General features: G+C 48.9%; 55 protein-coding genes, 1 pseudogene and 1 other annotated feature (2 of these 57 cut by a window edge). Of the genes and pseudogenes, 40 read left to right on the top strand and 16 right to left on the bottom strand.

Annotated features, from left to right (window positions below; all coding sequences use genetic code 11):
• A protein-coding gene (locus KB186_RS08550; protein WP_173608755.1) for a YheC/YheD family protein crosses the window boundary here: on the bottom strand, positions 1 to 738 show its 5' portion. The gene continues 36 nt to the left of window position 1, outside the view; only the first 738 of its 774 coding nucleotides appear in the window; its start codon is at positions 736 to 738; its stop codon lies beyond the left edge, outside the window.
• Between the two features lie 179 nt (positions 739 to 917).
• On the opposite strand from KB186_RS08550, the gene KB186_RS08545 reads away from it, so the two are divergent.
• The 13 genes from KB186_RS08545 to KB186_RS08485 all read left to right on the top strand — a co-directional run bounded on the left by KB186_RS08545 (position 918) and on the right by KB186_RS08485 (position 14,444).
• The gene (locus KB186_RS08545; protein ID WP_229087983.1) at positions 918 to 1,742 is read left to right on the top strand and encodes an AraC family transcriptional regulator; all 825 of its coding nucleotides are present in this window, start codon (positions 918 to 920) and stop codon (positions 1,740 to 1,742) included.
• Between the two features lie 76 nt (positions 1,743 to 1,818).
• A complete protein-coding gene (locus KB186_RS08540; RefSeq protein WP_173608753.1) occupies positions 1,819 to 2,184 on the top strand; it encodes an MmcQ/YjbR family DNA-binding protein in 366 nt (121 codons plus the stop codon).
• Between the two features lie 5 nt (positions 2,185 to 2,189).
• Positions 2,190 to 2,567 (top strand): VOC family protein, encoded by a 378-nt coding sequence (locus tag KB186_RS08535; protein ID WP_173608752.1) that lies wholly within the window; start codon positions 2,190 to 2,192, stop codon positions 2,565 to 2,567.
• A gap of 318 nt (positions 2,568 to 2,885) precedes the next feature.
• The gene (locus KB186_RS08530; protein WP_173608751.1) at positions 2,886 to 4,106 is read left to right on the top strand and encodes an anhydro-N-acetylmuramic acid kinase; all 1,221 of its coding nucleotides are present in this window, start codon (positions 2,886 to 2,888) and stop codon (positions 4,104 to 4,106) included.
• A 27-nt stretch (positions 4,107 to 4,133) separates the two neighbouring features.
• Positions 4,134 to 5,669, top strand: a complete 1,536-nt coding sequence (locus KB186_RS08525) for an ABC transporter substrate-binding protein (protein ID WP_173608750.1) — start codon at positions 4,134 to 4,136, stop codon at positions 5,667 to 5,669.
• 72 nt (positions 5,670 to 5,741) lie between these two features.
• The gene (locus KB186_RS08520) at positions 5,742 to 6,683 is read left to right on the top strand and encodes an ABC transporter permease (RefSeq protein WP_173608749.1); all 942 of its coding nucleotides are present in this window, start codon (positions 5,742 to 5,744) and stop codon (positions 6,681 to 6,683) included.
• 15 nt (positions 6,684 to 6,698) lie between these two features.
• Positions 6,699 to 7,532 carry an ABC transporter permease gene (locus KB186_RS08515; RefSeq protein ID WP_173608748.1) on the top strand — a complete coding sequence of 278 codons (834 nt, stop codon included), beginning with the start codon at positions 6,699 to 6,701 and terminating at the stop codon, positions 7,530 to 7,532.
• 25 nt (positions 7,533 to 7,557) lie between these two features.
• Entirely contained in the window at positions 7,558 to 8,778 is a 1,221-nt protein-coding gene (locus KB186_RS08510) for a serine hydrolase domain-containing protein (RefSeq protein WP_173608747.1), read from the top strand.
• An 18-nt stretch (positions 8,779 to 8,796) separates the two neighbouring features.
• On the top strand, positions 8,797 to 9,771 hold the full coding sequence (locus KB186_RS08505; RefSeq protein WP_173608746.1) for an ABC transporter ATP-binding protein: 975 nt from the start codon (positions 8,797 to 8,799) through the stop codon (positions 9,769 to 9,771).
• Positions 9,768 to 10,736 (top strand): ABC transporter ATP-binding protein, encoded by a 969-nt coding sequence (locus KB186_RS08500; RefSeq protein WP_221867629.1) that lies wholly within the window; start codon positions 9,768 to 9,770, stop codon positions 10,734 to 10,736. Before KB186_RS08505 ends, KB186_RS08500 begins: the two co-directional genes overlap by 4 nt.
• A gap of 44 nt (positions 10,737 to 10,780) precedes the next feature.
• Complete coding sequence (gene murQ, locus KB186_RS08495; protein WP_232773408.1) at positions 10,781 to 11,689, top strand: N-acetylmuramic acid 6-phosphate etherase; 909 nt, start codon at positions 10,781 to 10,783, stop codon at positions 11,687 to 11,689.
• A gap of 27 nt (positions 11,690 to 11,716) precedes the next feature.
• The gene (locus KB186_RS08490) at positions 11,717 to 13,132 is read left to right on the top strand and encodes an FAD-binding oxidoreductase (RefSeq protein WP_232773407.1); all 1,416 of its coding nucleotides are present in this window, start codon (positions 11,717 to 11,719) and stop codon (positions 13,130 to 13,132) included.
• Complete coding sequence (locus KB186_RS08485; protein ID WP_232773406.1) at positions 13,125 to 14,444, top strand: (Fe-S)-binding protein; 1,320 nt, start codon at positions 13,125 to 13,127, stop codon at positions 14,442 to 14,444. The genes KB186_RS08490 and KB186_RS08485 overlap by 8 nt, the downstream gene beginning before the upstream one ends.
• Positions 14,445 to 14,481: 37 nt before the next feature.
• Here KB186_RS08485 and KB186_RS08480 read toward each other — a convergent pair whose 3' ends face one another.
• Together KB186_RS08480 and ytvI are read right to left on the bottom strand one after the other, a co-directional pair.
• On the bottom strand, positions 14,482 to 15,726 hold the full coding sequence (locus KB186_RS08480) for a pyridoxal-phosphate-dependent aminotransferase family protein (protein WP_232773405.1): 1,245 nt from the start codon (positions 15,724 to 15,726) through the stop codon (positions 14,482 to 14,484).
• Between the two features lie 93 nt (positions 15,727 to 15,819).
• Positions 15,820 to 16,851 (bottom strand): sporulation integral membrane protein YtvI, encoded by a 1,032-nt coding sequence (ytvI, locus tag KB186_RS08475; RefSeq protein WP_173608740.1) that lies wholly within the window; start codon positions 16,849 to 16,851, stop codon positions 15,820 to 15,822.
• Positions 16,852 to 17,114: 263 nt separating this feature from the next.
• On the opposite strand from ytvI, the gene KB186_RS08470 reads away from it, so the two are divergent.
• From KB186_RS08470 to ileS, 14 genes are all read left to right on the top strand, one after another.
• Positions 17,115 to 18,389, top strand: a complete 1,275-nt coding sequence (locus KB186_RS08470; protein ID WP_232773404.1) for a cation:dicarboxylate symporter family transporter — start codon at positions 17,115 to 17,117, stop codon at positions 18,387 to 18,389.
• Between the two features lie 452 nt (positions 18,390 to 18,841).
• Complete coding sequence (locus tag KB186_RS08465) at positions 18,842 to 19,750, top strand: NUDIX hydrolase (protein ID WP_173608738.1); 909 nt, start codon at positions 18,842 to 18,844, stop codon at positions 19,748 to 19,750.
• Positions 19,751 to 19,774: 24 nt separating this feature from the next.
• Positions 19,775 to 20,635, top strand: a complete 861-nt coding sequence (locus tag KB186_RS08460) for a TIGR02452 family protein (RefSeq protein WP_173608737.1) — start codon at positions 19,775 to 19,777, stop codon at positions 20,633 to 20,635.
• A complete protein-coding gene (gene pnuC / locus KB186_RS08455; RefSeq protein WP_221867634.1) occupies positions 20,632 to 21,345 on the top strand; it encodes a nicotinamide riboside transporter PnuC in 714 nt (237 codons plus the stop codon). The genes KB186_RS08460 and pnuC overlap by 4 nt, the downstream gene beginning before the upstream one ends.
• Entirely contained in the window at positions 21,333 to 22,391 is a 1,059-nt protein-coding gene (gene nadR, locus KB186_RS08450; RefSeq protein WP_173608735.1) for a multifunctional transcriptional regulator/nicotinamide-nucleotide adenylyltransferase/ribosylnicotinamide kinase NadR, read from the top strand. Before pnuC ends, nadR begins: the two co-directional genes overlap by 13 nt.
• A gap of 41 nt (positions 22,392 to 22,432) precedes the next feature.
• Positions 22,433 to 23,020, top strand: coding sequence for a DUF1802 family protein (locus tag KB186_RS08445; RefSeq protein ID WP_232773403.1), 588 nt, complete (start codon positions 22,433 to 22,435; stop codon positions 23,018 to 23,020).
• A gap of 32 nt (positions 23,021 to 23,052) precedes the next feature.
• Complete coding sequence (locus KB186_RS08440; RefSeq protein WP_232773402.1) at positions 23,053 to 24,033, top strand: quinone oxidoreductase family protein; 981 nt, start codon at positions 23,053 to 23,055, stop codon at positions 24,031 to 24,033.
• A 68-nt stretch (positions 24,034 to 24,101) separates the two neighbouring features.
• Positions 24,102 to 24,581, top strand: coding sequence for a GNAT family N-acetyltransferase (locus tag KB186_RS08435; protein ID WP_232773401.1), 480 nt, complete (start codon positions 24,102 to 24,104; stop codon positions 24,579 to 24,581).
• A 235-nt stretch (positions 24,582 to 24,816) separates the two neighbouring features.
• A complete protein-coding gene (locus KB186_RS08430; protein WP_173608731.1) occupies positions 24,817 to 25,254 on the top strand; it encodes an RrF2 family transcriptional regulator in 438 nt (145 codons plus the stop codon).
• A gap of 62 nt (positions 25,255 to 25,316) precedes the next feature.
• Positions 25,317 to 25,706, top strand: a complete 390-nt coding sequence (locus KB186_RS08425) for an IDEAL domain-containing protein (protein WP_173608730.1) — start codon at positions 25,317 to 25,319, stop codon at positions 25,704 to 25,706.
• A 28-nt stretch (positions 25,707 to 25,734) separates the two neighbouring features.
• The gene (locus KB186_RS08420; RefSeq protein WP_142063781.1) at positions 25,735 to 26,298 is read left to right on the top strand and encodes a thioredoxin family protein; all 564 of its coding nucleotides are present in this window, start codon (positions 25,735 to 25,737) and stop codon (positions 26,296 to 26,298) included.
• A 31-nt stretch (positions 26,299 to 26,329) separates the two neighbouring features.
• Positions 26,330 to 27,535, top strand: a complete 1,206-nt coding sequence (locus KB186_RS08415; protein WP_173608729.1) for an MFS transporter — start codon at positions 26,330 to 26,332, stop codon at positions 27,533 to 27,535.
• 157 nt (positions 27,536 to 27,692) lie between these two features.
• On the top strand, positions 27,693 to 29,078 hold the full coding sequence (locus KB186_RS08410) for a vWA domain-containing protein (protein WP_232773400.1): 1,386 nt from the start codon (positions 27,693 to 27,695) through the stop codon (positions 29,076 to 29,078).
• Between the two features lie 65 nt (positions 29,079 to 29,143).
• Positions 29,144 to 29,403, top strand: a binding site (T-box leader).
• Between the two features lie 69 nt (positions 29,404 to 29,472).
• Complete coding sequence (ileS, locus tag KB186_RS08405) at positions 29,473 to 32,553, top strand: isoleucine--tRNA ligase (RefSeq protein ID WP_232773466.1); 3,081 nt, start codon at positions 29,473 to 29,475, stop codon at positions 32,551 to 32,553.
• Positions 32,554 to 32,621: 68 nt separating this feature from the next.
• Here the strand turns inward: ileS and KB186_RS08400 are convergent.
• Positions 32,622 to 32,693: pseudogene (locus KB186_RS08400) on the bottom strand (immunity protein Imm33 domain-containing protein); the annotation flags it as partial.
• An 85-nt stretch (positions 32,694 to 32,778) separates the two neighbouring features.
• On the opposite strand from KB186_RS08400, the gene KB186_RS08395 reads away from it, so the two are divergent.
• From KB186_RS08395 to KB186_RS08380, 4 genes are all read left to right on the top strand, one after another.
• A complete protein-coding gene (locus KB186_RS08395) occupies positions 32,779 to 33,348 on the top strand; it encodes a TetR/AcrR family transcriptional regulator (protein WP_221867638.1) in 570 nt (189 codons plus the stop codon).
• An 81-nt stretch (positions 33,349 to 33,429) separates the two neighbouring features.
• Positions 33,430 to 34,677: an efflux RND transporter periplasmic adaptor subunit gene (locus KB186_RS08390; protein WP_173608726.1), complete on the top strand. Its 1,248-nt coding sequence runs from the start codon at positions 33,430 to 33,432 to the stop codon at positions 34,675 to 34,677.
• Positions 34,674 to 37,772: an efflux RND transporter permease subunit gene (locus KB186_RS08385; protein ID WP_232773399.1), complete on the top strand. Its 3,099-nt coding sequence runs from the start codon at positions 34,674 to 34,676 to the stop codon at positions 37,770 to 37,772. Before KB186_RS08390 ends, KB186_RS08385 begins: the two co-directional genes overlap by 4 nt.
• Positions 37,773 to 37,856: 84 nt before the next feature.
• Entirely contained in the window at positions 37,857 to 38,831 is a 975-nt protein-coding gene (locus tag KB186_RS08380; RefSeq protein WP_232773398.1) for a Gfo/Idh/MocA family protein, read from the top strand.
• A 71-nt stretch (positions 38,832 to 38,902) separates the two neighbouring features.
• Here the strand turns inward: KB186_RS08380 and KB186_RS08375 are convergent, their stop codons facing one another.
• Positions 38,903 to 39,493 (bottom strand): TetR/AcrR family transcriptional regulator, encoded by a 591-nt coding sequence (locus KB186_RS08375; RefSeq protein ID WP_173608723.1) that lies wholly within the window; start codon positions 39,491 to 39,493, stop codon positions 38,903 to 38,905.
• A 150-nt stretch (positions 39,494 to 39,643) separates the two neighbouring features.
• On the opposite strand from KB186_RS08375, the gene KB186_RS08370 reads away from it, so the two are divergent.
• Positions 39,644 to 40,282, top strand: a complete 639-nt coding sequence (locus tag KB186_RS08370; RefSeq protein ID WP_232773397.1) for a DUF2306 domain-containing protein — start codon at positions 39,644 to 39,646, stop codon at positions 40,280 to 40,282.
• Between the two features lie 80 nt (positions 40,283 to 40,362).
• Here KB186_RS08370 and KB186_RS08365 read toward each other — a convergent pair whose 3' ends face one another.
• Both KB186_RS08365 and KB186_RS08360 read right to left on the bottom strand, forming a co-directional pair.
• Positions 40,363 to 41,904 (bottom strand): hypothetical protein, encoded by a 1,542-nt coding sequence (locus KB186_RS08365; protein ID WP_232773396.1) that lies wholly within the window; start codon positions 41,902 to 41,904, stop codon positions 40,363 to 40,365.
• Positions 41,905 to 41,990: 86 nt separating this feature from the next.
• Positions 41,991 to 42,884: a LysR family transcriptional regulator gene (locus tag KB186_RS08360; RefSeq protein ID WP_173608720.1), complete on the bottom strand. Its 894-nt coding sequence runs from the start codon at positions 42,882 to 42,884 to the stop codon at positions 41,991 to 41,993.
• A gap of 247 nt (positions 42,885 to 43,131) precedes the next feature.
• Between KB186_RS08360 and KB186_RS08355 the strand changes: the two genes are divergently transcribed.
• From KB186_RS08355 to KB186_RS08335, 5 genes are all read left to right on the top strand, one after another.
• Complete coding sequence (locus tag KB186_RS08355) at positions 43,132 to 44,067, top strand: dipeptidase (protein ID WP_232773395.1); 936 nt, start codon at positions 43,132 to 43,134, stop codon at positions 44,065 to 44,067.
• Positions 44,068 to 44,107: 40 nt separating this feature from the next.
• A complete protein-coding gene (locus tag KB186_RS08350; protein ID WP_232773394.1) occupies positions 44,108 to 45,166 on the top strand; it encodes a P1 family peptidase in 1,059 nt (352 codons plus the stop codon).
• Positions 45,167 to 45,237: 71 nt separating this feature from the next.
• A complete protein-coding gene (locus tag KB186_RS08345; protein ID WP_232773393.1) occupies positions 45,238 to 46,047 on the top strand; it encodes an alpha/beta fold hydrolase in 810 nt (269 codons plus the stop codon).
• A 114-nt stretch (positions 46,048 to 46,161) separates the two neighbouring features.
• The gene (locus KB186_RS08340; protein WP_221867646.1) at positions 46,162 to 46,635 is read left to right on the top strand and encodes a hypothetical protein; all 474 of its coding nucleotides are present in this window, start codon (positions 46,162 to 46,164) and stop codon (positions 46,633 to 46,635) included.
• Between the two features lie 64 nt (positions 46,636 to 46,699).
• Complete coding sequence (locus tag KB186_RS08335) at positions 46,700 to 48,025, top strand: serine hydrolase domain-containing protein (protein WP_232773465.1); 1,326 nt, start codon at positions 46,700 to 46,702, stop codon at positions 48,023 to 48,025.
• Positions 48,026 to 48,116: 91 nt separating this feature from the next.
• Here KB186_RS08335 and KB186_RS08330 read toward each other — a convergent pair whose 3' ends face one another.
• Positions 48,117 to 48,458 carry a DoxX family protein gene (locus KB186_RS08330; protein ID WP_221867647.1) on the bottom strand — a complete coding sequence of 114 codons (342 nt, stop codon included), beginning with the start codon at positions 48,456 to 48,458 and terminating at the stop codon, positions 48,117 to 48,119.
• An 85-nt stretch (positions 48,459 to 48,543) separates the two neighbouring features.
• Positions 48,544 to 48,969, bottom strand: a complete 426-nt coding sequence (locus tag KB186_RS08325) for a MarR family winged helix-turn-helix transcriptional regulator (RefSeq protein WP_221867648.1) — start codon at positions 48,967 to 48,969, stop codon at positions 48,544 to 48,546.
• A 208-nt stretch (positions 48,970 to 49,177) separates the two neighbouring features.
• On the opposite strand from KB186_RS08325, the gene KB186_RS08320 reads away from it, so the two are divergent.
• Genes KB186_RS08320 through KB186_RS08310 form a run of 3 tightly spaced genes read left to right on the top strand, consistent with a single transcriptional unit; the run spans position 49,178 to position 52,299 of the window.
• Positions 49,178 to 50,497: an ABC transporter substrate-binding protein gene (locus tag KB186_RS08320; RefSeq protein WP_221867649.1), complete on the top strand. Its 1,320-nt coding sequence runs from the start codon at positions 49,178 to 49,180 to the stop codon at positions 50,495 to 50,497.
• An 18-nt stretch (positions 50,498 to 50,515) separates the two neighbouring features.
• The gene (locus KB186_RS08315) at positions 50,516 to 51,466 is read left to right on the top strand and encodes a carbohydrate ABC transporter permease (protein ID WP_221867650.1); all 951 of its coding nucleotides are present in this window, start codon (positions 50,516 to 50,518) and stop codon (positions 51,464 to 51,466) included.
• Entirely contained in the window at positions 51,466 to 52,299 is an 834-nt protein-coding gene (locus KB186_RS08310) for a carbohydrate ABC transporter permease (protein ID WP_221867651.1), read from the top strand. Before KB186_RS08315 ends, KB186_RS08310 begins: the two co-directional genes overlap by 1 nt.
• Here the strand turns inward: KB186_RS08310 and KB186_RS08305 are convergent.
• The 7 genes from KB186_RS08305 to KB186_RS08275 form a co-directional block, all read right to left on the bottom strand.
• Positions 52,296 to 53,180 (bottom strand): phosphotransferase family protein, encoded by an 885-nt coding sequence (locus KB186_RS08305; protein ID WP_221867778.1) that lies wholly within the window; start codon positions 53,178 to 53,180, stop codon positions 52,296 to 52,298. The genes KB186_RS08310 and KB186_RS08305 overlap by 4 nt on opposite strands.
• A 72-nt stretch (positions 53,181 to 53,252) precedes the next feature.
• Positions 53,253 to 53,699: a hypothetical protein gene (locus KB186_RS08300; protein WP_221867652.1), complete on the bottom strand. Its 447-nt coding sequence runs from the start codon at positions 53,697 to 53,699 to the stop codon at positions 53,253 to 53,255.
• 133 nt (positions 53,700 to 53,832) lie between these two features.
• Positions 53,833 to 54,726 (bottom strand): DMT family transporter, encoded by an 894-nt coding sequence (locus KB186_RS08295; RefSeq protein ID WP_221867653.1) that lies wholly within the window; start codon positions 54,724 to 54,726, stop codon positions 53,833 to 53,835.
• A 22-nt stretch (positions 54,727 to 54,748) separates the two neighbouring features.
• The gene (locus KB186_RS08290; RefSeq protein ID WP_232773392.1) at positions 54,749 to 56,077 is read right to left on the bottom strand and encodes a sodium:solute symporter family transporter; all 1,329 of its coding nucleotides are present in this window, start codon (positions 56,075 to 56,077) and stop codon (positions 54,749 to 54,751) included.
• Positions 56,074 to 56,778, bottom strand: coding sequence for a response regulator transcription factor (locus KB186_RS08285; RefSeq protein ID WP_173608708.1), 705 nt, complete (start codon positions 56,776 to 56,778; stop codon positions 56,074 to 56,076). Before KB186_RS08285 ends, KB186_RS08290 begins: the two co-directional genes overlap by 4 nt.
• A 4-nt stretch (positions 56,779 to 56,782) precedes the next feature.
• Positions 56,783 to 57,571 carry a sensor histidine kinase gene (locus KB186_RS08280; protein ID WP_221867654.1) on the bottom strand — a complete coding sequence of 263 codons (789 nt, stop codon included), beginning with the start codon at positions 57,569 to 57,571 and terminating at the stop codon, positions 56,783 to 56,785.
• A gap of 96 nt (positions 57,572 to 57,667) precedes the next feature.
• On the bottom strand, positions 57,668 to 57,671 hold the 3' portion of the coding sequence (locus tag KB186_RS08275; RefSeq protein WP_229087987.1) for an ABC transporter ATP-binding protein. The gene runs 992 nt beyond the window's last position; only the last 4 of its 996 coding nucleotides appear in the window; its start codon lies off the right edge, out of view; the stop codon is at positions 57,668 to 57,670.

Genomic DNA, 57,671 nt, shown 5'->3' with positions numbered 1-57,671 from the left:
ATACTGATAGTGAAGTCTTTTAATCGTATGGTAATAAGTCTTGTCTTTGAGCTTGGCAAACAGCCCGTGGGAAGGAAAGTCGTAATTGACCTCAATAATGGAGAGGTTTCCAGCTTTATCAATGGCAAAATCGACGCCGATTTGCGCGCTGTGCCGATATTTATTAAAGTGGGCACATACGCGGTGACTGATTTGGATCAACTGAGAGACGATACTTTTTATTTTGTCGGGCGTGACAGCTCCAGACTTTTTCAAGGCATGCGGGACTGTGACGGCATATCCGCCGCCGCGAGCTACATTGGTAATAATGCTGTCGGCACCAGCGACCTTGGCTAGCATGCCGGCATATTGCCATTTGCCCAAGCCATTGCGCATCATCATGACACGAATGTCAAAGGGACGACCGTCGATTTCAGCTAAATCCAGCCCTTTTTGTATGACATAATTTTTTTCTGTGCATTGAGCGGCAAGCTTCTGCTTCAAGTCAGCTAAAGAATCTGCCTGCATAGGCTCTCCGCGCTCCTTCACAAATTGATAGCCCCCGCTATCCGTTTTCCAGACGCGAATAATCCCTTTTCCCATATGGGTTCTCGTCGGTTTGATATAGACAGTAGAATACTTCGCTACATACGAATCCAAGCTTTCGGGCTGATATAAAGAAGTAGGCGGCAGGTAAGGGCGAATGTAAGGACTTTTTGAAAAGAACTGATGAAGACTCCACTTGGAGGAGGAGATCACATCATGCACCTCGCTTTACGAAAAATCCATTCGTTCCAGCATATGCAACTACATTCTCGACCGTTTTTGCTGGCTCCCGATGAGACTGGCGTTTTTCAAAAAATGCCGAGGAGTGAGAAGGATTTCAAAAATTGTGGGGGAATATATGTTCTAATCATTGGACAAGGATGGCGAAAATCATGCGGCTATATCGCCCAGTGCAACCTCCGACTCTGCAACGAGCGAACGTCCAAAATGAGTACCGTTACCGAGAGTACATGCCCAATAAAAGCTTGGCGAACTATATCGCCTGCTACTGGGTCTCAGAGTACAACGGCGAGGGTATCGCACATGCGAGCCGAGTCATTCCGGATGGCTGCGTCGATATCATTTTCAATCTCAGAGCTACTTCTGTAAAGAAGGGGGCATTTCTAACGGGACTGATGCGGACGTACGAAGACATGCTAGTAACCGAACCACAATCTTTGATCGGCATTCGATTTTACGCTGAGGGAGCGGCCCGCTTTTTGCACTACCCCGTCGCCATGATCAACGGACATCATCCCAATCTGGAAGACATCTGGGGCAAAGAGGCGGATGAGGTGATAGAAGGCTTGCTTGAAGCCTCCGACACGGCGGAGCGAATCGTTTTGTTGGAGCGGGAGCTTATCAAACGAATGTGGATGGATGATCCAGCAGACCCGTTGCTATTGACAAGCATGAACTATTTGTATGAATACAGAGGAAATCTTTCCATGGGAGCGCTCGCTGAGAAAGTGAATTACAGCGAGAGAACCTTGCGCAGGACGTTTCAACAGCAATTGGGTATGAGCCCGAAGGAACTCGGACGAATCATTCAATTTCAAGGGCTGCTGCAAATGCTGGCAAAGGGAACGCGCACTTCGTTTACAGATGCCGCTCTCCAGTGTGGCTATTACGATCAGTCGCACTTGATCAAGAGCTTTCACACTTTTTACGGTGTAGCTCCAAGCAAAATTGTCTCGCCAGATCGTGTGAATCGATAGTCTTTAAAAGTTGTCCGTTTTTTACAATCTTCTTTTGGCGAGATGCGTTACCCTAAGGAAAGGATGGTGAATTCATGTGAATGAACAAACATTGGATACATACTGCCGGAAGCAGCCCGGTGCCACCCATGACTATCAGATGGATTGGGAATGCGATCGTTACCAAGTCGGAGGCAAAATATTTGCGATGATCGGGGGCGATTCCAAAGGTGTTCGCATCCTCACCTTGAAATGCGACCCGATGCGTGCGGAGGAATTGCGCGAGACATATGAAGGGATCGTACCTGGCTATCACATGAATAAATCCCATTGGAATTCTGTCTACTTGGACGCTGACATTCCCGAAGGCTTATGGGAAAGGATGATCGAGCATGCGTACGAAACGGTGCTCCAAAAACTGCCCAAGCGCGTCCAGCAAGAAATCAAGAGTGAACAGGAGTGAGTGATGTGGGAATCAAGCTTGATATGGTAGGGATTGTCGTACAGGACATGAAAAAAGCGTTGGACTTCTATCGGGTACTCGGTTTCGATATACCCGAAGGTGCAAATGAAGAGCCGCATGTGGAGGTAGCGCAGGACGGTGTTCGTCTCGCCTTTGATACAATGGAAGTTGCCAAGGGTGTATATGGAGGATGGGAAGCACCTGTCGGGCATCGGATTGAGCTGGCTTTTTTGTGTGGGGATGCTGCGGAGCTTGATGGGCTGTACACGAAAATCGTTTCCCAAGGATACGAGAGTCACCGTGAGCCATGGGATGCGTTCTGGGGGCAGCGGTATGCCATCGTGAAAGACCCGGATGGGAACTTGATCAGTTTGTTTGCCTAATACGATCCTTACCATAAGAAGACAAGCCGAGCCTTTGTGAAAGAGGCTCGGCTTGTTTGCGTTTGTAGACGAAATCATTGGCTGATATATAAAACTTTTTAATAGGAAAACATACCCATAACATCGCTGGTTTTTCTCAATAGAACGGGCTGGTGCTGAGACAGCTTGAAAGGGGTGAGACCTGTGCTTGGTTGTTGCTTAAAGAAATAAAATTTACTAATAACTGATTGACTTGTGTAATTTTACTACATATAATGAAAGCGATAACAGGTTCGAATTTTTCAACGATTCTCGATTCTCAATATGGGGGCTTTTGACATGGATCAACCTGCAAATTTGCTCGATTATCGTGCGAAAAATGAGCATGTACTCATCGGCCTCATGTCGGGTACTTCGCTGGATGGCATTGATGCCGCACTCGTAGAAATCCGCACGGATGAACAGGGCGAGATCGAAAATGTGACTCTCCGCGATTTTTTTTATATGCCATACTCCGATGACTTGCGTGAGTGGGTCATGAATCTGTGTAGTGTAGAGACAGCGAGAGTGGATCAGCTGACTGCGGTTCATTACGGCTTATCTGAATGGTATGCCTATGCGGTACAGCAGTTGTTGCAAAAAGCTGGTGTCACGACAGCGGAAGTAGACGCAGTCTGTATGCACGGACAAACCATTTGGCATGTTGCCGGGCGGACGCCATTTCCCGGACCACAAGGAATGACACAGGTCAGGGCGTCCTTGCAAATCGGCGAGCTGTCCACACTGGCTGAGCGTACGGATATACCGGTAGTGGGAAACTTCCGCGCTCGAGACTTGGCTGCTGATGGAGAAGGTGCACCGCTTGTTCCGTATGCGGACTATATTTTGTTCCGCCATCCGCAAAAAGGCAGACTGCTGCAAAACATTGGTGGAATCGCCAATGTCACATTGCTTCCTGCAAGTGCAGCTATCGATCAGGTCGTCGCTTTTGATACGGGCCCTGGCAATATGATCATGGATCAAATCGTCCAGCTCATGACCAACGGACAGATGAGGTATGACGAGGGTGGCAAGCTGGCCGCAAACGGCACCGTCTCTTCAGTGTTACTGGAAAAATGGCTGAAAGACCCTTATTACCAGATCAAGCCACCGAAAAGCACAGGCCGCGAAGTATACGGCAGAGCTTTTGCCCAAGAGCTGTTCCATGATGCGAATCAAATCGGGATCAGTCAGACGGATCTGTTGGCAACCGTGACAGCATTGACTGCTACGACAATTGCGAACGCCTACATGCAATTCGTATTACCAACAACCAAAGTGGAGGAAGTAATTGTCTCAGGGGGAGGCGCTCATAACCAGACGCTTCTCTCCATGCTGCAGCGTCAATTGCCGACAGGAATGACCGTGATGACGGCGCAGCAGTTTGGGATGCCTGACGATGCGAAGGAAGCCGTCGCTTTTGCCATTTTGGGTCATGAGACACTAATGGGACGACCATCCAATGTGCCATCCGTAACAGGGGCGAAGAGGGCCGTGCCGTTAGGAAATATATGCTTCTAACATGAGAACAACAGAGGGGGTACCATCGTGAAAAAACGAGTATTGGCAGGCTTTTTCTTATCATTGTCTCTCGTGCTTTCCGCTTGTTCTGGTGGAGGAACAGCACCCGCAGAGCAAGGCAAGTCAGCGGAAGGACAAGCAAAAACAGAACTGATCGTGGCAGCCGAGCAAGAGCCAGTGGGCTATGACCCCCACAAGGTTCCAGCGGCATCCAGTGTGCGCGTCTATGCGCTCATTTACGATAGCTTGACCAAGCTGGATGAGAACATGAACATAATACCGAATCTGGCAGAGAAGTGGGAGATTGCGCCGGACGGAAAAACGGTCACGATGTTCCTGCAAAAAGGCGTCAAATTCCACAATGGCAAAGACATGACGGCAAATGACGTAAAATTCAGCTTTGAGCGAATCATGAACCCAGACACGGGTTCGATCGCGAAATCGTATTTTTCCAGCGTAGAAGCAATTGAAGTGAAAGATCCAACGACGGTTGTCTTCAAGCTGAAAAATGCGGATGCCTCATTCGTTGCAAATACGGCAAGCGCCTATGCTTCTATCGTGCCAGCAGGCTCCACTGACCTGACCAAGGAAGCTATCGGTACTGGTCCATTCAAAATGGAAAAAAGTGAGTCGGGACAATATGTCCTACTGAAGAAAAATGCGGATTACTTCAATAAAGAACTGCCAAAGGTAGAGTCCATCAAGTTCCAAATTATGAAGGACGAGGCTGAGCGTCTCGCTGCAATTCGCTCCGGTAAAGTCGATATCAGCATGGTGTCTGCTGATTCTGCGAAGCTCTTGGAAGGCAAGCCAGGCGTACAGATCAAGAACTACCAATCCTTGGAGTACAGTTACCTGGGCATGAACGTAAACAAAAAGCCTTTTGACAATCCAAAAGTGCGCGAAGCAATCAGCTATGCCGTTGACCGTAACCAAATTATCCAGACTGTTTGGAAAGGGGAAGCGACTCTGACTGGTCCGATCGCTCCTGCTTTGACCAACTCGGCTTTGGACCCTGCTACTTATCCGACCTACAAAACAGACGTAGAAAAAGCGAAGCAATTGCTGGCGGAAGCGGGCTATCCAAACGGTTTCGAAACCCAAATCGAAACAGCAGCAACTTACCCAGACATGGTAGAAACGGCACAAGTGATTCAACAACAGCTCAAAGCAATCGGCATCAATGCAAAGATCAACCAGCTTGAGTGGGGGAACTACATCGATACGTGGAAATCCAAGGATATGAACTTGATGGTAGGCCGCAACACTTCTGGTGTAGATGCTGACCGTTCCATGCGTTTCTTCTTCTCGACAACTGGCTCTGCCAACGTGTGGAACTACTCCAACCCTGCCTACGATGAGCTGGTGCAAAAAGCACTGACGACAGTAGATCAAGCAGAGCGCAAAAAGCTGTATGATCAAGCACAATCCATGCTGGTAGCAGATGCACCCAACCTGTTCCTGACATCTCCGAAAAACTACTACGCGGTTCGAGACAACATCGATTTCACGCCGTCCGCAGCGGGTGAAATATACTCGCTGATCAAAACTTCGATTAAGTAAAGTAGCATACATGTGATGAAGGCTCCGCCAGAGGTTAGGCGGAGCCAAGTTTCTAAATATGGAGGGAAACTCGTGGGATCTTATCTAATCAAACGTGTCGCCAGCCTGATTCCCATCCTGTTTGGCATATCCGTCTTGATCTTCACGATCCTGCATCTGGTGCCGGGCGATCCAGCTTCCATCATGCTAGGAACGAGTGCCACACCGGAAGCGATTGCGGCGTTGAATAAAAGCATGGGGTTAGATCAGCCTTTGATTAACCAGTACCTGCATTGGGTCACAGGAATCCTGCAAGGGAATTTTGGCGTATCGGTCCACACAGGAGAAGAGATTTTGCCCCAGATTCTCAAGCGCTTTGCCATTACCATGCAACTGACTGTATTTGGCGTTCTGATTGGGTGGGTGCTCGCGATTCCGTTCGGGATTCTCTCGGCTATTCGCGCTCATTCCAAAACAGACATCGTGGTTCGTGTGTTTACGCTACTAGGCATTTCTGTTCCGAACTTTGCCATCGGGACACTGCTCTTGCTCGGCTTTTCACTTTATTTCAACTGGTTCCCGCCTATTGATGTGGTGAACTTCTGGGATAATCCAATCGAGGCGTTCAAGGTATTCATTCTGCCTGCGACAACGATGGGGATTGTGGTGGCTGCTGGTGTGATGCGGATGACTCGTTCTGCATTTTTGGAAACCATGGACAAAGATTTTATACGGACAGCACGGGCCAAGGGTAACAGTAAATGGAGAATCGTCATGGGCCATGCGTTCCGCAACTCTTCGATTCCGATTGTGACGATCGCAGGTATGCAGATCGGTTACCTGCTGGGCGGGTCTGTGATCGTTGAGCAGTTGTTCTCGATTCCTGGTTTGGGCCAGTACATTCTGGAAGGAATTTATCAGCGGGATTATCCGGTTGTACAGGGAGGCGTTTTGTTCGTCGCTCTGGTGTTTGTCCTGGTCAATCTGCTCATCGACCTGATCTATACCTGGATTGATCCGCGTATCAAGTATTGACAAGGGGAATGCGACATGAGCACATTTCGAAAGCGTTTTTTGGCGAATAAGACAGCCGTCTTCTGCTCCATTTTGCTGGCGTTGCTCTGTTTGACGGCAGTGCTGGCTCCGGTGTTGGCTCCGCATGACCCGACACAAATGTTTCAGGATCATCGGATGGAAGGCAGCTCGGGTGAGTTTTTGCTGGGTACGGACCAATTTGGTCGTGATCTTTTGAGCCGCATTATCTACGGTGCGCGCGTATCGCTGGTGGTTGGGCTTTCTGCCGTTCTTGTCAGCGTCGTTTTCGGTACGCTGTTTGGCTTGATCGCTGGCTACTTCGGGCGCTGGATTGACGGTTTTATCATGCGCTGTATGGACGTTCTGTTTGCTTTTCCGGAAATTTTGCTGGCGCTGGCGATTGTCGCCGCATTAGGGCCGGGAACCTTCAACACGATCATGGCCATCGGAATTGTGAACATCCCGATCTTCACCCGGACGGTGAGGGGAGCTGTTCTCTCTATCAAAAATCTGGAGTACGTAGAAAGCGCTCGTGCCATCGGTGCGAGTACACCGCGTATCTTGTTTCAAGAAATTTTTCCGAATGTAACGGCACCGCTGCTGGTTCAATCCTCTCTGGCGATTTCAGGTGCGATCCTGACAGAATCGGCCCTCAGCTTTTTGGGCTTGGGGATTCAGCCGCCAGACCCGTCATGGGGTGGGATGATTTCAGAGGCGCGCCGCTACATGGAGCTGGCTCCGGGCATGATCATCTGGCCATGTCTTGCCATGACGGTGACGATTCTTGCTTGCAACATGTTTGGGGATGCCGTCCGTGATATTCTCGACCCGCGTCATCGTGGGAAATAGGAACGATAGGCTGAGGTGAGAACGAATGAATGTGCAACAGATCAGAGAACGAATGGAGTCTAGTCTGACGCAAGGGATCCATCAGGGCATTTTTCCGGGAGGCGCTGTCAGCATGCTGCGAAAAGGCGCGCCTGCTGTGATGGTCTGCATGGGAAAAACAAGCTATGGACAAGAGGGAAGGCCGGTTCATTGTCAAACGCTGTATGATATGGCCTCCTTGACCAAGGTGATGGTGACCTTGCCGCTCATCCTCATCAGTGTGCAGGAAGGCAAGTTGTCGTTGAATGACTCGGCGACGACCTACTTGCCTGAATTAGCGAGCGCTCACGATCAGGAACGCAAAGGGCAGATTAAAATCATTCATCTGCTCACACATACATCGGGTCTTCCTGCATGGCGTCCGTACTTTTTGCTAGGGAAAAATCGGGAGGACTATTTGCGGCTCATCGCAAACGAGTCGATGCTGGATGCCCCGGGGCGTAATGTTGTGTACAGCGATCTGGGATTCATGCTGTTGGGCTTTTTACTGGAGCGCATCTGGGAGGAGGAACTGGACGCGCTTTCGAAGCGACTGATTTTTCAACCGAGCCGAATGTTTCATACAAGCTACTTGCCGCTGGAACAACCACGTCTGCAAGGAATGGACATTGCTGCTACGGAGAAGGGCAATGCCTTTGAACAAAATATGGCGGTGAATTTTTTATCGGAGCTAGCAGAAGCTAGACATCCTTTGGCGCTGGAGTGGCAGCAAGCTTTGACCGGATACGGTTGGCGAGAAGGAGTTATTAGTGGCACTGTTCACGATTGCAACGCCCACTATGGCTTGGAAGGTGTCAGCGGGCACGCCGGACTTTTTTCCACCTTGGCTGATACAGAGCGCTACATCCACATATGGACGAGTGGGAAGGCTTCCGTACAGCTTGATCCGACGCTGTGTTCCTTGGCTACTCGCTCACTCACAGACCATTCGATTCATCGCAGAGGTTTGGGGTGGATCATTTCCCCGACAGGCGGTTCCTTGGAACAACTTGCCGCAGGCTGTAGTGGGGGAGACCTTGTTTCGGAACGCGCCTTTGGGCATACCGGCTTTACAGGAACGTCGATCTGGTCGGACCCGGAGAGAAACGTGGCGCTGATTACATTGACAAACCGCGTGCATCTTGTCGCGAGCCCGTTGATCGGGGCGTGGCGGACCGCTCACCATAACCGATTATTTTCTGTAATCAAACCTGACCACACATCCTGATGAAAAGGGGGAGTACTCATGGCAGCAATGCTTACGATTGATGATTTGCGAACTTCTTTTATCCAAGCAGGCAAAAAGCTGACCGTGATCGAGGGTGTCAGCCTCTCTGTAGAGCCTGGTGAAACCGTCGGTGTGGTCGGTGAATCCGGATGTGGAAAAAGCGTGACCAGCATGTCCATCATGCAGCTCTTGGGACGGAATGTAGAGATGACCGGGAGCATCCGTTTTCAAGACAAGGAGCTGCTCTTACTCACGGAAAAACAAATGCAAGCGATTCGTGGCAATCAGATCGCGATGATTTTTCAGGAGCCGATGACTTCGCTAAACCCATTGCATTCGATCGGCAAACAGATCAGCGAGCCCTTGCGTCGGCATCTCGGACTGTCCAAACAGGAAGCCAAGCGACGGACGATCGAGCTTTTGAAAGAAGTCGGGATTCCGCGTGCTGATGAAATCATTTCCGACTATCCGCACCAATTGTCAGGTGGGATGCGTCAACGTGTGATGATTGCGATGGCGATGTCTTGTGCGCCCAAGCTCTTGATTGCCGACGAGCCGACGACGGCTTTGGACGTGACGATTCAGGCGCAAATATTGGAACTCATGAAAAAAGTCCGTCAAGAGCAAGGCACTTCCATCCTGCTTATCACACATGATCTGGGAGTCGTGGCGGAGATGTGTCATCGCGTCATCGTCATGTATGCAGGTCAAATCGTAGAGGAAGCCGACGTCAAGCAACTGTTTGACGAGCCGAAGCATCCATATACGAGAGGGCTTTTGAAATCAATGCCTTCTGTCAGTGTCAACCAAGTGCGTTTGGATGCGATTCCGGGCTCGGTGCCCCTTTTGAGCGAAATGCCTGCGGGTTGTCGTTTTGCACCGCGCTGTTCACAAGTCATGGACATTTGCCGTGAGAAAAATCCAGAGCTTACGCCTGTTGCAGACAACCAAAAGTGCCGCTGCTGGCTGTATCGCGAGGAGGACGTGCAATGAGGCAACCACTATTGGAAGTCAAATCATTGACCAAGCATTTCACGAGCAAGCAAGGATTCTTCAGCAAGGAAAAAGTCGTTCGTGCCGTCGATGGAGTCAACCTTGCTGTTTATCCTGGCGAGACTGTCAGCATCGTTGGCGAATCGGGGTGTGGGAAGTCCACGACAGGACGATGCATCCTGCGCTTGATTGAACCGACTGATGGAGAAGTCTTTTTTGAAGGACAGGATATCCGCAAGCTCAATGAATCAGAGCTGCGTAGAGCCAGACGCAACATGCAACTCGTTTTTCAAGACCCGTTTGCTTCGCTGAACCCACGTAAAACAATCGGACAGCTTTTGGAGGACCCACTCATCATCCATGGCATCGGCAATTCAGCAGAACGCCGCAAGCAAGTCGAGGAGATGATCCAGATCGTCGGCCTCTCCAAGCAGCAACTGGATCGCTTTCCGCATGAATTTTCTGGTGGTCAGCGCCAGCGGATTGGCATAGCAAGGGCACTGATTTTGCGCCCGAAGCTGATTGTGGCCGATGAGCCTGTGTCTGCACTGGACGTGTCGATTCAGGCACAAATTTTGAACCTGATGCAAGATTTGCAAAAGGAGTTCAATCTGACGTATTTGTTTATCTCGCATGATTTGAGTGTCGTCCGCCATATTTCTGATCGGGTAGCGGTTATGTATCTAGGAAAAGTGGTGGAGGTAGCGGATAAACAATCGTTGTACGAGAAACCCACGCATCCCTATACACAAGCACTGTTATCAGCGGTGCCTGTACCAAATCCCCATTTGACGACCCAGCGGATCATTTTGGAGGGCGACCTGCCGAGTCCAGCGAAACCGCCGTCTGGCTGCACATTCCATCCGCGTTGCCGCCACTGTATGGACATTTGCAAAACGGTTGCTCCTGTGGCTAGCGAGGTTTCAACAGGGCACTTTGTCACTTGCCATTTGGATCAGTCATGAAGTGAACATGGGGCAGTAAGATTGAAAAGGAGGTTCGATAGAGCATGAATCTGGAGAACTTGCAAGCATTGACGACTGAAGGAAAAAACGAGGGCAGCAGTGATTTGGATCAATTGAGTGCCCGAGGCATCGTACAAATGATGAACGATGAAGACAAGAAAGTTCCATATGCGGTAGAGCGCGTCCTCGATCAAGTATCTGATGCGGTAGAGGTTATCACACACGTACTGGAAAAGGGCGGAAGACTGTTTTACTTTGGTGCTGGAACGAGTGGACGTTTAGGAATTTTGGATGCGTCCGAGTGCCCGCCCACCTTTGGTACCCACCCTGAGCTCGTTCAAGGCGTGATAGCAGGCGGGCCATCCGCAATGGTACGCGCGGTAGAGGGCGCAGAGGATTCCTTTGAACTGGGTCAAGAAGATGTGCATAAATACGGTGTGACCAAAAATGATGTGGTCGTAGGGATCGCAGCCAGCGGACGGACTCCGTATGTTCTCGGTGTTTTGGCGGAGGCACAGAGGATCAAAGCCAAGACGATTGCTGTCGCTTGCAACAAACCTTCGTACATCAATGAAGGCGTAGATGTAGCAATTAATGTCGTCGTAGGACCGGAAGTATTGACCGGATCGACGAGGCTCAAGGCAGGAACGGCCCAAAAGCTGGTGCTGAACATGCTGACGACAGCGACGATGATTCGCTTGGGCAAAGTGTACGGAAATTTGATGGTCAGCGTGCAAGCGACCAACCTCAAGCTAAAAGAACGAGTAAAGCGGATCATCATGGAAATAACCGGAGCGAGTTACGAGGAAGCGGAGCAACTGGCTGATCAGGCAGACGGTGATGCGAAGACAGCCATTATCATGAAGCTAACCGGATCGAGCAGGGAAGAAGCCACTCGTTTGTTGAATGTTACCAATGGAAGAATCAGGGAAGCAATTTCGCAGTTGGACTAAGTTCATGGGAAAGGGTGGAGAGATTCCATGTTGCCAGAATCTATTCGCGAAGAGCTGTGTGCTATCGTCGGAGCGAAAAACTGTCTCGACAAACAGGAAGCATTAGTCGCTTATTCGTATGACGCGACGCCAATGCAGCAGGCATTGCCGGATGTGGTCGTCATGCCGCAGAGCACTGCCGAAATCCAACAGGTCATGCGAGTTGCAGCACGACACCACATCCCGATTGTGACGCGTGGGGCTGGATCTAATCTATGCGGTGGAACGATACCAGTCGGGGGCGGAATTGTTTTGGTGTTGAGCCGGATGAATCAGATTGTAGAGATTGACGAGCAAAATTTGACGATAACGGTGCAGCCGGGGGTCCGAACGGTCGACATCCATCAGGCGGTAGAGGAGCTCGGTTTGTTTTACCCACCCGATCCAGGCAGTATGGTCATCTCCACGATTGGCGGGAATATTGCGCTTAATTCGGGTGGACTGCGCGGGTTGAAGTACGGGACAACCAAGGATTACGTGCTGGGTCTCGAAGCTGTTTTGCCGAACGGAGAGGTCATTCGCACCGGAGGCAAGCTGATGAAGGATGTGGCGGGCTATGATCTGACCAAACTTTTGGTCGGCAGCGAGGGCACATTGGCGATCATTACCGAGGCTATTCTCAAGCTGATTCCGAAGCCGCAGACACAGCGAGTTATGCTCGCGATGTTTTCAGATATGGCACAGGCAGCGAGGTCTGTTTCCGATATCATTGCCAATCGGATCATCCCTGGCACGCTGGAATTTCTCGATCAGGGCACGATCCGTGTTGTCGAGGATTTCAAACAGATCGGGCTACCGACAGATGTCGCGGCGATTCTCCTGATCGGACAGGACGGAGAGCCGCAGACGGTTGATCGAGATATGGGGCAGATCGCTGCGATTTGCGAGAAGAATAATGCGGTCCAAATCAAGGTAGCGACGACAGCGGAGGAAGCTGATGAGGTGATGACGGCCAGACGCAGTGCACTCGCCGCGTTGTCACGGATGCGTCCGACGACCATTTTGGAAGACGCAACCGTTCCTCGGGCCTCGATTGCGCCGATGGTCGCCGCGATCCAAGAGATTACAGAGCGATACGATCTGCGCATTTGTACCTTTGGCCATGCGGGAGACGGCAATTTGCATCCGACCTGCATGACAGACGCCCGCAATACGGAAGAGATCGAGCGTGTCGAGCATGCCTTCGAGGAAATTTTCGCAGCGGCAATCGATTTGGGCGGAACGATTACGGGAGAGCATGGCGTAGGAATCGTCAAGGCACCGTATCTGGAGTGGAAAGTAGGGGCCGCAGGTATGGAGATCATGAAAGGCATCAAGCACGCTTTCGATCCTCACAATCTACTGAATCCTGACAAGATGTTTGCCAAACAGTCCCGGAACAGAGTGGTGATCCAGCGTGCTTAAAGAAGCCCTGGTAAAGAAACTCGATTACGATGAACTGTCCAACTGTATGCGCTGTGGCTTCTGTCAGCCAGCTTGTCCGACTTTTCGGGAAACAGGCTACGAGGCAGCTTCTCCACGAGGTCGCATCGCCTTGATGAAAGCTGTAGCAGACGGTGTCATGGAGCCAGACAAGAATTTCGTCGATCAAATGAATCTATGTCTAGGCTGCCGGGCATGTGAGCCAGTATGTCCAGCAGGTGTGCCGTACGGTCAACTGATCGAGCAGACGAGAGAAGCGATCGAAGAGGTGCAGGAGCATCCATGGTGGGTCAAACTCGTCCGCAAGCTCGCGTTTTTCCACCTGTTTCCTCATCAGAAGCGCATGTACCAGCTCGGTGGGCTGTTGCGCTTTTATCAGCGTTCAGGCGTGCAAAAAGTCGTTCGCAAGCTGGGAGTGCTGTCCATTCTGCCAAAGCAAATGAGGGAAATGGAAGCGATCATGCCAGAAGCTTCTGGAAAAGGTATCGTGGACTTTTTCGGTGGCACGGTTATTCCAGCGGCAGGCGAGCGCAAGTATCGTGTAGGAATGTTCCACGGCTGCATCATGGATGTCCTGTTCAATGAGACGAATCGCAACACCGTGCGGATTCTGAGTGAGGCAGGCTGTGAGGTCATCATCGCTCCAGACCAGGTTTGCTGCGGTGCTCTCCATGCACATAGCGGTGAACGTGAACAGGCTCGCCATCTGGCGCGAAAAAATGTGGCTGCTTTTCACAAGGCTGACGTGGATATCATTGTATCCAATGCAGGTGGTTGCGGGGCGATGCTGCAAGATTACGACCATTTGCTTGCGGAAGATGCCGAGTGGCAGGAGAGAGCACAATGGTTCGCTTCACGCGTGAAGGATATTAGCGAGGTACTTACACTCCTCGTTGAGCCAAAAGAGTGGCAGTCATTGCCGCAACGAATCACCTATCAATCCTCGTGCCACCTGCGTAACGGGATGAAGGTGACAAAAGAGCCAGTGAACCTCTTGCAAGCCATTCCGGGAGCTACATACGTACAACTTCGCGAAGGAGATCGCTGCTGCGGTTCAGCTGGCATTTACAATCTGGTGCAGCCTGAGATGGCCGGGAGCCTTTTGGATGAAAAAATGGGTCATGTAGCAGCTACTCAAGCAGACATTTTAGTGACCTCGAATCCGGGCTGTCTGTTGCAAATGAAAGCAGGCATTCATCGAGCGGGACTGGAAGGAAAGATGGAGGCCGTACACATCGTCGATTTATTGGCACGTGTGCAGCAGAAAGAAAAGCCCTTGTCTCCCCCTGAGTAAGTGGGGAAGGACAAAGGCTTTTTCTGCTTAAGAGGGGCTAGCTGCTTTGTGCTTTTTCCTGATCGTAGATATCCAACGCAGCTTGAACGGCGCGTCCTGCGTGTACACGGGCGCCATGCCGGAGAAGAACCGCTTCCAACGCCCCTAGCACATGCAATACATTTTTCTTCCTGCAGCTGTAGCCCATTGTGCCAATCCGCCAGATTGTCCCTTTTAACGGCCCAAAGGAACTGGCAATTTCAATATGAAAATCTTCGAGCAGCATGGCACGCACTGACTCTCCGTCGAGCCCGTCAGGAATTTTGATACAGGTCACGACAGGAAGCTTGCAAGCCGGATCGCCGTAGAGCTGCAAACCCATCGCCAACACACCAGCGACCAAGGCTTGTTCATGCAAGCGATGTCTGGCGAATCTCGCCTCCAGGCCTTCTGTGAGGGCAATGCGCACACCTTCTCGCAAGGCGTACAACATCGTGGTCGCCTCCGTATGGTGGTTCAGCCGTGCGGGTCCCCAGTAATCCATGAGCTGGCTCAAGTCAAAATAATTGCTGCGAATCGTTCGGGTTTGAGCAGATTTCGGAGCAGAGGGATCAGCGAGTCCACGCTCAATTTTTTTCCGTTGGAGCAAGAGTGCTTCTACACGAGAATTAAACGTGATAGGAGCCATCCCAGAGGGGACAGACAAGCATTTTTGTGTGCCGCCAATACATGCGTCAATATACCAATCGTCCACCTTCACTTCTGTCCCGCCGATAGAGGCGACAGCATCGACGACAAACAGGACATCCATCTGGCGGCAAGCTTCCCCGATTTCTTTCAAAGGCTGAATACAGCCAGTGGATGTTTCGCCGTGAACCATTGCTACGATTTTGGGCCGAACTCGCTCGATTTCAGCAATCACGTCCTGCGGCTCAAAGACACTTCCCCAGCGTGTTTCCATCGTAATCACATCTGCGCCGTACCTTTCCGCAATCTCTGTAAGCAAGTGCCCGAATCGTCCATAAATGGGTACAAGCACCCGATCTCCTGGTTCGATTATGCTACACAAAACGGCCTCAATGCCCGCCCGGGAGGTTCCGTCTATCGGGAATGCCCAATGATTGGATGTCTGGAACAATTTCCGAAGCATTTCCATTGTTTCATTCATAATGTTCGTGAATTCTGGATCGAATTGCCCCAGAATGGGTGAACCCATCATGCGAAGAACACTAGGTTCGGCCTCGACGGGCCCTGGCGTCATGATTGTTCGTTGTGAGGTGGTCAGTTCTTTGTACGCACACATAAGCTCTCCCCCAGATCTTTCTATATCAACGGCCGATTCTCCGATTTCATCACCGGAAAAAACGGCCGTAGCACTACCAAACTTCTATGCCCATCAAAAATCTATTTTGAAATTCAAGAAGCCAGCTTTTCGCAGCGCCTCGTAGATAATGACGAGCGCTGGACCGAGTATCAGCCCGAAAAATCCAATCACCTGAAATCCGAGGAACATGCTGACAAGAGCGGCTAGGGCGCTAATTCCCAGATTAGATGCGAGTACCTTGGGTTCAATAATGCGGCGGACGACCGTAATCACGAGGAAGATGACGATCAGTCCGATTGCCAAATAAGAGTTGCCCATCAAGAAGTTGTAAATAGCCCATGGAACGAGGAACGAGCCTGCCCCCAAGATGGGGAGAATATCGACGAAAACGATCATGAGCGAAATGACGGCTGCATACTTGACCTGTAAAATGAGTAATCCCAAAAAGGACAGCGTGAACGTCATCAGGCTCAAGATGATTTGGGCACGTAAAAAACCAACGGTGGCACGGTTCAATTGAGAGATAACCACCTCGACCTTTTCACGAGCAGACACCGTGAACATTCGCATGAAGCCCGCACGCAATTTCGGCAAATCGAGACTGATCAAAAACAAGGCAACCAAGTAAATAATCGTAGAGATCAAAAAGCCCGGAACGATGGCTGCCACACCGAGAATACCTTTGGCAATCGTGGAGGCTGAAGTAAGCGCCCAGTTTTTAAGCCCAGCGAAGACGCTCTGGATTTCCGATACGGTTTCGGCAGGTAACGACGCATAGTACGTTTCCCAGCTCATCAAATAGGACTCGACCAACTCAAAAATATGCTGCGAAAAGGCCGGTAATCGCTGAGCCAAAACAATTCCCTGAACCACAATCTGCGTACCGATCCAGTACAGTATGATCCCAAAAGAAATGAGGAAGAGGAAAAAGGAAGCGATTACCGCACTCAATCGATTCATTCGTAGCCTTTTGGTAAGGAATAAGACGAGCGGTTCAACCAGAATTGCTGTTAACAGTGCTAGCAAAAAGGGGACGGAGTAAGGCAAAAGAAACAACCCGACTGCTAGAACTAATAGCAGGATGATCATTTTCCGAATCGTCATGACTGCGCTCCATTCTGAATGAAAAATCGCTGAAAATTGATTCCCTTATTTTATCATTTTTCCAGAAGCGAACACAATGAACCCAATCTTATCGCGAAATTGATAGATATTGTCAGAAAAAATAAAGAAATGAAAAGAATACAAAAAAGGGGAAAACACAAAAATTCATGATATAATGCTCACCTATATACCACTCGAGTTTGATGCGTATCAGCATATCGACTTGAGAGCTACATCTTAATCTTTCATAGCGAGGTGTCAGAATGAAGCGGTTTGGATTAGCGATGCAAATTGTCGTCGGTCTCATTCTGGGTATCCTGGTGGGTGCTATTTTTTACGGCAACCCAGCAGTGGCGACCTATTTACAGCCTATCGGTGATATTTTTCTCCGATTGATTAAAATGATTGTCGTTCCGATCGTTGTTGCCACGCTTATTGTGGGCGTAGCAGGCGTAGGTGACATGAAGAAGTTGGGCAAAATCGGTGGTAAGACAATTTTGTATTTTGAAATCGTTACCACGATTGCCATTATCGTTGGTCTTTTGGCGGCGAACATCTTTCAACCGGGTGTCGGTGTGGACCGAACAGTCCTTACCAAGACTGATATCCACAAGTATGTAGACACGGCAGAATCAACACAGAGCCACGGTATGGTGGAAACATTCGTTAAGATTGTACCAACGAATATTTTTGATTCTCTTGCTCGTGGTGATATGTTAGCGATTATTTTCTTCTCCGTTCTGTTTGGACTTGGTGTCGCAGCAGCAGGCGAGAAGGGAAGGCCGGTTCTCAACTTTTTCAATGGAGTCGCGGACGCCATGTTCTGGGTTGTGAACACCATCATGCGTTTTGCTCCGTTTGGTGTTTTTGCATTGATTGGTGTTACCGTTTCCAAATTTGGTTTGTCTTCCTTGATTCCATTGGGGAAACTGGTTATTTTGGTTCACGTTGCCATGGTGTTCTTCATCTTGGTGGTATTGGGTATCATCGCACGTATCAGCGGAGTCAAAATCACTTCCCTCCTGCGTGTGCTGAAGGACGAGCTGTTGTTGGCTTACTCCACTTCCAGCTCCGAGACTGTACTGCCTAAAATCATGGAAAAAATGGAGAAGATGGGCTGTCCGAAGGCGATCGCGTCCTTTGTTATTCCGACAGGCTACTCCTTCAACCTGGATGGTTCCACACTGTACCAGGCACTGGCGGCTCTGTTCATTGCGCAAATGTATGGTATTCACATGCCAATCAGTACACAGATCACGCTGATGCTCGTACTGATGGTTACGTCCAAAGGGATCGCTGGTGTACCGGGAGTATCGTTCGTAGTACTGTTGGCTACGCTCGGCTCTGTAGGTCTCCCAGTAGAAGGTCTTGCTTTCATCGCCGGTGTAGACCGTTTGATGGATATGGCTCGTACAGTTGTTAACGTTGTAGGTAATGCGTTGGCAGCAATCGTAATCTCCCGTTGGGAAGGTCAGTTCGACCAAAAGAAAGCAGACGATTATGTTCAGGCAGTAAAAGCCGATCCAAGTGCGGCTTAATCTAAGCTATTAATAATTTTAAGAAGCCTCCTGTCAGTGAATTTAGCTGGCAGGGGGCTTTTTGTTTTGTTTTAAAAAGTGGCTAGGGTGGTGGGAAGAAGCGCATTTCCAGTCTACGCTTCGGCCTCCGCCCTGCAAGGGGTGAAGACTGTCCGCTTCGCAATAAATGGCGGGAGCGCTTCAAACGTAGAAGTTTCGAGGAAGTATTCCATAAGTGAAGCTGAAAACCCCCGCCATTTATTACTACGCTAGGGCGGGCTCCAGAGGCGCTTGGACTGGAAATGCGCTTCTTCTACGCGGCTTTTTAAGACAATAAAAACTCTCGCTTGAAGTGGGTAATTTTTATTGACACCAAAAACAGGAAAGAGTAATATGATACCAACAACTTGATAATAACATTTTGTTAATAACAAGAAGGCAACAACAAATCAGTAGCAAAAAGAGGCGATTGGATGAAGGGTAAACCTTATGTCAATAAACAAGGTCAAACCGAACAGGAGTACTTGGAAGCTTATGATGTCAGCCAATTCGAGCGGCCGTCTGTGACAGTCGATATGCTGGTATTCACCGTGATGGATGAGCTGGAGGAGAATTACCGCAAGCTCTCGCCCAAGTCGTTGAAAATTTTGCTCGTGAAGCGTGGTGAACATCCGTATATCGGCCAATGGGCGTTGCCAGGTGGGTTTGTTACACCTGGGGAGAGTCTGGAGGAGGCTGCCAGACGCGAATTGCGTACGGAAACAAACGTAGACGACATTTACTTGGAGCAGCTCTACACCTGGGGAGATGCGGGCAGAGATCCACGGACATGGGTTATCAGCACGTCGTACATGGCCTTGGTAGACAGTTCGTCTTTACAGCTGCAGGCAGGGGATGATGCAGAGGAAGCGGAGTGGTACCGCATCGAGGACAGGTGGCTGAAAGAAACAAAGACGGCGACGATTGACGGCTCCATTACTGAAAAATGGCTGGAACTGCGACTGGTACACGAGAAAGAGGAACTGTCTGCCACGATTAAAATTACCAAAACAGTAACGGGCCGCGCCGTACATGAGACCCGCGAAATTGTAGAGTCGAACAACATTGCATTTGATCACGCCAAAATCATTCAATACGCACTGGAGCGATTGCGCAACAAGATTGAATACACCGATATCGCCTTTGCCTTAATGCCGGAGCTGTTCACATTAAGCGATCTGCAACAGGTGTACGAAGTGATTTTGGGACGTGAGCTGCTGGCTGCGGCGTTTCGCAGGAAGGTAGCCGACAAAGTGCTGGAAACGAATCAATATCGAAAACATGCCGGGCACCGACCATCCAAGTATTTCCGCTTTAACCCGGAATGGATGGATCAGACGTAGCCCCGTACCAGGGAGGAAATCACAATGAATCAGGGACATAATCGAAGCGTGCGCGTACGAATCGCGCAAGAGACGCTGCAAATCATAGAGCAGGGCTACTACGTGAACAAAGCGGGAGAAAAGAAGAGCATTACGGAGGATCTCGCTGCTGCAATCAGCCAGTCGGTCTTGTATCGTCCAAATGATTTGGCTGCAGACACAGTACAACTGCCAACGCATCAAACAACGGCTGCACAACTGCGTGCCAAGGTCGAGGTTACCTCGGAATCCAGCCTGGATGCAGCCAAGCGCCTCGTCGTTTCTGAGAAACGAGCAGATGTCATATGCTTGAATTTTGCTTCCGCCAAAAATCCGGGTGGAGGATTCCTCGGGGGAAGCCAGGCGCAGGAAGAGAGCTTGGCGCGTTCCTCCGGGCTGTATCCTTGCATTGTGCAAATGCAGGAAATGTACACCTATCATCGCCAGTTGAAAACCTGCTTTTATTCCGACTACATGATTTATTCACCGCGGGTCCCCGTGCTCCGCGACCAAAGCGATCAGCTTTTGCATGACCCATATCTCTTGTCTTTTATTACGGCGCCTGCTGTGAATGCTGGGGTTGTTCGTGAACGAGAGCCTGAAAATATAGCAAAGATTGGTCTTGTCATGAAGGAGCGCATCCGGAAAATTTTGCGGGCAGCAGCCCTTCACAATCACAGGACGATCATTTTGGGAGCGTACGGCTGCGGAGTATTCCGCAACAAAGCTGAGGACGTAGCAAATTACTTTGCGACTGTTTTGATCGAGGAACAGTATGCACAGTTTTTTGACCACATTGTTTTTGCTGTCTACGACAATTCTGCGCGCCAGGAAAACCTGCGAGCGTTCAAGGAGAGATTCGCATGAATGCGAAAAGCACCGGCTTTTTAGCAGACTGGAATTGGTTTGAAAAAATATGGCTCATCTCGTTTACACTCGTTACCGTCTATTTGTATTTCGCACTGGATGATACGTTCATCGGATTGATCGCGTCCTTAACAGGGATGTTGAGTGTTGTGCTGGTTGCTAAAGGAAAGACGTGGAGTTACTACCCGGGTATCATCAATGTGGTTTTGTACGCGTTCGTCGCCTATGGGCAAAAGTATTATGGGGAAGTCATGCTGAATCTTCTCTATTTTTTGCCGATGCAATTCATAGGACTCTACCTGTGGCGTAAAAATCGCGTGTCCGAAGTCAAACAAAATGACGTCAAGATTGCGGTTTTGTCCAACCAAGCACGTATTTGGTGGACCATCTTGAGCATCATTGCAACGATTGCCTATGGATTTGTATTGAAGCAGATGGGCGGGGCTTTGCCTTTTGTCGATTCCTTGACAGCTGTTCTCTCCGTCATCGCGATGCTTTTCATGGTGAAGCGCTTGGTCGAGCAGTGGGTGGTCTGGATCGTTATTGATTTGTTCACCATCTACATGTGGCTGGCAGCGTTTTTGAAGGACGGAAGCGACATCTCGATGCTGGTCATGTGGTCCGCTTATTTGGTGAATGCCATATACGGCTTGATGAACTGGGTAAGACAGTACCGCAAGCAAAGGGAGGAGCAGACATGGGGGGCGTAGGCTTCATTGGTGGCAAATTTTTGCCACTGCATCAGGGTCATGTATACGCGATTACACAGGCGGCCTGCCGCTGCGACGAACTGTACGTCGTTCTTTCGCACAGCCCGACTCGGGACCAAAAGCTGTGCGAGGAGGCAGGAATCAAGCCAATTCCCTATGAAGTGCGCTTGAGATGGCTGTCCACGCTGGTTAAAGACATGGAAAATGTTCGTGTGCTTGCAGTTGAGGATCATGCGGATAGTGACGAGAGCTACGATTGGGAGGCGGGAGCAGGGGACATCAAGCGCAAGATCGGGAAAAAAATCGATCTGGTTTTTAGCTCCGAGTCCGCCTATGATCCAATATTTCGCCGTTTATATCCGGAGGCAGCGCACATCATTCTCGATGAACCGCGCAGCCAAGTACCGATCTCCGCTACCCAGATTCGCAACGAAGGGGTATTCGCTCATTGGCAGCACATCCCGACTGTTGTTCAACCCTATTTCGTCAAAAAGGTAGTGGTCGTAGGAACAGAGAGTTGTGGGAAATCGACCTTGACCCGTTATCTTGCAAAAATCTACAACACCGTGTTTGTCGAGGAGTATGGACGCACAATCTGCGAAGAGGTCGGGGGCTGCGATACGATTTTGACACCGGAGTATTTCCCACATATCGCGTATGGTCACAAAATGAAAGAGTACGAGGCGCTCCAGAAAGCTAACAAGCTCTTGTTCATCGATACCGAAGCGATTGTCACCCAGTTTTACTCTGAACTGTATACCGGGCAAACCTTCCCGGTTCTTGACCAGATTGCCAAAGAGCAAACGTATGATTTGTGGCTGTTCATGGAGCCAGATGTCGCATGGGTAGATGATGGGCTGCGTGTGCATGGAGAAGACCAAGTGCGCCTGCACAATCATGAAAAGCTGCGCCAGATGCTGGATGAGCGGGGAATTACGTACGTGACATTGCGAGGAAATTATGCCGAGAGACTACAAGGAGCTATGCAGCATGTCGATCAACTGTTGAAGACGACTTCTCAACGAGCCAGAATTGGGCTAGACTAAAGTCATCAAACGATTCTGACAGTAGAAGGGAGCCGTGCTGCATGCAGTCGATCGCACAGCCGCTATCCCCCCTTAGCTTGAAGGAATGGGCAGTCGCCGTCAAAGCACTTGGAGAAGGTGAGCAGATCATCACGATCCGCAAGGGTGGGTTATACGAAGAAACACGAGAATTCCGCTTGGAAAACAATCAATTTTATTTGTATCCGACCTATGAGCACCAGAAGCGCGACATGGTAAAGGCAGACTACCAACACCTGTTAGACGCCACCCTCGAAGGCTGGACAATGGACAAGAAGACGGTGATGATCGAATATTTTGCCGAAGTAACCGACGATGTTGAGCTGATGGACGAAGCCAAGCTACGCGCGTTATCACCTTTCCACATCTGGACGGATAATTTCGCAGATGTGCGCCTGCATTGGAAGAAAAAACAGCCGCTGCACATTTTGTTCGTGCGGATGTATCGATTAGAGCAACCGGTGGAAATTCCGATTGACGCTGCTTATCAAGGCTGCAAATCCTGGCATGACCTATTGGTGGACATTCCGCGAGCTGCTTTTACCCCTGTGCTTTCCGACGAGGAGTTTGAAGCGAAAAAAGCTGCGATCATGACCATTCTGCAAAACTGACGTTCCATTCCACTCTTGTCTGGAGGGTTCTCATGAAAGCGATCTTGGTAACGGAATTAGGCGGGCCTGAGAAGATGAAATATGCGGAAGTCGAGATGCCGATCATGTCACCTACACAGGTGCTGATCCGCGTGGAGATGACCAGTGTCAATTTTGCCGATATCAAATCCAGGTATGGAAAAAAGGGAGCAGCCAAGCTACCATTTATCCCGGGGCTCGATGCTACTGGCGTGATCGAACAAGTAGGGGCAGAGGTGCAAAGCCTGAAGGTGGGACAACGAGTCATTGCGTTTCCGGCAAACGGTTCATACGCCGAGTATATCGTGGCGGATGAGAGCTTGACCTTTGCGCTGCCAGATCAAATCAGCACGGAAACAGCAGCCGCTTGCCCAGTCGTGTCATTTACTTCGTACCAGCTATTGGCGAAGGTAGCCCGTATTGCCGAAGGGGAAACCGTACTGATTCACGCTGCGGCAGGCGGAATCGGGACGACGGCGATTCAATTAGCCAAGCTGCTCGGAGCAGGTCGTGTCATCGGCACAGTCGGTAATGAAGCAAAAGCGGAAATTGCCCTGTCAGCCGGTGCCGACCATGTGATTTGCAATGATCGCGAAGATTTTGTGGAAAAGGTACACACGCTGACGGATGGTGCGGGAGCCGATGTCATTTTGGACTCAATTTCCGGAACGGTGAGCGAGCGTAGTCTTGAGTGCCTCGCCTGGTACGGCCGACTTGTCCATTTTGGCAATGCCAGCGGCGAAATCGGTCAGATCAAGACAATCGATTTGCACGCAAGCTGCCGCTCTGTTTTAGGCTTCAGCTTTGGTACGACACGCAAGCTACGCCCACACTTGTTGCAGGATACAGCCAAGCAAGTTTTGGACTATTTGGCGAATGGACAGCTGAACATCAAGATCGGCAAGCATTTTGCATTGGAAGAAGCAGCGAGCGCTCATGCGTGGGTAGAGAGCAGGGCGAGTACGGGAAAAGTATTGCTGGATGTCCGCTCGTAAAGATGTGGAGCCCCCTGCTGATTCACAAGCAGGGGTTTTCGCTTTATCAATTTCAAGAGGTGAATGCTATGCAGATGATTTCAACAAGTGAATTGGACAAAAACGTCATCACTGAATTTTTCATCAAACACTGGGGAAGTCCGCAAATGGTCATCTCCAGCGGTGTCTTCCAATGCGATGTGCTGGATGGCTACGCAGTGAAGGGAGAAGATGGAGCAATCGAGGGGTTTATTTCCTATGTTCTCGAAGATCAGGAATGCGAAATCATTTCCTTGGACAGTGTGATCGAAAACAAAGGAATCGGTACCGCACTTCTCAATCAAGTAGAGCAGACCGCCAAAGAAAAAGGCTGCCACCGCATGAAGCTCGTCACCACCAACGATAACCTGCACGCCATGGGGTTTTACCAAAAGAGAGGCTATCAGCTTCACGAGCTGTACATCAATGCCGTGGACAAGGCCCGCCAAATCAAACCAGAAATCCCCCTGATCGCAGACAATGGCATCCCAATCCGCGATGAAATCCTTTTTATAAAAAAACTTATTTAAAAAAGCCTCGCAGAAGCAATAGCTGTCCGAAAAGCGAAGGTACGTGTTTGGAAGGAGACCGCCCGAACGTAGTGAGGAAAAAGGCGACTGGAAAACATGTGCCTTCGCTTCCCCCGACCACCGAAGATAAAAAACCTCCCGTTTTTTTAAAAAAGTTTGCCCCCACACAATTGTTGACATTCGTAACTGTACGAATTATTATTACAGTACTCTTCGCAAGGAGGCCGTCTGTGACGTGAATAGTGAATTTACCATAGCTGTTCACAGCTTGGCTTTGTTGGCTCATATCCCAGAGCATATGGCAAGCAGTGAGCTCATCGCAAAAAATGTATGTACGAATCCTGCCAGAATTCGCAAAATCTTGAGCATTCTGCGTAAGAACGGGTTTGTGAAGACGAAAGAGGGAATTGGCGGCGGTTATATCCTCGCATGCGATCCGAATGAGGTCACCTTGGCCGAGATATATCGTTCGATCTCGAATGGTACACTGAAGCCACACTGGTGTTCGGGAGATCCGCAGGAAGCGTGTCAGGTTTCTGCGAATATGCACGGGGTCATGGATCAGATTTTTACCGAAGCGGAGATGTACTTTACGAAGTATTTGGAACAAATAACGATCCAAACCGTATTAGATAAAGTCCGTCATGGCTGTCAGGAGAATTCGCAACAGTAACCATACAAATTTTTAACATGGAAACTGTAATGATTTCCGTTACAATTAGGAGGTGCACGAAAATGAATCGAGATGAGTTATTGGAAGTCGGAGATTGGGTATTGGGCAAAACCAAATTCGGAGAGTTAGTTCAAGGCTTCGTCGAAACAGATGATTCATTGCGAGGTACCGCAAAAGTATATGTGGTTCAATGCGACAACGAAGAGACGATCGGCAAACAGGTGGTGATTCCGAGACAGTGGATGGAACGCATTCCGGTAGGCTCTTTTGATGATGAGGAGCATATGCATGATTTGATCGACCTCGCCCTCGCAACCAAAGATAGAGAGTGGTTTATGGATCTGACTGCCAAGGCAAGCACCATGAAACAGGCGTCAGGGAAAGAAACCCGCAAAACAAGAAGCTCTTCCATTCGCAATCGCTTGGGAACTTCCGCTATTTGGGAGCAATAATTTTCAACATACAGGAGGAGTACGGAGTATGTCTAACGTGAATCAGAACAGTTGGTTTGAAAAAGGAATGAGCTTTGCAGCGTACAAAGAAAGCATGAACGTCAACAAAGAAGAGCTGTCCCGTGTGTATGATCAGCTCACATTTACGGATGAGGATCTGGCAGTCTGGAAGGATCTCTCCCAGCGCAATTGGAAAGGGGTCGTGCTGACCGCAGACTGGTGTGGGGATGCTTCCTTGTGCGTTCCTGTCATTCAGCGAATTGCCGAGGAAAGCAATATCGAATTGCGCTTTCTCATCCGCGACGAAAATTTGGAGTTGATGGACCAATACCTGACCAATGGCACAGCACGTGCGATTCCTATCTTTATTTTCCTCGACCAGGATGGATACGAGGCAAGAGTTTGGGGTCCGCGTTCGCCAGAGGTGCAGGAAATGATTACGACTGCCCGTGCAGGATTGCCGGCTGCAGACGCTCCAGATTTTGAGGAAAAGCAAAAGGAGTTGTACCGCAACTTCAAGCAAAAGATATCTACAGACCCTGCCATTTGGCGCACGGTGATTGAAAGCGTAAAAGCGAAGCTGCAAGGCTAAAAAGAAAATCTAAATGGATAGGAATGGATAAATGAATATGAGTAAACAAGAGAATAGTCAGCGACCGATTCTCTTCCTGATGATCAACATGTTTATCGCCATGCTGGGAATTGGCTTGATTATTCCGATTTTGCCCGAATTTCTCAAAGAGTTCGGCGCGGGTGGGGAGACGGCTGGATACTTGGTGGCGGCTTTTGGTGTAACTCAATTTCTTTTTTCTCCGATTGCCGGGGAATGGTCAGATAAGTACGGTAGAAAAATCATGATTGTATCGGGACTCGTCCTGTTTACGATCTCCAATCTGGTTTTTGCCTTGGCTGAACAGACATGGGTGCTCTACCTTTCTCGTCTGATCGGCGGGATCGGGGCAGCAGCGATGATTCCGTCCATGCTGGCGTATGTAGCGGACATTACGACAGAGGATAAACGTGGAAAAGGACTGGGGATGCTCGGGGCCGCCATGTCGCTCGGATTTGTTATCGGACCTGGTATTGGTGGATTTTTGGCGGAGCTTGGTCTGCGTATGCCGTTCTACATTTCCGCGGCAGTTGGTGCGGTAGCCACACTTGGTTCCATCTTTTTCTTGTCAGAATCACTTCCGAAAGAAAAGCAGCTCGCGGCGCGAAACGCCAAAGACAAACAGGAAAACATCTTCGTACAACTCGGCAAGTCGTTTCAATCGTCGTACTTCATTATGCTGGTGTTGGTCTTTACGATGACGTTTGGCTTGGCGAACTTCGAAGTCATCTTCCCGCTGTTCGTCGATGCAAAGTTCGCTTATACTCCGCGTGATATTTCCATCATTATCACAGTGGGTGCTCTTGCCGGTACGATTGTGCAGGCAGCGCTGATCGGCAAGCTCATTACTCGTTTTGGCGAGAAAAAACTCATTAACGTGACGTTCTTCTTGTCTGCTGTATCGATGGTGATGATGCTATTGTCCGGTAACTTCTGGTATATGCTGATTATGACGGTTATCTTCTTTACCCTGACGTCGATTATGCGTCCTGCAATCAACACGCTGATCTCCAAGCGAGCGGGGGATGAACAGGGCTTCGTTGCAGGGATGAACAATGCCTACATGAGTCTGGGGAATATTTTTGGCCCAGCAGTGGCGGGTACGTTGTACGGGGTTCATTTGAACGCACCGTATTTGTTCGGCGCGATTATCCTGGTTCTCAGCTTGTTCTTGTCGCAGGTGGAAAGCCGTCGCAGTGTGAAAAGGGCAGTGGCCTAATAATTTTTGAAAGAGGAAAAGAGTAGCGCAAAGTGTGGAAACGCTTTGTGTTGCTCTTTTTTGCATTATAGGAAAAACGACCTGCATCTTTTATAATTTGTTCGAATTGGAATGATTTAGCATAATGTAGGGTGGAGTAAGAGGAGGGGGAAGCTTTTTGAAGAAATGGGCATCGTTTATTGTGTTTCTTACGCTAGTGATGACGGGCTGTACAGACTCTGATCCTGGGCAAAAAGACACTGCTGCGACACAACAAACCGCGAACTTGCAGGAGCAGACCAAAACGCCTGATCAGACAACTTCAGATATATCCACACAAACGCAGGCCAGAGAGCCACTGCCGCCTGTCAAGCGCGAGTTGACGGCATTTGAGCTCGCATTGGCAAACCAGGTGGTTGGAACCTATGCTGGCGAGAATTACGATGAAGAGAAGGTCAAAAAAGAATTGGATAAGCTCCCAGCTACACTCACATCGGAGCAATATCTCGAGGAGCTGCTGAAATTACTCGGAGAGGATTATCGCCCGTTCGTTCTCACGTTTGCCAATTTTGATTCCAGCGTAGACGTTCACTTGCAGCGGCCGACAGAGGAGATTACCTTGCCGGATACGCAAAAAACGCATTTTGCCTTGTTGATTGATGCGAGTGGCAGCATGAAAGGAAAAGTCGGCAAAAAAACGAAGATGGAGGCAGCCCGAGAGGCGATTGACCAATTCGCGTCTGTCCTTCCGAAAAACGCGACGATTTCTTTACGGGTATATGGTCATAAAGGAAGCGGCAGTGAGCAAGACAAAGCATTATCATGCGCCAGCACAGAGACATTTTATTCGGAGACAGGCTATCAGAAGGAATCGTTTCAACAAGCATTGGGCAAAGTACAACCAGCAGGCTGGACACCAATTGCAAAAGCGCTGCAAGCCTTGCAAGAAGATATTCCACCCGGGACAAACGAAACATTCGTGTACGTGGTGAGCGACGGGATCGAAACGTGCGGAGGAAATCCCGTAGAAGCAGCCAAAGCACTGAATCAGTCGAGCATAAAGACCGTGGTGAACATTATCGGTTTTGACGTTGATAACGAAGGGCAGCGTATGCTCAAGCAAGTGGCGGATGCGGGAGCGGGGACATACATAACCGTGCAGGATGAAGAAGCTTTGAAAAAGCACCTTCGGGGCGAATACGACAAGCTCAAGCAGGCTTGGTATGCTTGGAAGGAAAATGCAAAAGAAGACGCACTCAGTCAAAAAGAAGCGAAGAAAAAACTCGCGGAAGACACCAAGGAAAAAGTAAAAGCGCTGGTGGAGGAAGAAAAACAAAGATTGCTGGACGCCAGGGAATATTTGAAAAAGAGATTTAACGGAAAAGGCGGAATTATGGATACCGATAGCGCCATTATCGACCGGAAGCAGGAAATATGGCGATACGCTGTGGATACAGGAAATGGGTTATGGAGAGATTCTGTTGACAAGGGCAATCAGGAGTGGCGTGAAGTCATTGAGGAAGGACAACAAGGGGTTCGGGACGCAAACGATAAAAAACCTTGAGGGAAACTCGCTTCCTTGACATTTTCTTGAAAGCAGTGTAAAAAGAGTATACGAATAGAACACCAACAAATTCATTGACGAGAAAGAGTAAGCTAATCCCCTTGTTCCCCAGAGAGTTGGCCCTAGTGCTGAAAGCCAACGTTCAAGACTTAGCCGAAAATCCTCTCCGAGAAGGAAAGCTGAAGCATTTTGGAGTAAGCTGACCCGGAATCCCACCGTTACAAGGGACGCGTATGATGGTACGTAGTAGAGGTGCCGAAATGACATGCTTGCATGAAGATTTCGGAACAAGGGTGGTATCGCGAGATCAAATCTCGTCCCTTAGGGGGCGGGATTTTTTTGCGTTCTATGAACCTACACTTCTACGAAAACGACAGAAGAAGGAGTGTACATGATGAGGAAAGTAGACGTAAAAGAAAAAGCAAGGACACGAGAGTTACGCGTTTTGGATCAGTGGAGGAAAGACGATACATTCCGCAAGTCGATGGACAATCGGCTGGGAAAGCCAAACTTCGTCTTTTATGAAGGTCCTCCGACTGCCAACGGACAGCCGCATATCGGTCACGTACTCGGACGGGTCATCAAGGATTTTATCGGACGCTACAAAACGATGTCTGGCTACCGTGTCGTCCGCAAAGCAGGCTGGGATACACATGGTCTCCCGGTGGAGCTTGGGGTGGAAAAGCGACTTGGTATTTCCGGCAAGCAGGAAATCGAAAACTACGGGGTGGCCAAATTCGTCGAGGAGTGCAAAAACAGTGTCTTTGAATACGAAAAACAATGGCGCGAGCTGACGGAAGGAATCGCATACTGGACAGATATGGAGCATCCATATGTCACCTTGACCAACGATTACATCGAAAGCGTCTGGCATATCCTTTCTGACATTCATAAAAAAGAACTGCTGTACAAAGGGCATCGTGTCAGTCCATATTGCCCGGATTGCCAGACGACACTCAGCTCCCATGAAGTGGCGCAAGGCTATGAAGACGTGAAGGATTTGAGTGCGACGGTCAAATTCAAAAGCAAGACAAGCGACGACATCTTCCTCGCGTGGACGACGACACCATGGACACTTCCAGCCAACGTGGCATTGACTGTTAACAAAGAGCTCGATTACGTGCGGGTGAAGCACCAGGATGAAGTGTACGTCGTAGCAAAAAATCTCGCGGAGAAAGTGTTCAAGGAAGACTACGAGGTTTTGTCCACGCACAAAGGCGCAGAATGGGTCGGAACCCCGTATGAGCCGCCTTTTGGCTATATCCAGGTAAACCATGGGCATATCGTCGTCGATGCGGACTATGTCAGTGATACGAGCGGAACGGGTATCGTGCATACTGCTCCAGCGCACGGGGAGGATGACTATCGCACGACCCGTCAGCATGGGCTTGATTTCGTGAACGTCGTGAATTTGGCTGGCCGCTATACTGATCAAATCGCGGATTTCGCAGGTCGCTTCGTTAAGGACTGCGACGTCGATATCGTCAAAGACTTGTCACATCGCAGCTTGCTGTTTTCCAAGGAGCGCTACGAGCATAGCTATCCGTTTTGCTGGCGGTGTAAATCACCACTGCTCTACTACGCTATGGAGAGCTGGTTCATCAAAACGACAGCGATCAAGGATCAGCTAATCGAAAACAACAGCAAGATCGACTGGTATCCGGGCCACCTGCGCGAAGGGCGCTTCGGGAAATTCCTCGAAGAGCTCGTAGACTGGAATATTAGCCGCAATCGGTATTGGGGGACGCCGCTCAATCTATGGCTTTGTCAGGATTGTGGCAGCGAATACGCGCCAGGCAGTGTAAAAGAGTTGCGTGAGAAATCTGTGGCACCAATCGACGAAAAGCTGGAGCTGCACAAGCCGTTTGTGGATGAGGTGAAGCTGCGCTGCTCTTGCGGCGGTACGATGGAGCGGACGCCTGAGGTCATTGATGTGTGGTTCGACAGCGGTTCGATGCCGTTTGCTCAGTACCATCATCCATTCGGAGACGAAAAGGTATTCGAGGAGCAGTACCCTGCCGACATCATTTCGGAAGGAATCGATCAGACGCGGGGCTGGTTCTTCAGCTTGTTGGCAGTCTCTACCCTGTATAACGGAAAAGCCCCTTACAAGGCGGTCATCTCTACCGGTCACGTTTTGGATGAACACGGCCAGAAGATGTCTAAAAGCAAAGGAAACGGGATCGATCCGTGGGAGGTAATCGAAGAGTTCGGTGCAGATGCATTCCGCTGGGCGCTTTTGTCTGACAGTGCGCCGTGGAGCAGCAAGCGGTTCTCCAAGCGGATCGTCGCCGAGGCGAAGTACAAAGTGATCGATAAGATCCATAACACGCATGATTTTTATTCGTTATACGCCTTGATCGATGCATTCAAGCCAGAAGAGCATCCAACGCAACCATCTGTGAACAAGCTGGATCGTTGGATATTTTCCCGCTTGAATACCACCTTGCAGCACGTGGTAAAAGGTCTGGAAACCTACGATTTCATGAATCCGGCAGGGCATATCGAAACGTTCATCGACGAGTTGAGCAACTGGTACATCCGCCGTTCGCGGGATCGCTTCTGGAGCAGCGGGATGACGCCTGACAAAGTATCTGCTTACCAGACCCTGCGGGAAGTGTTGCTAACGCTGGCGAAGATGATCGCACCATACGCGCCGCTGATCGCAGAAGATATGTATGGCAATCTGGGAGGAGAGGGCAGTGTTCATTTGACTGACTATCCGAAAGTGAACACAGAAGCAATCGACGAAGCCCTTGAGCGGGACATGGAAATGGCTCGACACATCGTGGAGCTGGCGCGAAATGTTCGCAACGAAACTGGACTCAAGACCAGACAGCCTCTGTCCGAGCTGATCGTATCGATGGAGCAGCCATTTAACCTCGAGCGATTTGCCGGCATTATCGAAGACGAGATCAATGTCAAAAACATTCGGGTAGAGCAAAGCGACAGCAGCTTCGTAACGTATCATTTCAAGCTCAACCTGAGTGTAGCCGGAAAAAAATACGGCAAGCTCGTCGGGCCAATCCAAGGGTATCTAAAAGAATTGAACGCAGCCGATGCACAGAAGGCAGTGGACAATGGCTACTTGGATGTGGAGGTCGCAGGTGAGAGTGTGCGGCTTACGCTAGATGAGCTGCTTGTGGAAAAGCAAGGGAAGCAAGGCTTTGCTTCCGCATCCGGCTATCAGCTCCATGTGGCACTGAATACGACGCTGACAGAAGAGCTTGAGCAAGAAGGCTTGGTTCGTGAAGTCATTCGTGTCGTTCAGGATGCACGCAAAAAGCTGGATCTGCCCATCGATAAACGTGTCCAGCTCACCTTGGATGTGGACGATGAGCTACGAGCAGCCTTGGAGCGTTTTGATCATGTTTTGCGTGAAAGTGTACTCGTTTCGGGTGTGACTTTTGCGAAAATAGCAGATAGGGAGAAAGTTTCGTTCGGTGACAAAACATTTGGCTTGCACATTGGATAACGAAGCAGTTGGATAAAGAAACAGCTAGGGAACATGGTTACTACACCGGTTCTCTAGCTGTTTTGTAATAATTCTGGGTCAAACCAAACATCCTCATAATCGCCCGCAACCAAAAATCTCCAGCCAACAGGTAATCCAAGCAAGTGCTATTTGACACCCCAGCAATATGTATACTATAATTTCCTCCAGAATGAAAATTCATTCCGCACGAGAGGAGTCATGAACTTGTCTGAAACCAAGCGCGAATTAATCTTGGATGCAGCGCTCGATTTGTTTGTAGATCGCGGTTTTGATGGGACGACCGTTCCGATGATCTCCGATAAAGCAGGGGTCGGTGCAGGTACCATCTATCGTTATTTCGAAAACAAAGAAGCGCTCGTCAATACGCTGTTTCAAGAATGTGTGGGGGAGCTGCTTGAGACAATCAATGATGGTTATCCTCGCACTTCTGATGACTTACGCGAGCAATTTCGGCATATTGCGAATCAGGTGATTCGCTACGCCAAAAAGAATTTGAACGCCTTGCTGTTTCTGGATTCCCATACAAACGGTCACTACCTAGACGAAGCCAGCCGCGAAGCATACATGAAGCTGCGAACATTTTTATGCGAATTCATTGAACGGGGACAAAAAAATAAGGTTATCCGTCCATTGCCAGCGGATGCATTGATTGCGATTATGGACGGGGCATTCATCGCATTGAACAAGTGCATCAAGGCTGGCGAAATCGAAGAAACCCCGGAATTGCTTGCCGGTGTAGAGGAAGCTTGCTGGGATGCGATCAGAATTCATTAATTCTGATCCTTCTTTTGAACAAAACGGAATGAATGTTCATTCCGGAATACTTTTCTATAAAGCAATAGGAGTGAGGCCTACATGAATAAGACGGGAAGAAAAGTGGTGGGGATGTTGCTGATCATCTCCCTTGCAGTGATTGGGACGGCTTGCAATCAGATGAAGCCGTCAACGGAAAGCGAAGTCCAAGCCGAGGCCAAAATTGTGGAAGCGGAGCCGGTCGAGCTGAAAAGCTTCCAATCGACTAGTGAACTGTCAGGGACACTTGCCCCTATCGAAGAGACGACTGTTTCTTTTGAAGTAGCCGGGGAAATCAAGTCGTTGCCGTACAAAGAAGGAGATGTTGTCAAAAAGGGAGAAGTGCTTGCCCGCCTCAATGCTACAGACTACTCTCTCCAGCTGGCATTGGCAAACGCTGAGATGCATGGTGCGAGCGCCGAGCTTTCCAAAGTAAAAAACGGAGCGCGGGAACAAGAAGTTCAGCAAGCGAAAGTAGCGGTCGAAGCGAAGAAAATCTCTCGGGATCAAGCACAAAAAGACTATCAGCGCATGGAACAGCTCTATAAAAATGGGGCGATCTCCGAAACCGAATTTGAAAGTGCCAAGAATGCCTTTGAACTAGCAGATAAAGATTATGCAGAAGCGCAAGAGACGTATTCGCTAGTGATAGAAGGCGCTCGGACTGAGGATATCAGCGCGACAAATGCCAGCTACCAAGGGGCGATGGTCACTCGCGATCAGGCTGCAGCTACTTTGGCAAAAACGGAAGTGAAAGCACCTATTCAAGGAACAGTGCTAGCGAAAATGGCTGATGTTGGGCAACTCGCAAGTTCAGGGGCTCCTGTCTATCGAATCGGCAACATCCAACAGTTGAAAACAGTCTTGCCTGTACCGGACAAGGACATCTCAGCGTGGAAGGTGGGAGATGAGGTCGAGATTCGTTTGTATGAAGACAAACGAATCGGAAAGGTTACGACGATTTATCCTGCGACGAACGAGCAGACGGGCACGATTAGCGTGGAAGTCGTCATTGATAACACCAAAAAAGATTGGTTTGCAGGGCAAGTCATCAGCGCAAAGCGAACCTTGTCTCAAAAGAAAGGCATTTTTGTCCCTGCCAAAACCGTTTTTAGCCGTGGTTCTGAGCCTTACGTTTTTTTGCTAGCGGATGAAAAAGCGATCAAGACCACTGTCACGATTGGTCAGTATGTTGACAATCATTTGGAAATTACTGCTGGCTTGCAAGCAGGCGACATGTTGATTACGAAAGGTGCTGATCGTTTGCTTGGCGGGGACTCTGTCACCGTGAAAGGAGGCAATCAGCCATGATCGAGTTTTTCATCAACAAGCGCAAAATCACCCTCGTTTTCTTTTCGATGCTCGTGCTGATTGGTATGTTCATCTCAGTTACGCTTCCGAAGCAAGAGCAACCAGACATTATCGTCAGCATGGCTACCATTACCACCGTGTATCCGGGAGCGACTCCTGAAAAGGTGGAGCAGACAGTCACGAAGAAGCTGGAAGAAAAAATCAACGAGGTGCAAGGAATCAAATCCATTAGTTCGGAGTCCCGATCAGGTGTATCCATTATCAACGTGCAAACAGAGAATGACGTTGAACCAAAAACGGTGTTTGAAGATGTACGGAAAAAGGTAAAGGATGCCGAGGCGGATTTACCCGATGAAGCAGAGCAGCCCTTCATCAATGATGACATGAGCCGGACTTTCATCCAGACCTTTCAAATCACAGCCAACTCTTTTGAAGAAATCCTCCAACTACGCGATATGCTTGATCTATGGAAGGATCAGCTTCGAACCGTGCCAGGCGTATCCGATGTTTCGATCCAAGGATTGCCGGAGCAGGAAGTAAAGGTCGCGGTCGATGCACAGAAGCTGCAACAATACGGCATTTCCTGGGCGCAAGTCATCCATGCTGTCCAAACGAAAAACGAAACAACACCCCTAGGTGATGTCAATATTGATACGCGAAAATATCAGCTCACATTACCAGTCAGCTATGAAGTAGCGACTTTTGAAAAGGTAGTCGTGACACGTACGCAGGAAGGAATGCCCGTCTATTTGAAGGATATTGCCACCATTTCCGACAGTACCAAACGGGTGGAGTATCGAACCTATTACAACGGGAAGCCCGCTGCGACCATTAGCATCAACGCTGAGCTGGGAAGCGATGTTCCAGCTGTGCAAAAAGCGGTGGATACGAAGCTTGCCACGTTGGAAAAGAGTCTCCCGGCGTGGGCGAAAAAAGAGCCTGTGTTTTTGCAAGTGGATCGAATCGACAGTATTTTTTCCGAATTGTATCTGGAAATGATCATTGCGATCATAGCCGTACTTTTTATTTGCATCCTTGGTTTGAATGTAACGACATCCTTGATGGTTGCATTGGCGATCCCCATCTCTTTGGCAGCTGGGATGGTGGTTCTGCCCTTCTTTGGCATTACGCTCAATCAAATGACCGTATTCGGGCTCATCATTGTTCTCGGTATTTTGGTAGACGACGCAGTGGTGGTAAATGACAACATCGAGCGCAGATTATCTGCTTTGGGCGAGGATCCGTACACGGCTGCTGTAGCCGGGACGAAGGAAGTGGCCATCTCCATTGTCACTGCTACCCTTGCTACCATCTCTGCGTTTGGGCCGATCATGTTTCTGCCTGGTGATGCTGGTCAGTTTATTTTTCCGGTACCGCTCATTATCATTTTTACGATGGCGGCCTCGATGTTCATGTCACTTACGATCATTCCGATTTACCGGGAATGGAACGAGCGAAGGAACAAGAAACGGAGCAAAGCAGAGACGGACTACCGTAAGCCAGCGGGCTTATTAGGCAAACAAATCGATGCATTGACGAATTGGTATGGCGATCGTGTTCTGAAAGCCATGTTGAAACATCCGCTGAAAACAGGAGTGAGCGGAATACTGATTGCCACTGCTATCTACGGACTCGCTGCGGTTGTTCCTGTTCAGCTTTTCCCTGATGATGACAGGCCACAGATGGTTGTGAATATAACGACGCCGATTGGCGGCAATTTACAGGAAACGGATCGAATTGCCCTGGGTGTTTCCCAATGGATCGCGAAACAGGCACACATTCAAAAGGTTTCATCTTTCGTAGGTGGCAATGCGCCACAGATGATGCCCTCAGCACCGCCGGTTGGTACAGGTGAACATGTAGCGCAATTGATCGTTACCTTTGACAATCACAAAATGGATGCGCGAAAGGTGCTAGCGCCGTGGTCGGAGCAGTTTAAGAGGATGTATCCAGAAGCGAACATCATTCCGTACAGCGTAAAGGCGGGGATGTATTCTGGTAACCCGGTTGGAATTCGGGTGTATGGGGATGATCTGCAACAGCTGTACGCGCTCTCTGAGCAAATCAAGCAGCTCATCATGGAGTCAAAAGGAACGTACAACATCAACGACACGCTCGGAAATGAACAGTACTCCCTTCAATTCCATGTGAATCAAGAAAAGATGGACAAGGAGCTGATCAACGAAGCGGATTTGACCAGAACGTTGCGTTTGATCAGCCAAGGCATTCCAATGGGACAATTTGATAATGGGAAAAACTTGATCGATATTACGCTGGTAGCCGATCAGCCGGGAATGACGACAGAGCAAGTCTTCGCGCAACTCACGGTTCCGAATGCACGTGGGCAGCTTATTCCGGTTTCGCAAATTGCAGAAATGAAGCCGGATTTATCGATGCAGAGTATTCCTCGTTACAATATGTCCCGTAGTGTCACGATCACGAGTGATGTCCGAGATCGGACGGCTGCAGACGTGATGAGCGAAATAACAGCGAAAATGGAGCAATTGGAATTGCCAGACGGGTATGGCTGGAATGTAACAGGTGAAACAGAGGAGGAATCGGAAGTTTTGCTCGATTTGGGTGTGCTTGCGATTGTGGCTGTCTTTCTCATCTTTTTGCTGATCGTGCTGCAGTTTAACTCGTTGTCTATTCCTGTCTTGGTCATGAGTACAGTCTACCTCGCCATCGCGGGCAGCTTGATCGGGCTATTTATCACTTCCACACCGATTGGATTCATGACAGTAGCAGGCTTTATCGCATTGGCGGGTATCGTCGTTCGCAACGGGATCGTACTAATCGAGTTTATTGAGGAAGCGAGGCATCAAGGCGTCTCTCTGAACGATGCAGTCATCAGGGCGGGGAAAGCAAGGTTGCGCCCGATTTTACTGACGACCTTTGCCGCAGTAGCAGGTCTGTCACCGATGGCGATTACGGGAAGCGTGCTGTTTCAGCCGCTCGCCATTACGATCATTTCTGGCTTACTGTTCTCGATGCTACTTACGCTGATTGTCGTTCCCTCTCTCTATACAGTCATAGCTATCCAGAAGGAGAAAAAGCGGGTAAAAAAGGAAGCGCAGAAGCAGCTGACAATCTGAGCTTTTCAGAAGGAATGTTCAGATCAATGGAGAAAGGGGTAGAGGCACGAAGACGAACATTCACCAGGAAGTGAGGAAAGGCAGATGGACCAAGTGAAATGGAACGTTGGAGTTATTGGCGCAGGCGTTATGGGCGAGCGCATGATGAACGCGATCCGTACCCACGAAAAATTTCGAGTAGCCGCAGTCAGTGATGTATCTCCGGAAAGAGCACAGGAAGCCGCGCAAAAGTCCGGCGATGTGCCTTGGTACACAGATTATAAGGAATTATTGAAAAAGGTAGAGCTGGACGTCATCTATTTGGCGGTTCCTCCCAAGTTCCATCATGCGATTGCCTTGGATGTACTGGCGCACAAAAAGCATTTGCTCTGCGAAAAGCCATTGGCTAATTCATTGACAGAAGCGGTAGAAATGTTGGAAGCAGCAAATGACGCAGGGGTTGTCCATGCGATGAACTTCCCGCTCTACTATCAAGGTGTTTTTCCTGAGCTCTCCCGCAGACTCAGAGAAATCGGAGATGTCCGCCGTATCGATATCCTGACGCATTTCCACCAGTGGCCGCGTCCATGGCAGCAAACACCCTGGCTGGCTGGTCGTGAGCAAGGCGGTTTCATACGTGAAGTGCTCCCTCATTTCACTCACCTGACTTACGCGCTCTTCGGAGACCTGCATGTAGTTCGCTCAGAGGTAGACTATCCAGCAGATCCTGCGCTATGCGAGACTGGTGTATCGGCCTTCCTGCGTCTGACAGATGGTACCCCGGTTACGATCAATGGCTTGGCGGGTATCGCGCATGAGGAGCATTTGGATTATCGCGTGTACGGGTCAAAAGGGACGTTGAGCGTCGTGAACTGGAGTAATCTGTTTGTGGGTGGACACGGCGAAGCGCTCGTTCCGGCTGAAATTCCACAGCAAGACCGTCTCTCCCTGTTGTTGGATGAGCTGTCTGTTGCGATGAACGGTGGGGATGCCAGACTGGTTACGTTTGAGACAGGTGTGAAAGTACAGCAGGTGTTGGAAGCATTGCTCGGACATGAAAAAGTACACTACATCAAATAGAAATTAGTCCACGAAAAAAAGAGCAGGTAGGCAGGGGGAGCACATCCCCTCCGACTGCTCTTTTCTTTTTGCTAGGGCTTGTATGTCTGTAAAAGTTGCTCTATATGCTTGATGGCAAAATGGACATGCTTGTTATCCCGGGTGAGTCTGCTTGCCATGATGGCTCCTTCAATGGAAGAAAAGATAAACGAAGCGACGGCTTCTGCGTCCATGTCAGAACGAAATTCTCCCTGGGCAATTCCTTCTTCCAGCAATCCCTGCATGAACGAAACGACCTCTTGGTAAGCGGTGACAGCATAATCGCGAAGAACAGGGAACGAATGGTCACTTTCGACGGCTGTGTTGAGAAGCGGGCAGCCACCTTGGAGCGGGGGATTGTTTACCGCATCAGAATACACCGTTGCCATGGCTACGATTTTTGCAGTGGCCGTGTCCTGTTTTTCCAGCGCAGCCGCAAAATGTTCCTGTAACACTTCCCCCGCATATTTGAAGGCCTCTATTGCTATTTCATCTTTACTGGCAAAACCTCTGTAGAGGGCACCTTTGGTAAGTCCCGTGGCATCCATGATGTCTTGCATGGAGGTTCCTGTATATCCGTTTTGATTAAACAGCTCTGCTGACTTTTGGATAATATGCAGCTTTGTTTTTTCGCCTTTTCGCATCGCGATAGTCCTTTCATTCCGGCCAACACGGTCTATATTCGTCCAAGTTATTGTAACATTTCTCTTGTGTACGAAAGAAGGCAATCATGTAAAATCAAAAAGAGACCGAACCGTTCGGTCTCTAAAATCGAACAAAGGGTTGTGTGACAGGTGAACCGTATCAAACCATATTCGATTGTCATTTTCGTCGCTTGTATAGCCATCACGTATGCACTCGTGCAAAACTTTATCATCGACCCAGAAGCGAAAGGCTTTCTCAGTCACAAATCTGATTACAACAAAGAGCGAATGAACATATCGATCTGGCTTACGGTCATGTATGTCCATTTGTTTTTTGCCCTGATTGCCCTGGTCTGTGGGGTGGCTAACTTTTCGGACAAGCTGCTCGCCCAGAACCGCAAGCTACATAAAGTAACAGGCTATGTTTATCTGTTTAGTGTGTTGGTTGTAGTAGTTACATCCGGTTATATGGCTCCTTATGTAACGGGCGGTAAAGTGGCGAGTTGGCCCTTCCACCTGTTGAACATCATTTGGCCGGCCATCACCATTACGGCGCTCGTCAAAATTAAAAAGCGTCAAGTCATAAAGCATAAGGAATGGATGGTCCGGAGTTTCGTCTTCTTGTTCACGAACATGCTGATTCATCTCGTGAAGCTGATCCTAGAGAAGGGAGTAGGGTTGCCGTATGAGCTCAGCTACACAATCAGTGTTTATGTCGCCATGATTGGACTTGTCGTGACGGCGGAGATGATCATTCGTACGAAATGGCGAGTACCGAAAAAAGCATGAGTGAGACGAAGGGCCTCTCAAACAAAAAAGCATCGCATCAGAACCCACGAGGTTAGACTGATCCGATGCTTTTTCAATTGCTACTTTTCTTCGACACGCTTGCTTCCTTGCTTCGGGGGAAATAGTCTCTGTAACCCTCGTTTGTGGTGATATTCATTCTGCAGAAGAGTGGGTTCAACTGCGTAGGCTAGCTCGGGGCTTTCCGGTGCAACGGATTCCAATGTGATGTGGATACTTTTAATGGGGGGCTTGGGGACCTTTTTCTGTTGATTCCTCTTTTTGTTTCTACTTTTGTTTACTGGTTGAGAGTTCGCTACAGGTTCGGCGATGTTTTGCACTTCCTCCACCACTTCCATTTTTCCTTGGAAAAACAAATGGTGTGCTGTTTCGTTTATCGGATCTTTATCCCCTTCTTGCAAAACACGTAATTGAAGTTTCGATCTTTCGATGAGAAGGTTGATCTCGGGCTCTAGGAGCTCTTGGGTAATTATTTCATGTGGATCGTCCTTCCAAAATGTATTGATCGCCTGCACATCGCCCGCAAAGTATTCCAGCTTATGTCGAGCGTAAATGTGCTTCCAGCATTTTTCCGAAATGACCACATTTACTTTGATTTTTTTATCAAATTCGGTTAGCTGGTAATCCCAGGTAAAGGTCACTTCCTTGAAAGAATCTTGTGCGTCTTGCGTGTTTGATTTCGCTGTTTTGTCTTTTTCATACCCTAATAAATGTTGCTTTGAGCCCAAATCCTCTAACTTGCCTGCTCCCGTTTTTAGCCATTCTGCAGGTACACGCTTCACATTTTTCGTTTCAGATTTGTACCAGATGGTTTCATCATAGCTTGGCTCCTCTGAAAACTCCTCGCGTACTTTCTTCAAGCATGTCGTAATGTCATTCATTACTTTGGAAAGCACTTCATCCATTTGTTTGGCCAGATCTTCATCTTTTTTCGTATTGGGAAACAGCGGGGTCAAATGGTAGAGCTTACGTATATATGAATCGATTTCTCTTAGTTTCGCTGAGACTGCCTTTTCACGGGCGATGATTGTCGACTCGTCATCCATGTCTGCCATCTCAATTTGTGGATCGAATTTTGAACCGGGATTCCCAGTCGTTACATTAAAACCAGGCACCAAGTTTTTATAGAAATTCACCAATTGAATCCTCGTGCATTTTTCCTCGTTATTGGACACCATTTTTATTTCGTTGATAAGAGTAGCGTAGGATTGCTTGGCTGCCTTAAATGTCTTATTCGGCAATTGCTGGATTTCTCCTAATAACTCGCTGAAGGTGATAAGGGAATGCTGTGAGATGGTATGATCCATTTGCATCTCATCATTTTGAAAAGCTTCGCTTCTAGCTGTTTCTGCGTTTACTCGACGCTTCGTATTATACTCATCCTCGTCCTTAAAGCGTTGGATAGGCTGTTTGTTATGCGCGATTCCTTGTCTCTTTGATTTCATTAACTGAATCAGTGCACGATTTCCAATCGACTTCTGCAGCTGGATAAGGTGTGACGGGCTATCGTGCTTGAGGGATGCAGAAGGTGGGGGCATGTTTTTTTGGACGGGCTGCTGCATAGTAGATGCTTGGGCTGAGTGCTGGAATAGATGAGACGACATGGGAAATCACCTCCAGGGGATTTGAATGAATAGAATGCAGTGATCAAGGGGCGTCCAGCATTTCGGGTTTCTGCGCAGATCTCCCGCTACTGCTGCAAGGCTTTGCTCTGCATCAAAAAGTCGATAAACGTACGCATAATCCCGTGAACAGGAGTATCCTTGAGGTAAATCAGCTCGAAGTTCCTGTTGATTTGCGGCAGATTCAAGACATCTACTTCCTGCAGCTCTCCTTCGTCCAAGTCTTTGGAGATGGCAAACCGAGGCAAAAAGGCGATGCCCAGCCGTTGTTTGACCATCCGTTTCACGACCTCGATGTTGTCAGCCTCCATGACGACATTGTTTTGTAGCTGAAAATGGCTAAACGCGTTATTGATCAGCTTCCAGTCGAGCGAGCCCCGATTGAACAAGATCAGTCGTTCACGTGCGACTTCTTCAATGGAAACCTGATGGCGAAATCCAAACGGATGGTCGGGATAAATCGCTAAGACCATGTCATCTGGCATCAGCTGAATCCGATTAATCTGTGGATGGGTAACGGCACGAGCAATTCCGAATGACACCTCGTGGTTCAGAACCATATCGAGCACCTGATGGGAATGCCCGGTGAGGATCGTCAGCTTGATCTTGGGGTACAGCTGCTGGAATTGCTGAACGAGGTCAGGCAAAATGTAAAAGGCGGAGACAAAAACGGTGGAGATGGTCAATTCTCCCTCTACATCGCCTTGCGATCGCTGAATCGCTTGCTGCCCCTCTTGCAGCATGTGCATGATGTTTTTCGCATAGGGAAGGAACAGATCGCCTTCTTTTGTAAGAGAAATCGTATGACCCGTACGTTGAAACAGCTTACAGCCCATAGTTGTTTCGAGTGCCTTAATCCGCATGCTGACCGTGGGCTGTGACAGATAGAGCAAATCAGCCGTTTTGCTGAAGCTCCCGGTCAGAGCGACAAAGATGAATGCTTCCATTTGCTCCATATTCATGAGTAGTGGCTCCATTATGTGAATTTTTAAATCGTACGAGAAAGTTTACGCGCTTTACAGTGTGAAAGCGACCATGTTTAAACTTTCCGCAAAAACGCGGCTGTTCCTCCTCGAACATGCCTCGATAATGTTTTCTTAAGGGACTTATTGCAATAATTTATTGGATTCGCTCTTCAAAATACATTACCTTAAAATTAACAGAATAGGTAGTGTTCTCAAAGGAAATTAGGACAAGGGATGGATACAGATGGCCAAGATGCCGATTATCGATTTGCACTGTGATGCGCTTCTGAAAATTTGGGAGAAAAATGGGGCTCTGTCCTTTGCGGATGCGGACGAGCTGGACGTCAACAGGAACCGGCTACATGATGGCGGGGTAAAACTACAGTGTTATGCGATCTGGACATCACCTGAATTGTCCACGGAGCAACGTTTTCAAAAAGCTTTGGATCAAATTCATTACTTTTATACAGAGGTTCTCGGAAAACATCCAGAAATGAAACAAATCCGTGATTGGTGCGATATCGACCGTTTGCAAGAGGGAGAGATCGGAGCGTTGCTAACGTTGGAAGGGGTAGAGCCAATCGGCAACGATTTGAAGAAGCTGCATATTTTTTATCAGCTGGGGGTTCGCTCTGTAGGTCTCACCTGGAACTTCGCAAATCTCGCTGCGGATGGTGCGCTGGAACCGAGGAATGCCGGACTGACGACCTTTGGCAAGGAAATCATTCAGTTCCACAATGAGCATAAAATGCTCACGGACGTCTCGCATCTGGGGGAGAGCAGCTTCTGGGATACGATTGAGCTCGCTACATACCCGATCGCGAGTCATTCAAATGCACGAGCGATCTGCGACCATCCACGCAATCTGACGGATGAACAGGCAAAAGCGTTATTTGCCAAAGGCGCGAATGTACATGTCGTCTACTGCACCCAGTTTATCAAGGAAACGACACCAACCGCGATTGATGATCTGATCAAACACATCGATCATTTTTGTTCACTCGGTGGCGTGCGTCATATCGGACTCGGCTCTGACTTCGACGGCATTACCGCAAAGGTTGTGGACTTGGAGCATGCGGGACAGAGTCAAAACCTGATCAACGAGCTGCTCAAGCATTATAAGGAAGAAGAAGTGCGCGGGTTTGCCTATGAGAACTTTCTGCGCAATCGTCCCGTGTAAGCGATCGGCACAGCCTTACGAAAGGAAAGGAATGGAATGCATGACGAAAAAAATTCGGCGACTCGGTGCGACAATCGGGAGGCTGCCGGTCGGTGAGAAAAATGACATTACGGATGTAGCCGGAGTCCGAGTCGGACATGTGACGATCCAGCGTGAGCTAGACAACGGGGACTATGCATGTACCGGTGTGACAGCCATTTTGCCACATGGCGGCAGCTTGTTTCGCGAAAAGGTAACCGCAGCCAGCTATGTGATCAATGGCTTCGGCAAAACGACGGGACTCGTGCAGGTAAATGAGCTGGGGGTGTTGGAATCGCCGATCATGCTCACCAATACGTTTTCCGTCCCCGCGGTTGCCCAAGGGACTCTGCAATACATGCTGGATACAAACGAAGAAATCGGGGACACGACGGGGACGATCAACATTGTCGTGGGCGAATGCAACGATGGTCATCTCAATTCCATTCGCCGCTGTGTCGTGCGTCCAGAGGATGCTAGGGAAGCGATTCAGAACGCAACGGACCGGGCTGTAGAAGAGGGAGCTGTCGGGGCAGGGACGGGGATGGTTGCCTTTGGCTATAAAGGTGGTATCGGCTCGTCTTCTCGTATCGTGGCGGCTGAAGAGCAGACGTTTACATTGGGGGCTTTGGTACTCAGTAACTTTGGCAACAAGAATGATTTCTTGGGAGCAAATCTGTTCACAAGCTGCATAAGCAATGAAAACGCAGTAGAGAAGTCCGAGGATGGCTCCATCATCATCGTACTGGCGACAGATGCGCCGCTCAGTGATCGACAACTGCTTCGGGTAGCCAAGCGCGCAGGAATCGGCTTGGGACGCACAGGGAGCCATTTTGGGCACGGGAGCGGCGACATCGTCATCGCTTTTTCCACAGCGCAAAAGATTCCACATCAGACAACAGCCATTGCGGAAACGCGCGTACAACTACGCGAGGATCACCCGATCATGAACGAGCTGTTTGCTGCTGCGGCGGAAGCGACAGAGGAAGCGATCTACCATTCTCTTGCGCAAGCAGTCACAACTACGGGAAGAAAAGGACGCATCGTTCATGCGTATTCAAGTCAAGGCTTAGGAGAGTAATAACATAACCCTACAACTGGTGACATACCTTGAGTGTAAAGAGGCGCATGGTGTGAAACAGGAGGTAGGGTATGTACATTGAAGTCGAAAAGGGTGTCACAATTTTCGTTGAAGACCTCAATCCTGGTCCGAATAGCAAAACGATTTTTTTCGTTCACGGGTGGCCGCTCAACCATAACATGTTTTCCTACCAATTCAATGTACTTCCCCAGCATGGGTTCCGTTGTATTGCTATGGACATACGCGGCAACGGCCAATCGGACAAACCATGGAGCGGCTATACGTATGATCGCTTGGCAGATGACATCTATGTTGTTTTGGAAGCATTACAGATAAGGGATGCTGTCTTGCTAGGCTTTTCGGTGGGCGGAGCCATTTCGATCCGGTATATGTCTCGGTATGAAGGGCGTCATATTTCCAAATTAGCGTTGGTGGATGCGGTTTCTCCGTCCTTTGTGAAAATGCCGGGTTCTCCATACGGCGTCTCGAAGGAGCAAGCGGAGGGGTTGATCAGTCAGATGTACGCCAATATGCCTGAGTTATTAAACACGGTTTCATTACAGTTTTTCAATCGAAATTTAGGGACTGCTACGCTCCAGTGGTTTGTCAAAATGGGGCTGGACTCCGCTTCCTATGCGCTCATCAAAATCATGCAAGCAGCAGCGAGAGAGAATGTAATCAATGACTTGAGCCAAATCCGGGTGCCAACCGGAATCTTTCATGGGATTCACGATCAACTGATTCCATTCAAAAGCGCCGAGCTCACCCAGCAGCAAATCAAAGGGTCAAAGCTGTTTCCGTTTGATAACAGTGGACACGGCTTGCCGATTTGTCAGGCGGATGATTTTAATAAAAAGCTGATCGAGTTTGTTCAATCCTAATTCCTAAGGGAACGGACAGCCGATATTTCTGCCAAAGTGCAGGATATCGGCTATTTCTTTTCGAATTTACAAAAGTATATTTTTCAATAGCACATGGAAAAACAACGAGTAAGGATGGGGAAATTGAAGAAGAAACTGTGGATTTCTATACTACTTACAGCAATAGTTGTAGGAGGTTTTTATTCCCTTGTGAAAGGGAATCCTCCATTGGATATTGGTACCCTTGCTTCAAGCAATGATCATAAATCTGTTGTTGTGGGAATGGGTAATAAGGGCTTTGGTGAAGTGAAAATCATAGATGTTTCCGTGAATAACGATGAAAAACCATCAGAGACAAAAGTGCAGGTTAGTAATGCTTTACAAGGCTTCATCATAACGGATGATTATGATAATCCGGACTCCAAACCGTATGGATTTCAGAATATAGAGGATATAGCGATAAAAGCTGGCACAGCTACAAAAAGCGATGAAATGTATGGACTTAGTCTCATTCATCATGAAGCAATAAACAGAGTGAATATAAAGTACAGCTATCTTGGGATGACATTTGATGAAAGGGTGTTCTTTAAAGTGGGGGTAAATCAATGAGTCAAATGAAAGTAGAGCGGGAAGTAAGCGTGAAAAGGAGTGTTCCAAGGGCATGTTGAATGGAATGAACCACACAAGCGTTTCAGCTCTGGAAGAATTTGTGCAACAGTTCATGGAGAAGGAAAAGGTGCCGGGGCTCTCCCTTGGCATCTCCCGGAATGGTGAGACCATCTATCAAAAAGGCTTTGGTGTCATCGATCTGGGAACGAACCAGCCAGTAACATCCGGGACCATTTTCGGCATCGCTTCGGTTACCAAGTCGTTTACCGCTGCCGCCATCATGCAGCTCGTGGCAGAAGGCAAGCTGTCTGTTGACGACCCGATTCGCAGCTACTTGCCTGATCTACAAGTAAAGGGGTACATACATACTGACAAAATCACGATCCACCATTTGCTCTCTCATACTTCAGGGGTTCCGCCACTGCAGCGCCATGAAGAACTGACGAAACTCCCCGAGCATATTGCCTATTTGAACGAAGTCCAATTTGACCCCCTTGGTATGCCGGGTGAGTATATCAGTTACAGTAACGACATGTTTCTTCTGCTGGGAGCCATTATCGAGCGTGTCACTGGGCAGCGCTACCGTACCTATGTAACAGAACGCCTGCTAGCGCCGCTGGAAATGAATCGCTCGACCTATAACCTAGAAGAAGTCGCTCGCTTTGCCGATGTCTCCGTCCCTTATGTCAAAGGGGAGGAGCAGCAACTGAAAAAGGTACTATGGCCCACACTCGGCAATTATGAAGTGGGGGGAGGCATTCGCTCGAATGTCGTCGATTTGCTGAAATACGGTCAGCTCTATATCAATGCCGGGCGTTATAAAGAGCAGCAGGTAGTAGATGGAGCCTTGCTTAGAGCCATGTGGCAGCCGGTTCATCGACTGACAAAAGATGCCTGGTATGGCTATGCGCTCAAAACAACCCCCGGTTATGCAGGAATAACGCTAGTGGAGCATGGGGGAGGTCAGCCCGGAGTGTCGTCGAACTTTGGCTTCGTTCCGGAAAAAGGGCTAGTCGTCACTGTTCTTTCCAACCTGGAAAACGTGCCAATCCGAAACGTCTGGCTGGCTGCCGTGAATGCTGCCCTTGGTTTATCGCTTGCACACAAAGAAGACGAAGCCCTGCTCTATACGCCAACGAGAGAAGAGCTACAGAAACTCGTCGGGACGTACACGTCAGGGGAAGGCGGAAGATTGCGACTCTTCCTTCGAGATAATGCTCCTGTAGCAGAGGTAGCTGGTATGGAGTATGCGTTACGAGCCAGTAGCCACGATACGCTGATCGATGTACAAAATGGACAACCCCTGCGCTTCTTTTTCAAAAAACAGCAACAAGCATGGGCGGTTCTCATGGGGCTGAGAATGCTCTGTAGGAGCGAAGACAAGTTCTAGGCTGACTCCATAAATGAAGCAGCGGCGACCGAAGACATGATCATAAAGTCTTCGACTCGCCGCTGTTATGACTGAATTGGGATTCCCCTGTCTAGGCTAAATAATGATACGTCGAGATTAAAAAGGAGAGAATGCAAAGAACGAGTGCCGGTATTGCTTTCGGAAAAGGATCTCTAGCAATCACAAGTAGGATGAAGGCAGCTACCAACATGGTCACGCCTAAAAGCAAACCAGATAATAATGCCGCGATCGAAAACCATATTCCAATAATCAAGCCAATGGAACTGATGATCTCGATAAAGCCAGTTAAGAAGTTAAAGATGGGCGGGAGTCCAAAGCGGTTGAATTCATTCGCCATTTTACCGGAAATAATTTTTGTACCTGTAAACATAAAGAAGATCGCTACAATGACTTGCAAAACGATTAGGATCATGATGGCTTCCTCACTTTCGTTATTCATTATCAAACTAAGTGTATGCTATAGCATGTATTTGGTGGAGAAAGTATCTGACCTCTATTTATTCATCTTTTACGACTTGATAGAGTTTGTCGAGCAAAGCATGCAATTCCGCAATCTCTACATCGGTAAGGTTTTGTGTTACATGGTTATGCGCGTCGGTAACAACGGGTAGAAGCTTTGATTTTAGCTCCATCCCTTTGTCACTCAGTAACAAGTTATGTGAGCGTCGATCCGCGTCATTTAAAGTGCGAATGACGATTCCCTTTTTTTCAAGCGAGTAAATCATTCTGACGACGGTGGTTTGATCGCGGTCAATCGCGTCCGAAAGTTCCTTTTGTGTGATCGCTCTTTCTCCATCCATGACACTGAGAATGCCCCATTGCTCTGGCGTGATCTCCAATTGCTTTAACCTCTTCTTAAAATAGTTCGTCATTTTCATATCTGTACGGTGAAGAAGAAATCCGGTCAGCTTGAATAATTCCATAGAGAATCCAAACCCCTTTGTTTATATGCTATAGCATATAAGATACTAACGTATTTGTTCCCGTTAGTCAAATAAAGAGTGTCAGGGAAGCCTCATTGAAAAAAGAGTAAAGAAAACGAAAAAATGGGTAAAGATATTAAAACTTATAATTCAGAATATTTAATATAATACGAACTGTCTAATAAAAAGATTATGAGGGGGTTCGTGTATGGGATTTCGTTCCTGGATTTCTGTGGCGCTCCAATTAACGATGGCGACAGCATTGCTAGTAGGCTGTAGTCAGCCGGCGGCCACTTCTGACTCAGCATCGCCGTCAGATGCGAATGGCGTCACGCTAAAAATGGTCGAGAGCATTACTAGCCCACAACGAACTGCGCTGTTAAAAGAAATGCTAGCCCAGTTTGAAGCGAAGAATCCGGGGATCAAAGTCGATCTGATTTCACCTCCATTTGAAGGTGCAGATCAGAAGATCACACAGATGCTGATGGCAAAAGAAGAGCTGGACGTACTAGAGGTACGCGAATTCAATGCCAAGCAGTTTTCGATGAACGGCTTTATTGAAAATTTGAAGCCCTACACAGACAAATGGCAAAATTACGATCAGCTGACTGACGTCGCCAAACGTCGAGCCACTTGGGTGGACAAAACTCCTTATTACATTCCGAATGGACTGTACCAGCGCGTTTTGTATTATCGGACAGATTGGTTTAAGGAAGCAGGGGTCGAAGTGCCGAAGACGTGGGATGAGCTGTTGGTCGCAGCCAAAAAGCTGACGGACCCTGCCAAAAACCGCTACGGGTACAGCTTCCGGGGAGGAGCGACCGGGTGGGATTACGCGCTGATCACAATGTGGGCCTACAACGGGACAGAGGTCGACCCTGACTCTGCCTTTTTCATGAAGGATGGACGCACGCTCTTCTCCACGCCACAATCATTGCAAGCCATGCAGTATTACAAACAGCTTTACAAGGAAGCCTCTCCAAAAGATTCTGTGAGCTGGGGCTTTCAGGAGATGGTACAGGGCTTTGTAGCGGGTTCGACTGCCATGTTGATTCAAGACCCTGACGTCATTGATGGAGCCAAGGAGAAGATGCAGGAAGGGACGTGGGCGACTGCTCCGATTCCGCTTGGTCCTTCGGGTGTTGCCCAACAAGTAGTCGGTGGACCGGGCTGGGGAATGACTTCGTACTCGAAGCACAAGGAAGAGGCGTGGAAGCTGATTGAATTCCTCTCTGATCCCGAACAGAGCACTCATTTTGCGAAAAAGACTTCCACCATTCCTGTTGTGAAAAGTGCGGCAGAAGATGAATTTTACAAGACAGGTTACTTCCAGCCGTTTATTGAGATGAGCCAACAGCCGACGAAGTTCCTCGATGTTTCACGTCCTGTGGACTACAAAGGCTGGGGAGCTTGGCAAAGCACGGCGGATAAAGATATTCAGAGTTTTTTGCTCGATCAGCTCACCGCAGAGGACTTATTGAAAAAATGGGATCAATACTGGACAAAAGAAAAAGCCGAGCGAAAGTAGACGTGGGGGGATGGTAGCTTGGACACACAAAAACCCATCGTCATGATGACGAAGCAGGTTGTGCCGGAAGGGAAGAAATCGTTCCGAATCTCCAAAGAAGGTCGCTTTATATTTTTGTGCCTCTTGCCCGCCATTTTGTTTGTTTCCGTCTTTACGTATTATCCACTCGTGCGTGGAATCATCATGTCTTTTCAGAACTACACGCTTTTTGATTTGATGAATATTCAGTTCATCGGGCTGGACAACTTTGTGAACGTACTGACAAGCCCGGACTTTCCGCGTGTTGCCATGAACAGCTTTTACTGGGTGTTTTTCTCCCTTGTCTTTCAATTGCTGTTTGGCTTCATGCTGGCCCTCTTGATGCGTAAAAAATTTCGCGGGAGAGGGATATACCAGGCGTTTGTCTTTTTCCCGTGGGCGATGTCCGGCTTTCTGATTGGGCTGATTTGGCGATGGATGTTCAATGCCCAGTTTGGCGTTATTAACGATTTGCTCTTGAAAACGGGTCTGATCGATGCGCCGATCTCCTTTTTGGCGGATGGCACTTGGGCGATGGCTGCGGTCATTATCGCGAACATTTGGTATGGCGTCGCCTTTTTTGCCATCATGATTCTGGCTGCCCTGCAATCGATCCCGGAGGAGCTATACGAAGCGGCGGCGATGGATGGAGCGGGGCGGATTCAGCAATTTTGGCGGGTGACACTGCCGTATATCATGCCTACGATGCTGGTGACGATCCTGTTGCGGGTCATTTGGATTCTCAATTTCCCGGACATTATTTACGCGATGACGAATGGAGCTCCTGCAGGCTCCACGCATATATTCGCTACCTACATGATCGATAAAGTCATCTTTGGACAAGACTACGGGCAAGCGTCGGCTGTGGGTGTCATCATCGTAGTGATTTTGATGTTGTTCACCATCTTCTACGTGAAAGCGACCAAAGTAGAGAAGGGAGGGGACTTCTAATGCACCGTGAACATCTAGGGTGGAGGACTGGCAGAGCAATTGTCTTGACCTTGTTTCTTGCGTTTGCGATTTTCCCGCTGTATTGGATTATCATTACGTCGCTCAAAGGTCAAAAGGAAATCTTTTCGCTCCCGATTCAATATTGGCCGGAGCAGGTGACGTTGATCAACTACTTGGAGATCTTTCAGATTTCCCACTTTCAGGTGTACATCTGGAACAGCTTTCTCGTTTCCTTGGTCGCTTCGGCTATGGTCGTGTTCATCTCGATGCTCGGCGGTTACGTGTTGGCCCGCTTTTCGTTTACAGGCAAGCGTCAGGTGATGTTCGGATTTCTCGTCACCCAAATGATTCCGATGTTCATAGGCATGGCGCCGTTGTACATGATGATGTCCAAGATGCACATCTTAAACAGCCTGTTTTCGTTGATGCTCATTTACACGGTCATGCTCATTCCGTTTTGTACGATCATCATGTCCGGCTTTTTCCAACGGATACCCAATGCCCTGGAGGAAGCGGCGATGATGGACGGCTGTTCCCGATTGAGCGCCCTGTTTCGCGTCATCGTCCCGATCATGCTCCCCGGAATTGCCGCCACATTTATTTTCGCCTTCGTTCAATGCTGGAACGAGCTGATTATGGCGGTTCTGTTCATTGATGAAGAGCCAGTCAAAACGATTCCCGTCGCGATGAATGCCTTCATCAAAAAATACGATATCGAATGGGGAGCGATGTCGGCGGCTACGGTGCTGTCAGTCATCCCGACGATGCTGTTGTTTGCGTTTTGCCAAAAGTACTTGGTGGAAGGGCTCACACAGGGTGCTGTAAAAGGCTAGAGGTAGTCCCGCATGCCAGCTTGGTACGCTGTCTCATCGTCGTTTTCCAAACCGAACAACGCTTCCTCCAAGGCAAATGTACTGCGGTAAAATCTCATCCTAGTCATCACCTGCTCAAGCTGGGGGTACACCGGAGTGAAATGCTGCAAGAACGATTCCCCGTAGCTCGCGCAGAGTCCTGCGAGATCGTAAGCAGGATCGCCTACACAAGAGCCGCCAAAGTCGATAATGCCTGTGATGCGTTGTTTTGCTGGGGAGTACAAGATATTCCCTGTGCCAAAATCTCCGTGAGTCAGGCAAGGCTGAAAATCAAAGTGAGCAGGGTCTGCCAGGTATGCTTCAAAGCGCTCTGCCACATCTTTTTTGGCTTGCTCACGCATGGCTGGGAACAACTTCGAAGCAATCTGTTCATACAGGTCAGTCAATTGCTTGGCCATGTCAAAATCACCAGGGATAAGCTCCGGGAGCAGGGCGGTGACGGGAAGCTGGTGCAGTTCATGAAGAAATTGTGCCAGCTGGGCAGCGACAGTCGGTACGGAATTTTGACGCGAGGCTGCTTGAAAAGCTTCTCGGGTAAAAGGCTCACCTTCGAGTTGCGGATATCCGGCAAACACCCGCCCAGGTATTTCCTCAGCAAAGGACAAAAAGATCGGAGCCGGAATCGGCAGGGAGAGATATGGTTTTACTGTGCGTAAAATGCTCGTTTCGATCTTCAGTTGCTCGATTCCGGCGGTGTATTTCGGAAAGCGAAACACGTACGCGTCATTGACGATAAGCACATCATTGTTTTGGCCCATCTTATTAAAGTAAGCGGAAGTGATGGTCAATTCTGGATACATTGCTTGAATGTGTTGAATATACGCTTGCGTTGTCGTTGTCATCATGATTCTCCTTCCAATACCCCGCATTTCGAAAAAAGAGCACTCTCCCCGTAGGAAAGTGCTCTTTTGTATTTACGATGCTGCCAGTTCAAATCTGACAAGCGTTTCTTTGGTGTTTGCGAGCTTTTCTAGTTCAACAATTCGCCAGTTAGGGGAGATTGTCCTGCGCATCCACGCCAATGCATCGTCTCGTAAGCGAACGCGGTGCAGTGCTGTTTCCTCAACGTGATAGTCACGCTCCGCTTGGATGTTGTAGCGTTTGTTCAGCAAAAATTTGATCCCGTTAAAAGTGGTGAACTTGATCTGGTAGCCTTCGCGAATCGCAGCTTCCAGCGTAGAGGGATCATTTTTGGACAGTTCAAAGAGATGGGTGTAATCGTACTTGCCGCCCTCCACGTCCGAAAAAGGCGCAGGGTCACCTTTTCTCAGCTTGTGGATGATTTCTTCATCGACGAATCCATGGGCACGGGCTGCCTCTAACAGCATCGTTTCCCACTGGGATAGTTTTACGGTAGACATGGACTGTCCCTCCTCTTAGCACGATGTAACGGTACAGACTCGCCCGCTTTCTCCCAGTATAAAGCAATGAAATTGTACTTCTCAACTACAATTCCGACTGTTTTACTATGAAAAGTGCGGCGAACTGCTTTGCTCAGGATGAGAGTGAGGAGAGGTTCTTCTTTTCACGCGGCTCCTTGGAGGTTGTAGTCAAGGTCACGCCTGCAATGATGAGAATCGCACCGAAAAACTGTACGGCTGTTACAGGCTTTGCCAGCAATAATAAGCCGAAAAGCATGGCGATAAATGGTTCGAGATTGGCAAACATCGCGGCTTTGGCAGCCCCTACCTTCTGTAGTTGGCTGTTCCAGATTAAGGTCACAATGCCGTGCATAACGACAGCGGTGACAAACAAGAGAAGCCAGGATGAAAGGCTGGTGCTTACCGTAGCCGTAGGGATGCTGATCAGGACAAAAGGCAGCATCGATCCGAAGCCGATCAAATTGGATACGAGCGTCGTGACGAGTGGAGGGAGTCGATGTCCCAACAACCTGACGAGGATGATCGAGGTAGCGAATGTCAGCATCGTCAATACAATCCAGAGGATACCGACATCAAAATGCAGCTCTGCCCCTGTATAAATGACGAATAAAACGCCTGATGTACCGATCACCGAACCGATTGCCATGCGACCAGTCAGTGATTCTTTCAAGAATAAGGCAGCCAAGAGAGCGGTAGTAATCGGCGTCAATGCCAGGATCAGGGCAGAGGTGGTCGGATCAGCTGTAACGAGCCCTTTGTAGAAGGACCACTGGTTAATAAATACGCCGACAACTCCCAATACCGCGAGCAAAAGCCAGTCCGTACGAGAAAGCTTTGGCATTTTCAGACGTCCTCTGGACCAGATGAGCAGAAACAACACGATAAACAAGAGACGCATAGCTGACAAAAAGAGCGGAGAAAACTCGGCGACGAGCATTTTCCCGAAGACGAAATTGCTGCCCCAAGCAGTTACGCAAAAAATGAGCAGCAAGTAGGAGCGTAGCATAGGATTCGTTCCTTCCTGTGGGTCAGCGAGTGTGATCCGGCGTTCGGATGTACCGTTTCCATAGCCAGGTCATGGACAAGTAGGCCGTTAAAACCAGAGCTGTACATAAGGAGGCAATCCAGATTGCCATCATCGGATCGACGTACATCCGGCTGCTATAGCCTGCGACGAATCCCATTACTGCGCTGATCAAAATGAAAGTAGGTGCTTTTCCCTTTGTCAAAACAATGACGACGACAGGCAAAAACAGCGAAGCATACATAATGCCAAAGAAGAACAGTAAATCCAGCAAGGTCGGCTTGAAGTAGATCGTCAAACCATACGAAAGAGCACCGATGGCAATGGCAAGGATGTAGCCTAAACGGATTTTTTGCCATTCCGAAGCGTCTGGGCGGAACAGCTGATACACATTGTTGACCATCAGACTGATCATGGAATGAAGACCTGCACCGAAAGCGGACATGATTGCTCCAAAGGCACAGAGGACAAATAATACAAGCAAGATCATCGTGTCAATCTTGCGTACGAGATCAAACAACAGCGAGTAGATATCATCAAATCCGCCCGTAAAAAGGACGATGATGATCAGCGAGGAAAACGCCAGGGGTACGGTGGCAAAAATGAGCCCGGACACCAGAAAGGTAGGGACGATCTTTTTCTCTTCCATCATATAGAGCCGCTGCCACGATGCCTGATCGACAAACACTTGACCAAACCCGATCAACAGTCCGGTAATGATAAAAAAAAGCCCCTCGTTGTTGTTGAGCACCAGAAGGTAAGGATGGTACAGGCGCAGTCCGTTATAGACGTGCTCGACACCTTTTCCGACGAAAAAGTAGACGGGAATCAGGATAATGGCTGCAAACGTAATGACAATTTGCACGATGGCAAACCGATGGATCGAGCGGATTCCCCCGATGCCTGCAAACAGCACACAAAACCCGAAAAAACAGAGCAAGCCGAGCGGGATCGGTAAACCAAACAAGATGTTGAGCAATACGCCCCCAGCCATCCCCTGAACGAACATCGCTTCGATCGTCGTAATCAAAAGGATGATGATCATCAACCAGTAACCAAACGGATGCAGCTTGTCCCGCATGTAATCCCCGATGGTCATCCCTTCTGACAACTCACGCCGGACCTTTCGCCCAAGTAGTCCAAACATACTGAGGGCAAATGCTCCCATCAAAGCGAAGCCGATCCCGCCAAATATTCCGTATTTGACGAGTGCTTCCGGTGAACCGAAGATCGTGTTTCCGGTCACCCAGCGGGCGAGGATCGAGACGACCCCAAGCCCGATGCCGATCTTTGCTGCACCTACCACGTATTCGCGAAACGATAAGTAGGTCAAGATACATTCCCCTTGTCCCGGTATTCTTTCGGGGTTTTCCCCACTACTTTGCGAAAAATGGTGCTGAAATAGTGTTGGCTGTTGAAGCCAGTACGCTCGGCAACCGTCGATATGCTCCAATCAGGATGAGCAATCAGGAACTTCTTCGACATTTGAATGCGGTACTGCATTAAATACTCAGAGAATGAGACGCCTACTTCTTCATGAAAACGGCGGCTCAAATAGGTAGGATTGATATGGACTTCTGCGGCAAGATCAGCCAAATTCAGCTTCTCCGCGAATTTTTGATGAATGATGTTCATCGCATCAGAAATAATTCGGGTGTAAGCAGAGAGGGCAGGGCTCTTCTGATATTTTTTCAGAATGTCGACCAGCTCGCTCTCAATGACGGGCTTCGTGATGTAATCCACGACACCGAGGCGGATCGATTGTTTGGCATAATGAAAATCTTGATATGCCGTTACAATGATGAGCTCGATGTCTTTGTGCTGGGCTCTCAGCTCCTCGCCAAGCACCAGCCCGGATTTCCCCGGAAGATTAATGTCCAGAAAGGCGAGATGAAGAGGAACCTTCTGGCTGATCGCCATGGCCTTGCTGCCATCTGCGGCCTTGTAGAATTTCCACAAGGGGAACATGGGCTGAATCAAATACTCGAGTTGGTCCAGCTCCAACGGTTCGTCATCCACGAGTAATACGTTCATCTTCTCACCTCAGATCGATTTGTTCATACGTACAGGGCCACCTGACAGACACAAGAGTTCCTCCCTCAGATATCGGAGCAAGCTCCAGATGTGCATGATCACCAAAACAAAGGTGGAGCCGTCTGCGGATGTTATCCAACCCGTGACCGCTCTTCTCATGTGGCTGTTCGGTTTCGATCTCACTTTCATTCTGGAATGCTGTAAGTCCGGAAGAACCGTTGTCGATGACCGTAAGCAGGACATCGTCATCTTGTCGGCTTATGCGGATGTCTATGATAGCTTCGCCCATTTTTCGTTCCAATCCATGCTTAAATGCGTTTTCCACGAGCGTTTGCAAGACGAATGGCGGTATGGATGCCTGCAAGAGATCATCTGCACAATCTAGCTGAATCCGGAGCCGATCGCCGAAACGCAGCTTTTGAATCTCCAAATATTGCTCCGTGTACGTAATCTCCCGCGCCAATGAAATCAACGGCTCTGTGGATTTGTATTTGAATTTGAGAAACTGGGAGAGGACTTCGAGCGCTCTCACCAGTTCCTTCGTTCGGTTTAATCGCGCCAGACTCAGAATGACATTTAACGTATTAAACAAGAAGTGAGGCTGGATTTGTTGATTCAATTGATTGTAGAGCGCTTGCTGAAGCTCTTTTTCCAGCTCGATCTTTAGATTTTTGTTTTCTAATAGATCAATCCGCTTCTCGAAAATAAACAGAAACAATAAAGCAATAGCTCCTACGATAGGAGCCAAAATAAACAGCAGAATGAGTAATGTGAAACCTTCGAAGCTTATCATGAGATCCCTTCTGTATAGATAGATTTTGCAGTTACCATCATATCATGCTGCTTCGTGATCTCTTGTGTTTTTAGAAAATTTTAATCTCTCTATGAATTAG

This window comes from Brevibacillus sp. AF8 (genome assembly GCF_021270385.1).
Classification (GTDB): Bacteria; Bacillota; Bacilli; order Brevibacillales; family Brevibacillaceae; genus Brevibacillus.
This window is presented reverse-complemented; position numbering and strand designations above follow the sequence as displayed.

Bases quoted from the DNA above. Each gene is read 5' to 3' on its own strand.
- KB186_RS08545 (WP_229087983.1), top strand. From the start codon at position 918: ATGCGGCTATATCGCCCAGTGCAACCTCCGACTCTGCAACGAGCGAAC.
- KB186_RS08530 (WP_173608751.1), top strand. From the start codon at position 2,886: ATGGATCAACCTGCAAATTTGCTCGATTATCGTGCGAAAAATGAGCAT.
- KB186_RS08515 (WP_173608748.1), top strand. From the start codon at position 6,699: ATGAGCACATTTCGAAAGCGTTTTTTGGCGAATAAGACAGCCGTCTTC.
- KB186_RS08510 (WP_173608747.1), top strand. From the start codon at position 7,558: ATGAATGTGCAACAGATCAGAGAACGAATGGAGTCTAGTCTGACGCAA.
- KB186_RS08505 (WP_173608746.1), top strand. From the start codon at position 8,797: ATGGCAGCAATGCTTACGATTGATGATTTGCGAACTTCTTTTATCCAA.
- KB186_RS08500 (WP_221867629.1), top strand. From the start codon at position 9,768: ATGAGGCAACCACTATTGGAAGTCAAATCATTGACCAAGCATTTCACG.
- murQ (WP_232773408.1), top strand. From the start codon at position 10,781: ATGAATCTGGAGAACTTGCAAGCATTGACGACTGAAGGAAAAAACGAG.
- KB186_RS08490 (WP_232773407.1), top strand. From the start codon at position 11,717: ATGTTGCCAGAATCTATTCGCGAAGAGCTGTGTGCTATCGTCGGAGCG.
- KB186_RS08480 (WP_232773405.1), bottom strand. From the start codon at position 15,726: ATGTGTGCGTACAAAGAACTGACCACCTCACAACGAACAATCATGACG.
- ytvI (WP_173608740.1), bottom strand. From the start codon at position 16,851: ATGACGATTCGGAAAATGATCATCCTGCTATTAGTTCTAGCAGTCGGG.
- KB186_RS08470 (WP_232773404.1), top strand. From the start codon at position 17,115: ATGAAGCGGTTTGGATTAGCGATGCAAATTGTCGTCGGTCTCATTCTG.
- KB186_RS08465 (WP_173608738.1), top strand. From the start codon at position 18,842: ATGAAGGGTAAACCTTATGTCAATAAACAAGGTCAAACCGAACAGGAG.
- KB186_RS08460 (WP_173608737.1), top strand. From the start codon at position 19,775: ATGAATCAGGGACATAATCGAAGCGTGCGCGTACGAATCGCGCAAGAG.
- pnuC (WP_221867634.1), top strand. From the start codon at position 20,632: ATGAATGCGAAAAGCACCGGCTTTTTAGCAGACTGGAATTGGTTTGAA.
- nadR (WP_173608735.1), top strand. From the start codon at position 21,333: ATGGGGGGCGTAGGCTTCATTGGTGGCAAATTTTTGCCACTGCATCAG.
- KB186_RS08445 (WP_232773403.1), top strand. From the start codon at position 22,433: ATGCAGTCGATCGCACAGCCGCTATCCCCCCTTAGCTTGAAGGAATGG.
- KB186_RS08440 (WP_232773402.1), top strand. From the start codon at position 23,053: ATGAAAGCGATCTTGGTAACGGAATTAGGCGGGCCTGAGAAGATGAAA.
- KB186_RS08435 (WP_232773401.1), top strand. From the start codon at position 24,102: ATGCAGATGATTTCAACAAGTGAATTGGACAAAAACGTCATCACTGAA.
- KB186_RS08425 (WP_173608730.1), top strand. From the start codon at position 25,317: ATGAATCGAGATGAGTTATTGGAAGTCGGAGATTGGGTATTGGGCAAA.
- KB186_RS08420 (WP_142063781.1), top strand. From the start codon at position 25,735: ATGTCTAACGTGAATCAGAACAGTTGGTTTGAAAAAGGAATGAGCTTT.
- KB186_RS08415 (WP_173608729.1), top strand. From the start codon at position 26,330: ATGAATATGAGTAAACAAGAGAATAGTCAGCGACCGATTCTCTTCCTG.
- ileS (WP_232773466.1), top strand. From the start codon at position 29,473: ATGAGGAAAGTAGACGTAAAAGAAAAAGCAAGGACACGAGAGTTACGC.
- KB186_RS08390 (WP_173608726.1), top strand. From the start codon at position 33,430: ATGAATAAGACGGGAAGAAAAGTGGTGGGGATGTTGCTGATCATCTCC.
- KB186_RS08385 (WP_232773399.1), top strand. From the start codon at position 34,674: ATGATCGAGTTTTTCATCAACAAGCGCAAAATCACCCTCGTTTTCTTT.
- KB186_RS08380 (WP_232773398.1), top strand. From the start codon at position 37,857: ATGGACCAAGTGAAATGGAACGTTGGAGTTATTGGCGCAGGCGTTATG.
- KB186_RS08375 (WP_173608723.1), bottom strand. From the start codon at position 39,493: ATGCGAAAAGGCGAAAAAACAAAGCTGCATATTATCCAAAAGTCAGCA.
- KB186_RS08365 (WP_232773396.1), bottom strand. From the start codon at position 41,904: ATGTCGTCTCATCTATTCCAGCACTCAGCCCAAGCATCTACTATGCAG.
- KB186_RS08360 (WP_173608720.1), bottom strand. From the start codon at position 42,884: ATGAATATGGAGCAAATGGAAGCATTCATCTTTGTCGCTCTGACCGGG.
- KB186_RS08355 (WP_232773395.1), top strand. From the start codon at position 43,132: ATGGCCAAGATGCCGATTATCGATTTGCACTGTGATGCGCTTCTGAAA.
- KB186_RS08350 (WP_232773394.1), top strand. From the start codon at position 44,108: ATGACGAAAAAAATTCGGCGACTCGGTGCGACAATCGGGAGGCTGCCG.
- KB186_RS08345 (WP_232773393.1), top strand. From the start codon at position 45,238: ATGTACATTGAAGTCGAAAAGGGTGTCACAATTTTCGTTGAAGACCTC.
- KB186_RS08340 (WP_221867646.1), top strand. From the start codon at position 46,162: ATGGGGAAATTGAAGAAGAAACTGTGGATTTCTATACTACTTACAGCA.
- KB186_RS08335 (WP_232773465.1), top strand. From the start codon at position 46,700: ATGAACCACACAAGCGTTTCAGCTCTGGAAGAATTTGTGCAACAGTTC.
- KB186_RS08330 (WP_221867647.1), bottom strand. From the start codon at position 48,458: ATGATCCTAATCGTTTTGCAAGTCATTGTAGCGATCTTCTTTATGTTT.
- KB186_RS08325 (WP_221867648.1), bottom strand. From the start codon at position 48,969: ATGGAATTATTCAAGCTGACCGGATTTCTTCTTCACCGTACAGATATG.
- KB186_RS08320 (WP_221867649.1), top strand. From the start codon at position 49,178: ATGGGATTTCGTTCCTGGATTTCTGTGGCGCTCCAATTAACGATGGCG.
- KB186_RS08310 (WP_221867651.1), top strand. From the start codon at position 51,466: ATGCACCGTGAACATCTAGGGTGGAGGACTGGCAGAGCAATTGTCTTG.
- KB186_RS08305 (WP_221867778.1), bottom strand. From the start codon at position 53,180: ATGACAACGACAACGCAAGCGTATATTCAACACATTCAAGCAATGTAT.
- KB186_RS08300 (WP_221867652.1), bottom strand. From the start codon at position 53,699: ATGTCTACCGTAAAACTATCCCAGTGGGAAACGATGCTGTTAGAGGCA.
- KB186_RS08295 (WP_221867653.1), bottom strand. From the start codon at position 54,726: ATGCTACGCTCCTACTTGCTGCTCATTTTTTGCGTAACTGCTTGGGGC.
- KB186_RS08285 (WP_173608708.1), bottom strand. From the start codon at position 56,778: ATGAACGTATTACTCGTGGATGACGAACCGTTGGAGCTGGACCAACTC.
- KB186_RS08280 (WP_221867654.1), bottom strand. From the start codon at position 57,571: ATGATAAGCTTCGAAGGTTTCACATTACTCATTCTGCTGTTTATTTTG.